54 protein-coding genes and 2 tRNA genes are annotated in these 55,721 nt (G+C 69.2%); 28 read left to right on the top strand and 28 right to left on the bottom strand.

The genetic code is table 11. The annotated features are described in order from the left end of the window. Window positions 1–304 precede the first annotated feature (304 nt). Entirely contained in the window at window positions 305–1,225 is a 921-nt protein-coding gene (locus tag QZ607_RS17915; protein WP_295885465.1) for a lytic transglycosylase domain-containing protein, read from the top strand. 111 nt (window positions 1,226–1,336) lie between these two features. On the opposite strand, the gene QZ607_RS17910 is transcribed toward QZ607_RS17915, so the two are convergent. Continuing rightward, window positions 1,337–2,716, bottom strand: coding sequence for a sigma-54 dependent transcriptional regulator (locus tag QZ607_RS17910; RefSeq protein ID WP_295885463.1), 1,380 nt, complete (start codon window positions 2,714–2,716; stop codon window positions 1,337–1,339). 856 nt (window positions 2,717–3,572) lie between these two features. Here QZ607_RS17910 and QZ607_RS17905 point away from each other — a divergent pair. Continuing rightward, complete coding sequence (locus QZ607_RS17905; RefSeq protein ID WP_295885462.1) at window positions 3,573–4,748, top strand: glycerate kinase; 1,176 nt, start codon at window positions 3,573–3,575, stop codon at window positions 4,746–4,748. A 53-nt stretch (window positions 4,749–4,801) separates the two neighbouring features. Here the strand turns inward: QZ607_RS17905 and QZ607_RS17900 are convergent, their stop codons facing one another. After that, window positions 4,802–5,821, bottom strand: coding sequence for a patatin-like phospholipase family protein (locus QZ607_RS17900; protein ID WP_295885461.1), 1,020 nt, complete (start codon window positions 5,819–5,821; stop codon window positions 4,802–4,804). Between the two features lie 537 nt (window positions 5,822–6,358). Here QZ607_RS17900 and QZ607_RS17895 point away from each other — a divergent pair. After that, window positions 6,359–7,159, top strand: a complete 801-nt coding sequence (locus tag QZ607_RS17895; RefSeq protein ID WP_295885459.1) for a class I SAM-dependent methyltransferase — start codon at window positions 6,359–6,361, stop codon at window positions 7,157–7,159. Between the two features lie 39 nt (window positions 7,160–7,198). Here the strand turns inward: QZ607_RS17895 and QZ607_RS17890 are convergent, their stop codons facing one another. The 4 genes from QZ607_RS17890 to yjgA form a co-directional block, all read right to left on the bottom strand. After that, window positions 7,199–8,707, bottom strand: coding sequence for a hypothetical protein (locus tag QZ607_RS17890; protein WP_295885457.1), 1,509 nt, complete (start codon window positions 8,705–8,707; stop codon window positions 7,199–7,201). Further along, window positions 8,704–9,342: a 7-carboxy-7-deazaguanine synthase gene (gene queE, locus QZ607_RS17885; protein ID WP_295885455.1), complete on the bottom strand. Its 639-nt coding sequence runs from the start codon at window positions 9,340–9,342 to the stop codon at window positions 8,704–8,706. Before queE ends, QZ607_RS17890 begins: the two co-directional genes overlap by 4 nt. 152 nt (window positions 9,343–9,494) lie before the next feature. After that, complete coding sequence (locus QZ607_RS17880) at window positions 9,495–10,625, bottom strand: 6-carboxytetrahydropterin synthase (protein WP_295885454.1); 1,131 nt, start codon at window positions 10,623–10,625, stop codon at window positions 9,495–9,497. A 93-nt stretch (window positions 10,626–10,718) separates the two neighbouring features. Beyond that, complete coding sequence (gene yjgA, locus QZ607_RS17875) at window positions 10,719–11,267, bottom strand: ribosome biogenesis factor YjgA (RefSeq protein WP_295885451.1); 549 nt, start codon at window positions 11,265–11,267, stop codon at window positions 10,719–10,721. A 261-nt stretch (window positions 11,268–11,528) separates the two neighbouring features. Here yjgA and QZ607_RS17870 point away from each other — a divergent pair, with 261 nt between their 5' ends. From QZ607_RS17870 to QZ607_RS17820, 11 genes are all read left to right on the top strand, one after another. Further along, on the top strand, window positions 11,529–11,858 hold the full coding sequence (locus tag QZ607_RS17870) for a hypothetical protein (protein ID WP_295885449.1): 330 nt from the start codon (window positions 11,529–11,531) through the stop codon (window positions 11,856–11,858). 484 nt (window positions 11,859–12,342) lie between these two features. After that, complete coding sequence (locus tag QZ607_RS17865; RefSeq protein ID WP_295885447.1) at window positions 12,343–12,645, top strand: hypothetical protein; 303 nt, start codon at window positions 12,343–12,345, stop codon at window positions 12,643–12,645. Beyond that, window positions 12,599–12,793, top strand: a complete 195-nt coding sequence (locus QZ607_RS17860; RefSeq protein WP_295885444.1) for a hypothetical protein — start codon at window positions 12,599–12,601, stop codon at window positions 12,791–12,793. The genes QZ607_RS17865 and QZ607_RS17860 overlap by 47 nt, the downstream gene beginning before the upstream one ends. 1,107 nt (window positions 12,794–13,900) lie before the next feature. Next, window positions 13,901–15,499, top strand: coding sequence for a tyrosine-type recombinase/integrase (locus QZ607_RS17855; protein ID WP_295885441.1), 1,599 nt, complete (start codon window positions 13,901–13,903; stop codon window positions 15,497–15,499). Between the two features lie 222 nt (window positions 15,500–15,721). After that, window positions 15,722–16,441, top strand: coding sequence for a hypothetical protein (locus tag QZ607_RS17850; RefSeq protein WP_295885439.1), 720 nt, complete (start codon window positions 15,722–15,724; stop codon window positions 16,439–16,441). 92 nt (window positions 16,442–16,533) lie between these two features. Continuing rightward, entirely contained in the window at window positions 16,534–16,773 is a 240-nt protein-coding gene (locus tag QZ607_RS17845) for a helix-turn-helix domain-containing protein (protein WP_295885436.1), read from the top strand. Window positions 16,774–16,780: 7 nt separating this feature from the next. Continuing rightward, on the top strand, window positions 16,781–17,773 hold the full coding sequence (locus tag QZ607_RS17840) for a CHC2 zinc finger domain-containing protein (protein ID WP_295885434.1): 993 nt from the start codon (window positions 16,781–16,783) through the stop codon (window positions 17,771–17,773). Then, entirely contained in the window at window positions 17,766–19,679 is a 1,914-nt protein-coding gene (locus tag QZ607_RS17835) for a DUF927 domain-containing protein (protein WP_295885432.1), read from the top strand. Before QZ607_RS17840 ends, QZ607_RS17835 begins: the two co-directional genes overlap by 8 nt. Further along, window positions 19,669–20,124 carry a hypothetical protein gene (locus tag QZ607_RS17830; RefSeq protein WP_295885431.1) on the top strand — a complete coding sequence of 152 codons (456 nt, stop codon included), beginning with the start codon at window positions 19,669–19,671 and terminating at the stop codon, window positions 20,122–20,124. The genes QZ607_RS17835 and QZ607_RS17830 overlap by 11 nt, the downstream gene beginning before the upstream one ends. Next, window positions 20,121–20,525 carry a single-stranded DNA-binding protein gene (locus QZ607_RS17825; RefSeq protein WP_295885430.1) on the top strand — a complete coding sequence of 135 codons (405 nt, stop codon included), beginning with the start codon at window positions 20,121–20,123 and terminating at the stop codon, window positions 20,523–20,525. The genes QZ607_RS17830 and QZ607_RS17825 overlap by 4 nt, the downstream gene beginning before the upstream one ends. A gap of 291 nt (window positions 20,526–20,816) precedes the next feature. After that, on the top strand, window positions 20,817–21,176 hold the full coding sequence (locus QZ607_RS17820; RefSeq protein ID WP_295885428.1) for a hypothetical protein: 360 nt from the start codon (window positions 20,817–20,819) through the stop codon (window positions 21,174–21,176). A gap of 1,411 nt (window positions 21,177–22,587) precedes the next feature. Here QZ607_RS17820 and QZ607_RS17815 read toward each other — a convergent pair. Both QZ607_RS17815 and queC read right to left on the bottom strand, forming a co-directional pair. Continuing rightward, window positions 22,588–22,663 (bottom strand) — tRNA-Lys (locus QZ607_RS17815). A 113-nt stretch (window positions 22,664–22,776) separates the two neighbouring features. Then, the gene (queC, locus tag QZ607_RS17810; RefSeq protein ID WP_295885425.1) at window positions 22,777–23,460 is read right to left on the bottom strand and encodes a 7-cyano-7-deazaguanine synthase QueC; all 684 of its coding nucleotides are present in this window, start codon (window positions 23,458–23,460) and stop codon (window positions 22,777–22,779) included. A 682-nt stretch (window positions 23,461–24,142) separates the two neighbouring features. On the opposite strand from queC, the gene QZ607_RS17805 reads away from it, so the two are divergent. The 4 genes from QZ607_RS17805 (at window position 24,143) to QZ607_RS17790 (ending at window position 28,180) form a co-directional block, all read left to right on the top strand. Next, window positions 24,143–25,393, top strand: coding sequence for a hypothetical protein (locus QZ607_RS17805; protein WP_295885423.1), 1,251 nt, complete (start codon window positions 24,143–24,145; stop codon window positions 25,391–25,393). A 224-nt stretch (window positions 25,394–25,617) separates the two neighbouring features. Then, a complete protein-coding gene (locus tag QZ607_RS17800; RefSeq protein ID WP_295885418.1) occupies window positions 25,618–26,925 on the top strand; it encodes a GGDEF domain-containing protein in 1,308 nt (435 codons plus the stop codon). A 172-nt stretch (window positions 26,926–27,097) separates the two neighbouring features. Further along, window positions 27,098–27,940: a hypothetical protein gene (locus tag QZ607_RS17795; protein WP_295885415.1), complete on the top strand. Its 843-nt coding sequence runs from the start codon at window positions 27,098–27,100 to the stop codon at window positions 27,938–27,940. Between the two features lie 57 nt (window positions 27,941–27,997). Further along, window positions 27,998–28,180, top strand: a complete 183-nt coding sequence (locus QZ607_RS17790) for a hypothetical protein (RefSeq protein WP_295885413.1) — start codon at window positions 27,998–28,000, stop codon at window positions 28,178–28,180. Between the two features lie 225 nt (window positions 28,181–28,405). On the opposite strand, the gene QZ607_RS17785 is transcribed toward QZ607_RS17790, so the two are convergent. Then, the gene (locus tag QZ607_RS17785; protein WP_295885410.1) at window positions 28,406–29,419 is read right to left on the bottom strand and encodes a class 1 fructose-bisphosphatase; all 1,014 of its coding nucleotides are present in this window, start codon (window positions 29,417–29,419) and stop codon (window positions 28,406–28,408) included. A gap of 219 nt (window positions 29,420–29,638) precedes the next feature. Here QZ607_RS17785 and QZ607_RS17780 point away from each other — a divergent pair, with 219 nt between their 5' ends. Further along, window positions 29,639–31,633: an acetoacetate--CoA ligase gene (locus QZ607_RS17780; RefSeq protein ID WP_295885407.1), complete on the top strand. Its 1,995-nt coding sequence runs from the start codon at window positions 29,639–29,641 to the stop codon at window positions 31,631–31,633. A 79-nt stretch (window positions 31,634–31,712) separates the two neighbouring features. Here the strand turns inward: QZ607_RS17780 and QZ607_RS17775 are convergent, their stop codons facing one another. The 3 genes from QZ607_RS17775 to QZ607_RS17765 form a co-directional block, all read right to left on the bottom strand. Then, window positions 31,713–32,198: a bacterioferritin gene (locus QZ607_RS17775; protein ID WP_295885405.1), complete on the bottom strand. Its 486-nt coding sequence runs from the start codon at window positions 32,196–32,198 to the stop codon at window positions 31,713–31,715. A 176-nt stretch (window positions 32,199–32,374) separates the two neighbouring features. Next, a complete protein-coding gene (locus QZ607_RS17770) occupies window positions 32,375–33,073 on the bottom strand; it encodes a metal-dependent hydrolase (protein WP_295885403.1) in 699 nt (232 codons plus the stop codon). Between the two features lie 17 nt (window positions 33,074–33,090). Further along, a complete protein-coding gene (locus QZ607_RS17765) occupies window positions 33,091–33,396 on the bottom strand; it encodes a hypothetical protein (protein WP_295885400.1) in 306 nt (101 codons plus the stop codon). Between the two features lie 126 nt (window positions 33,397–33,522). Between QZ607_RS17765 and QZ607_RS17760 the strand changes: the two genes are divergently transcribed. The 3 genes from QZ607_RS17760 (at window position 33,523) to QZ607_RS17750 (ending at window position 36,299) form a co-directional block, all read left to right on the top strand. Continuing rightward, complete coding sequence (locus QZ607_RS17760) at window positions 33,523–34,137, top strand: histidine phosphatase family protein (protein ID WP_295885397.1); 615 nt, start codon at window positions 33,523–33,525, stop codon at window positions 34,135–34,137. 163 nt (window positions 34,138–34,300) lie between these two features. Further along, window positions 34,301–35,335, top strand: coding sequence for an SPFH domain-containing protein (locus tag QZ607_RS17755; RefSeq protein WP_295885395.1), 1,035 nt, complete (start codon window positions 34,301–34,303; stop codon window positions 35,333–35,335). After that, window positions 35,325–36,299: an SPFH domain-containing protein gene (locus QZ607_RS17750; protein WP_295885392.1), complete on the top strand. Its 975-nt coding sequence runs from the start codon at window positions 35,325–35,327 to the stop codon at window positions 36,297–36,299. Before QZ607_RS17755 ends, QZ607_RS17750 begins: the two co-directional genes overlap by 11 nt. A 201-nt stretch (window positions 36,300–36,500) precedes the next feature. Here the strand turns inward: QZ607_RS17750 and QZ607_RS17745 are convergent, their stop codons facing one another. Both QZ607_RS17745 and QZ607_RS17740 read right to left on the bottom strand, forming a co-directional pair. Continuing rightward, window positions 36,501–36,803, bottom strand: coding sequence for a type II toxin-antitoxin system RelE/ParE family toxin (locus QZ607_RS17745; RefSeq protein WP_295885390.1), 303 nt, complete (start codon window positions 36,801–36,803; stop codon window positions 36,501–36,503). Between the two features lie 30 nt (window positions 36,804–36,833). Next, complete coding sequence (locus QZ607_RS17740; RefSeq protein ID WP_295885387.1) at window positions 36,834–37,133, bottom strand: type II toxin-antitoxin system Phd/YefM family antitoxin; 300 nt, start codon at window positions 37,131–37,133, stop codon at window positions 36,834–36,836. 159 nt (window positions 37,134–37,292) lie between these two features. On the opposite strand from QZ607_RS17740, the gene QZ607_RS17735 reads away from it, so the two are divergent. Continuing rightward, window positions 37,293–39,101, top strand: coding sequence for a lipopolysaccharide biosynthesis protein (locus QZ607_RS17735; RefSeq protein WP_367268219.1), 1,809 nt, complete (start codon window positions 37,293–37,295; stop codon window positions 39,099–39,101). A 126-nt stretch (window positions 39,102–39,227) separates the two neighbouring features. Here QZ607_RS17735 and QZ607_RS17730 read toward each other — a convergent pair whose 3' ends face one another. The 6 genes from QZ607_RS17730 to yajC form a co-directional block, all read right to left on the bottom strand. Continuing rightward, complete coding sequence (locus tag QZ607_RS17730; RefSeq protein WP_295885384.1) at window positions 39,228–39,638, bottom strand: hypothetical protein; 411 nt, start codon at window positions 39,636–39,638, stop codon at window positions 39,228–39,230. A 54-nt stretch (window positions 39,639–39,692) separates the two neighbouring features. Further along, window positions 39,693–40,307: a 2OG-Fe(II) oxygenase gene (locus tag QZ607_RS17725; protein WP_295885381.1), complete on the bottom strand. Its 615-nt coding sequence runs from the start codon at window positions 40,305–40,307 to the stop codon at window positions 39,693–39,695. After that, window positions 40,304–41,113 carry an NRDE family protein gene (locus QZ607_RS17720; RefSeq protein WP_295885379.1) on the bottom strand — a complete coding sequence of 270 codons (810 nt, stop codon included), beginning with the start codon at window positions 41,111–41,113 and terminating at the stop codon, window positions 40,304–40,306. Before QZ607_RS17720 ends, QZ607_RS17725 begins: the two co-directional genes overlap by 4 nt. Window positions 41,114–41,201: 88 nt before the next feature. Then, window positions 41,202–42,158 (bottom strand): protein translocase subunit SecF, encoded by a 957-nt coding sequence (gene secF / locus QZ607_RS17715; protein ID WP_295885377.1) that lies wholly within the window; start codon window positions 42,156–42,158, stop codon window positions 41,202–41,204. Between the two features lie 27 nt (window positions 42,159–42,185). Then, window positions 42,186–44,042 carry a protein translocase subunit SecD gene (gene secD, locus QZ607_RS17710; protein ID WP_295885374.1) on the bottom strand — a complete coding sequence of 619 codons (1,857 nt, stop codon included), beginning with the start codon at window positions 44,040–44,042 and terminating at the stop codon, window positions 42,186–42,188. Between the two features lie 180 nt (window positions 44,043–44,222). After that, complete coding sequence (gene yajC, locus QZ607_RS17705) at window positions 44,223–44,552, bottom strand: preprotein translocase subunit YajC (RefSeq protein ID WP_200237986.1); 330 nt, start codon at window positions 44,550–44,552, stop codon at window positions 44,223–44,225. Between the two features lie 159 nt (window positions 44,553–44,711). Here yajC and QZ607_RS17700 point away from each other — a divergent pair, with 159 nt between their 5' ends. Next, window positions 44,712–45,149: a DUF29 domain-containing protein gene (locus tag QZ607_RS17700; RefSeq protein ID WP_295885368.1), complete on the top strand. Its 438-nt coding sequence runs from the start codon at window positions 44,712–44,714 to the stop codon at window positions 45,147–45,149. Window positions 45,150–45,388: 239 nt separating this feature from the next. Here QZ607_RS17700 and QZ607_RS17695 read toward each other — a convergent pair whose 3' ends face one another. From QZ607_RS17695 to QZ607_RS17685, 3 genes are read right to left on the bottom strand one after another with little or no spacing between them, the layout of a single operon-like run. After that, window positions 45,389–45,769 (bottom strand): hypothetical protein, encoded by a 381-nt coding sequence (locus QZ607_RS17695; RefSeq protein ID WP_295885366.1) that lies wholly within the window; start codon window positions 45,767–45,769, stop codon window positions 45,389–45,391. Between the two features lie 30 nt (window positions 45,770–45,799). Then, window positions 45,800–46,900 (bottom strand): tRNA guanosine(34) transglycosylase Tgt, encoded by a 1,101-nt coding sequence (gene tgt / locus QZ607_RS17690; RefSeq protein WP_295885476.1) that lies wholly within the window; start codon window positions 46,898–46,900, stop codon window positions 45,800–45,802. After that, window positions 46,890–47,708 carry an HAD family hydrolase gene (locus QZ607_RS17685; RefSeq protein WP_367268218.1) on the bottom strand — a complete coding sequence of 273 codons (819 nt, stop codon included), beginning with the start codon at window positions 47,706–47,708 and terminating at the stop codon, window positions 46,890–46,892. The genes tgt and QZ607_RS17685 overlap by 11 nt, the downstream gene beginning before the upstream one ends. A 135-nt stretch (window positions 47,709–47,843) precedes the next feature. Between QZ607_RS17685 and msrA the strand changes: the two genes are divergently transcribed. Next, window positions 47,844–48,488, top strand: coding sequence for a peptide-methionine (S)-S-oxide reductase MsrA (gene msrA / locus QZ607_RS17680; RefSeq protein ID WP_295885365.1), 645 nt, complete (start codon window positions 47,844–47,846; stop codon window positions 48,486–48,488). Window positions 48,489–48,842: 354 nt separating this feature from the next. On the opposite strand, the gene queA is transcribed toward msrA, so the two are convergent. Beyond that, window positions 48,843–49,880, bottom strand: coding sequence for a tRNA preQ1(34) S-adenosylmethionine ribosyltransferase-isomerase QueA (queA, locus tag QZ607_RS17675; RefSeq protein ID WP_295885363.1), 1,038 nt, complete (start codon window positions 49,878–49,880; stop codon window positions 48,843–48,845). A gap of 48 nt (window positions 49,881–49,928) precedes the next feature. Here queA and QZ607_RS17670 point away from each other — a divergent pair. The 3 genes from QZ607_RS17670 (at window position 49,929) to QZ607_RS17660 (ending at window position 50,950) form a co-directional block, all read left to right on the top strand. Continuing rightward, window positions 49,929–50,015, top strand: a tRNA-Leu gene (locus QZ607_RS17670). 44 nt (window positions 50,016–50,059) lie between these two features. Next, the gene (locus QZ607_RS17665; protein WP_295885361.1) at window positions 50,060–50,476 is read left to right on the top strand and encodes a hypothetical protein; all 417 of its coding nucleotides are present in this window, start codon (window positions 50,060–50,062) and stop codon (window positions 50,474–50,476) included. 30 nt (window positions 50,477–50,506) lie between these two features. After that, window positions 50,507–50,950 (top strand): nuclear transport factor 2 family protein, encoded by a 444-nt coding sequence (locus QZ607_RS17660; protein ID WP_295885359.1) that lies wholly within the window; start codon window positions 50,507–50,509, stop codon window positions 50,948–50,950. Between the two features lie 34 nt (window positions 50,951–50,984). Here QZ607_RS17660 and bchJ read toward each other — a convergent pair whose 3' ends face one another. The 4 genes from bchJ to acsF form a co-directional block, all read right to left on the bottom strand. Continuing rightward, on the bottom strand, window positions 50,985–51,623 hold the full coding sequence (bchJ, locus tag QZ607_RS17655) for a bacteriochlorophyll 4-vinyl reductase (RefSeq protein ID WP_295885356.1): 639 nt from the start codon (window positions 51,621–51,623) through the stop codon (window positions 50,985–50,987). A gap of 115 nt (window positions 51,624–51,738) precedes the next feature. Further along, complete coding sequence (hemN, locus tag QZ607_RS17650) at window positions 51,739–53,025, bottom strand: oxygen-independent coproporphyrinogen III oxidase (protein WP_295885354.1); 1,287 nt, start codon at window positions 53,023–53,025, stop codon at window positions 51,739–51,741. Window positions 53,026–53,660: 635 nt separating this feature from the next. Then, window positions 53,661–54,629 carry a putative photosynthetic complex assembly protein PuhE gene (gene puhE, locus QZ607_RS17645; protein WP_295885351.1) on the bottom strand — a complete coding sequence of 323 codons (969 nt, stop codon included), beginning with the start codon at window positions 54,627–54,629 and terminating at the stop codon, window positions 53,661–53,663. Window positions 54,630–54,638: 9 nt separating this feature from the next. Further along, window positions 54,639–55,721, bottom strand: a 1,083-nt coding sequence (acsF, locus tag QZ607_RS17640; protein ID WP_295885350.1) for a magnesium-protoporphyrin IX monomethyl ester (oxidative) cyclase, incomplete at its 5' end; no start/stop codon positions are given.

Genomic DNA, 55,721 nt, shown 5'->3' with positions numbered 1-55,721 from the left:
AAACTCGGAAACCGGCAGACCGGCAAACCGGTCCGTAGCCAACGGACTCAGGTTGCTGACACATGTTCTTGCTGTTATGCCAGCGCCATCGGTCTTGCTGTCGCCATGCAAGCCCGTGCAGGTCCAACAGGATGATCCTGAGGGTCGACAGGCTCGTCAGGACGGTGCTCGGACTCTGGCCGTGATCAACAGACAACACCCCCGTGACAGGCAAGCCGGGACGGACACGGCGCTCTTCCTCCGCGGACGATGGCTCGGTTTCTCTCGCGAGCGCCGTTGCGGCGCACCAGACGACAGGCCTGCCATGTCTCCAGCCACGCTGCTCGGGCTCACGCGGGTCTGCGTCGCCGCTGTTGCACTGCTGGTCGCGCCGGGGAATGCTCCCGCCTTCGAGAGCCGCGATGTCCATGGCTCGGACAGCGACACCGGCATGGTCGTAAGCAGCGAGCGCAGCACGCAGGCGAAGGCCGCCGCGCCACAGCAGCACAGCAGCGCGGAAATCCATCGCCTCATTCACCGCGCCGCCCAACGCCACGGGGTGGAGGCGGCCCTTGTACATGCGGTGATCGCCGCGGAGTCCGCTTACGATGCGCGTGCGGTGTCGCCCGCCGGCGCCATCGGCCTGATGCAGCTGATGCCCGCGACGGCGTCCGACTATGGCGTACACTCGCGCGCGGCGTTGTTCGAGCCGTCCATCAACATTGACGCCGGCGTACGCCACCTGAAGCGCCTGCTGGGGAAATACCGGGGGGACTACGGCCGGGTCATCATGGCCTATAACGCCGGTGAAGGTGTCGTGGACCGCACCGACAGCAAGGTGCGCTATCCAGAGACGCTCGACTATACAGAGGCGGTCATCCGCCGCTATCGTGCGCTCGGCGGCACCAGGCCGTTGCAGCACGTGCTGCGGAAGGTCTCCGCACTGCGCAAGCCCGTCGGCGCGGCAATCACCGGCGGCGGCGAGCATCAGGACCAGGGCAACGGCGTCGGCGTACTCCCCGCCACGAGCCCCCGGCTGCGGGCCGGGCTGCCGAAGGCGCCGCTGAATGCCATGTCGCCGCTGCGGGACCGCAGCAGACGGGTGATGCAGGGGCAGGATAAGGGACAGGTGCCGGCGCAGGGGCACCCGAGGCGGGGCAGCGGCATCCGCGCCGGCATCGATCCCGCCCTCAATCCCGCCCGGCGCGGCACTCCGGTAAGCCCGCGTCTGGGGCCGAAGCCCTAGCCGGCGCCGCGGCCCTGACCCCCGGGGTCTGCACGGGTTGATCGCCCATCCCGGCGGTGACACGGCAACGCAGCACGGCATTCACCGCAGCACACCCCGCCTGAGCCCGGATCAGCCCCGCCCAATGTCGTGCTTCGCCATGAGCCGGTACAGGGTCATCCTGGAGATCCCGAGCGCGCGCGCGGTCTTGCTGACGTTGCCGCTGTGACGCCTGAGCTGCTGTTGCAGCGCGGTCTTCTCCGCACGCTGCAGGGCCTGGTCGAGCGATTGCTCGGGCACGTCGGACGCCCACCGCAGGCGCACCAGATGCTCCGCGGTGATCTGCCCCCCATCGCAATGCAGACTGGCCTGTATGACGCAGTTACGCAGCTCCCGCACATTGCCGGGCCAGTCCTGATCCCGCAGCCAATCCAGGGCGTCGGCGGAAAAGCCCCGCAGGCCGCGCGGCAGCCTGTGCGCTTCCGCCCGCAGGAAATGCTCGGCGAGCGCCTGGATGTCCGAGCGTCGCTGCCGCAACGGCGGCGTCCTGATGGACAAGAGATCCAGCCGATAGAGCAGGTCCTGGCGGAAGCGGCCCTGATGGATCTCGTCATGCAGGTTGCGGTTGGTGGCCGCGAGCACCGTCACGTCCACCCTGACGCCGCGTCGCCCACCCACGGGGATCACGACCTTGTCGTCCAGGAACCGCAGCAGACTGGCCTGCGCCTCCAGCGGCATCTCGCCCACCTCGTCGAGCAGCAGGGTGCCGTTCTGGGCCGTTCGGATCAGGCCGCTGTTGGCCGACGACGCCCCGGTGAAGGCGCCCCTCTCGACACCGAACAGCTCCGCCTGCATCAGGGAGGCCGGCACGGCTGCGCAGTTGACCGCAACGAATGGGCCCGCGGCACGCTGCGACAGCGCATGGATGGCACGCGCCACAAGCTCCTTGCCGGTACCTGTTTCTCCGGTGATCAGCACGGGCAGATCGGTTTCGGCAACGCGCTCGATGGCGTCGTGCAGCTTGCGCATCGGCGCGCTCGTGCCGATCAGGCCGAAGCGGCCGGCTTCCAGGCCGCTGTCGGCGGCCCGGTCCGCCTCGGACAGGGCCGCAACGCCCCAGGCGTGACCCAATGCATAGGTCAGCCCAGCAGGCTCCACCGGCAGCAGCTGGTAATCACGGAGCTCCGAGACGATGAAGCGCCTGACGTCGGCACGCTCCAGGGCCTCGCGCGGCAGCAGCGCCACCCACTCCAGATCCGGCAAGCCTCTGACAAAAAGCCGTATTTCTTGAAGCTCAGCGTCGCTCACCGGTTCCGGAAACAGAACCAGACCGGCCAGGATATTGAGGCGGCGACAGAGCGCTCCGGCGTCTTCCAGGCTGGCGCAGTGGTGCAGGGTCCAGCTGCTCTCGCGCAACGCCAAGGCTGCCGGCGCGTCAAGCGCGCGGCGCCCGTGCACAAGGAGTGGGCGCAACGCACCGATGCCCGCGCGACGACCGAGGATTGGATGCATGGCGACAGGGTCGTCGCCATGAGCATCGACCGGATGGGATTGCTCTGCCGTCATCGGCACGACTTCGGCAATCCACATGGCGCACGCCATGCTCGGGTGCGTGTCGTCCAATCTGGTGCGGCGCCGTCCGGCTCAGAACAGACCGCGCGGCGCAGCTGCGACCCGGTTGCCTGTCGAACGCCCGAGACGTGCGCCGGTACGCGGTGCGCTTTTCTTTGCAGACTCATCCCCATGTGCGCGCCCATTCTGTTCTCTTATTGGCAGCTCAAGCGCCGAAGCGTCGGTAGACGCCGGAACAGCGCCTGGCTCGAAGCGGCTTTGCGCTGGATACGGGCTGAGTCTGTCATGCTTGACAACGTGATGCGCTCACGTGCCGAGCCGATGCCCGGACGGAGCTGCTCGCAGAGGCGGGGCTGCGGATGACGATCTATTGCCTTCGCTGCAAATCGGCATGCGCACAACAGTGCTATGCCATTGATCTGCAGAGAGATGTCATCCCCATCGCAGCCAACATGCAAGGGCAGCGCATCGGTCGGACCCCGTCCGCATGGCAAACAGGGTCGTCATCGCAGGCGCTGCGTGCCCGATTACCGGCGTCAACTAGAGTCCACAAAATGCCGTGCATGATGAATAGTGCGTTGCCGTATTGTTGCCGGCAGCGTCGCCCATCCGGATCATCAGGCTTTCCCCTTGCATGCCGAATAGGGGGAGCCTGGATGGCCTCTCCACGGCTCACGACCCGCAGCGCTGCCATGGGGCCACGCCGGCGGAGTCGCTCCAAGCCTCGGGCGATTCGGCGGCGTGTCGGGCGCACAAAGCGACACGTGCGCGCCACCGGCGTCCAATGCCATGATCCGTGCAGCAGCCGAGCACCACCGACGCCGTCATCAACCGCATGCCCAGGATCATCCTCGCCCCCAACGCCCTGAAGGGCAGCTGCACCGCAGCGGCGGCGGCGGCGGCCATGGCCCGGGGCAGCGCCCGCGCGCTGTCGGAGGCCGAGCTTGTGGAGCTGCCCGTGGCCGATGGCGGCGACGGGCTCGCCGAGGTGCTGACGGCCGCGCTGCACGGGGAGCGGCGCAGCGTCCGGGTCACGGGCCCGCGCTTCGCACCGGTGGACGCCGCCCTCGTCTGGAGCCCGGGCCGCCGCACCACGGTGGTGGAGATGGCGCTCGCCAGCGGCCTGGCGCTGCTCGCCGGGCCGGAGCAGGACGCCACCGCCACCACCACGCTCGGCACCGGCGAGCTGCTGCGCGCGGCGCTGGATCTCGGCGCCCGGCATATCATCGTGGGCCTGGGCGGCAGCGCCACCAACGACGGCGGCATCGGCATGGCCCAGGCGCTGGGCTGGCGCTTCCTGGATGCTTCAGGCCAGCCGGTGGCGCCCGTCGGCGCGCGGCTCGCCGACATCGCCCGCATCGACGGCACGGCCCGGGACGCGCGGCTGGATCAGGTGCGCATCGAGGCCGTCTGCGACGTGGACAACCCCCTCACCGGCCCGCGCGGCGCCGCCGCCGTCTATGGCCCGCAGAAGGGGGCGAGCCCGGCACAGGTGGCGGCCCTGGACGCCGGCCTCGCCCATCTTGCGACGCTCATCGCGCGCGAGCTGGGGCGCGAGATTGCCGACCTCCCCGGCGCCGGCGCTGCCGGCGGCCGCGGTGCCGGCCTGGTCGCCTTCGCCGGCGCCGCGCTCAGGCCCGGCGCCGATCTGGTGCTGGACCTGCTGGCCCTCGACCGCCACCTCGCCGGCGCCGATCTCGTCCTCACGGCGGAGGGCCAGATCGACGCCCAGACGGCCTACGGCAAGGCCCCCGCCGCCGTCGCCGCCCGCGCCAAGGCCCGCGGCATCCCCTGCATCGCCATCGCCGGCGGCATCGGCGCGGACATCGACGCGCTGCACGCCATCGGCATCGACGCCGTCTTCAGCCTCTGCCGCGGCCCCATGACCCTGGATGAAGCCCAGCGCGACGCCGAGACCCTGCTGGCGGACGCCGCCGAGCAGGCAGTCCGCGCCTTCTTTGCCGGCCGCTGATTCCCGGGGCCACGCCAGCCGACTGAAGTCGGCGTACTCAAGCCGGCTGCGGCTCAGTCCGCTGCACGCCGCTGTGCGTAGGCGCCGAGCTCCTGCTCGGCAATCTGCTCGCCGATCTCGATCAGCTCCTTCGCACGGTGGAATTCGTGCGCCTGGCAGACATCGCGGGGGATGTTGACGATCACATCCGGGGTGTAGGCAGCGAGCTTCACGGCGGCGATGGCGTTCTGCATGGTCTCGATGGAGCGGCTCACCAGCTCGAACACGTCGAGGCCGCCCGCTTCTGTGTCCTCGCCGTTGGGCTTGCCCTTGAAGCCTTCGGCGACCTCGTCAAGGAAGGCGAGGATGCGCCCGTGCAGGTCCTTGGGCTCCGCTGCGCGCGCCTCCTTCGAGGCCCTGTCGCCGTCGGCGTCGGGCGCATCGCCGCCGTTGGCACCCGGCTCAGGCAGCGTCGGCGGTGCCTGCGGCGGCCAGGGGGCGCCGTCGTCATTGCCGTTCAGGTTGACCGCAATGGTGAGGTCGGTCATGTCGCGGAAGGTGGGCGCGATGGGCACCGGGTTCAGCAGGCCGCCGTCCACCAGCTTGTGGCCCAGGTATTCGTGGGGCATGAACACCGTGGGCACGGCGATGGAGGCACGGATGGCGTCGAACAGCGGGCCCTTGGAGATCCAGACCTCGCGCTGGCGCTCGATGTCCGTCGCCACGGCGGTGTAGGCGATGGACAGGTCCTCGATGCGGTGCTCGCCCACCAGCTCGCGCAGGGTCTCGATGATGCGGTCGCCCTTGATGAGGCCGCTGCGGGACCAGGCGAGGTCCAGAAAGCGCAGCACGTCCGGCCGGCGCAGGGCGCAGATCCAGTCACGGTAGTCCGACAGGCGCCCGGCGGCGTAGATGCCGCCCACCAGCGCGCCCATGGAGCAGCCGGCGATGGACTCGATGCGGTAGCCATTCGCCGTGAGCCACTGGATGACGCCGATGTGCGCGAGGCCGCGGGCGCCGCCGCTGCCGAGGACCAGGGAGACGCTGGTGGCCGGGTCCGACTGGGCATGTGCATCGGTTTGCGCTTGGCTCATCCGCGGATACCTCGTGGCGGTGATGGGGGGCTCAGGATACCGCCGGGGGCCGGTGGGTGCTGGGGTGTGGGGGGCTGCGCTGGGGCGAGTGACGCTTGGCGGCGGTGGGCTTGGCCGAGTGAAACTCGGCGGCCCCAGGCTGGGCCGAGTGGAGCTTGGCGATCCCAGGCTGGGCCGAGTGGAGCTCGGCGGCCCCGGGGCTTGGCCGAGTGAAACTCGGCGGTCCCAGGCTGGGCCGAGTGGAGCTTTGCGGCCCCGGGCTGGGCCGAGTGGAGCTTGGCGGTCCCGGGCTTGGCCGAGTGAAACTCGGCGGCCCCGGGGCTGGGCCGAGTGAAACTCGGCGGCCCCAGGCTGGGCCGAGTGGAGCTCGGCGGTCCCGGGCTGGGGCGAGTGGAGCTTGGCGGTCCCGCGCTTAGGCGAGTGGAGCTTGGCGCTCCGGCGCTGCGCCTGGCCGGTTGTCGTGGGCTGCCTTGGGCATGGAAACCCCGGCTCCGGTCTGCTGTCGAGGGAGAGATCGCAAGCACACCGGAGCGGATCATGTTGCACAAGTTGTGGATTCCCAGGCCATTGAGCCGGGCCTGGCGCGGCCGACCCGGACCGGCTCGCCGGCCGTTGGCGCCGGCCGCGCTGCTCGGCAGCTTGCTGCTGGCCGCCGCGGCAGCGCCGGCACTCGCGGACAGCGCGCCGCATTACGAGACCAAGGCGCCGAGCCGCGACGGCATCGGCAAGGTCTACATGGGCCGGGAGATCTCGCAGGTGATGGGCCACCGCGGCGCCCGCTGGCTGGAGCGCCCGAGCCGCATCCGCGAGGAGCTGCCGGAGCGCGTGGTGGCGGCCATGGACCTCGCCGCCGACGCCGAGGTGGCGGACATCGGCGCCGGCACCGGCTACTTCGCCTTCCGGCTCGCGGAGCAGGTGCCGGCGGGCCGCGTCTTCGCCGTGGACATCCAGCCGGAGATGCTGGCCATCATGCGCGAGCGCATGGAGGAGCGGGGTGTCGAGAATGTGGACCTGGTGCTCGGCCGGGAGGACGACCCCGAGCTGCCCCCGAACAGCATCGACGCGGCGCTGCTGGTGGACGCCTACCACGAGTTCGCCTACCCGCGGGAGATGATGCAGGCCATCGTCGCAGCGCTGCGTCCGGGCGGGCGGGTGTTCCTGGTGGAGTACCGCGGCGAGGACCCGCGCATCCCCATCAAGCCCCTGCACAAGATGACCGAGGCCCAGGCCCGCCGGGAGATGGCGGCGGTGGGGCTCACCCATGTGCAGACGAAGGGCTTCCTGCCGAGCCAGCACTTCATGGTGTTCGAGAAGCCCGCGGCGGCGGCCGGGCGCTGACGGCGGCGGATGCCGACGGCGCCCGCGCCGTCGCCCGCCTCACTGCCAATTCGGCAAGCGCCGCAGCGGCCCGAAGCGCGCCTCGAGCTGCGACCAGGGCCGCACGATCCAGGACTGGAGCCGCGCCTCGCCCGTGGCGGCGAGGATCTCGCAGCCGTCGTTCGGCAGGAGCAGCGAGACCTCCGGCGCCGCCGGCGCCCGGGGTCGGAACGCCAGCGCGTTCATCCCCACCGGCCAGGCATCCAGCATCACCATCCAGCGCCATTGCAGCGACGGCGGCTGCTCCGACGTGCGGGCGATGCAGGGAGCGTCGGCCTCCGCCACCATGCGCCCCAGCTCGTTGGTGGCGAGCCACCAGCCCGCCGACTTGGCCGTGAGCATGATGAGCACGGCCGCTGCGGGCGCCGCGAGCCAGCCCGTGGGCACCCACACCGGCGGCACCGACCCGACGCCCGCCGCCCCGTCCGCTGTGCCCTCGGGCGCTCGGGCAGGCACGTCGGTGGCCCCGGCCCGCATCAGCAGCACCTGCCCCACCAGCGCCGCCAGCGCCATGAAGCCGAGCCCGGCCACGAAGGTCAGCGCCGCCTTGAGCTTGATACCCTGGCCGAACAGAAACTCACCGCCGATCCACAGGGCCAGCCCCACCAGCAGCGCCAGCAGGACCCCGGACACAGGCGCGAGCCAGCCCGGCCCGGCGCCGCGCCCACCGCGCAGCAGCACCAGGGCACCGAGCAGAGCCGCCAGCACCGCCGCCGCCAGCAGGGCATCCTGGGCCGGCGTGGACGGGAACAGGTAGTGCAGGGCAGCGTCCCCGCTCAAGTTCGAGCGCTCGTAGCGATTCGCGCCCACCAGCGTCCAGCCGAAGCGCAGCAGGCCCGTCAGCGCCAGCCAGGCGGCCAGCGTGAGCCAGGCCCAGCGCTGCGCCGTCCCGTCCTGCTGCCGCCCCCAGGCCGCCCGCGGCGCCGACCAGCCGAGCCAGGCCGCCAGCACCGCAAGCCCAAGCGCCGGCACGAAGGCCATGGGATGCAGCACCAGGAACAAGGCGCCGAGGAGCCAGCCATAGAGCCGCCCGGCACGCGCCGCCGGCCACAGCGCCGCCGCCAGCACGAAGGGCCAGGCCAGGTGCGCCGAAGACAGCAGCTCCGAGACGCCGGAGAAGTTGATCTGGTGCACCGTGAGCCACAGCAGCGGGAACAGCACCAGCGCCGGCGCCACCCGCCGCACCATGAGCCAGCAGGCGGCGAGCGACAGCACCGGCAGCGCCACATAGCCAAGCGAGAAGGCGTGGCGCAGCAGCACCGGGTCGTCCGTGAAGCGGCCGGCGAGGATGCCGGGCAGCTGCGGCAGCAGCGCGCCCACACGCAGGTTCGGCACCACAAAGCGCTCGTCCGCCGCGAGCTTGAACCAGTAGTAGGCGCCGTCGCCGTAGAGCGGCAGCCCCACCAACGCGGCCACGGTGTAGCCGAACGCCAGCGCCAGCAGCCACAGGTCCATGGCCCGGCGACCGTCCACGCCGGCGAGCCCGGCGAGCGTCCCGGGCCGGCTCATGGGATGCCGATCAGCTTGTGGGTCTGCAGGCTGAGCCGCCAGCGCGGGTGCGCCAGGCAGTAAGCCACCGCCGCGGCGGTGTGCTCCGCCCGCCGCGGGCCGTCCATGGGCTGAAGGTAGAAGTGCCGGAAGTCCAGGTCCGCGAAGCGCTCCGGCGGCGCCTTGGCCTGCGGGTAGACCAGCTTCAGCTCGTCGCCCGTGCGCTGCGTCAGGGGCGCATCCGCCTTGGGGCTCACGCAGATCCAGTCCACGCCCGCGGGCACCGGCAGGGTGCCGTTGGTCTCCACGGCGATCTCGAAGCCGCGGGCGTGCAGCGCCTCGATGAGCGCCGCGTCCAGCTGCAGGAGCGGCTCGCCACCGGTGCAGACCAGGTAGCGGCCGGTGTCGGCGCCATGCCAGGTCTCAGCCACGTGCGCCGCCAGCGCCTGGGCCGTGTCGAAGCGCCCACCCCCCGGCCCGTCGGTGCCGCGGAAGTCCGTATCGCAGAAGTCGCAGACGGCCGTCGCCCGGTCCTGCTCCCGGCCGGACCAGAGGTTGCAGCCGGCAAAGCGCAGGAACACCGCCGCCCGCCCGCTGCGGGCGCCCTCGCCCTGGAGGGTCAGAAAGCATTCCTTGACGCTGTAGCGGCTGGACATGGCAGCAGGTCCGGGTGGCAACGTAGGTCGGTTCAGCGCCAGCGTGACCCGACCATCACAGTCTCACAGGTCATGTCGAGCGTCGAGTCACGCCGCCCAAAGCACACCGGCAGCGGATACCCGACCGGACCGCACCGCGCCGACACCCGCCGTCATGCCGGCAGCGCCGGCCCCAGGTCACCCCAGCACAGCACCGCGCCGCAGCCGGGGGTCTGCTGCAGGTCGATGCGCTCGAGCCACGGCAGCCCGCCCGCGGCCTGCTCGCGGATCCAGCCCGCGAGCCCGGCGGGATCGGCGCCGGCGGGGCCGGTACGCGTGTCCAGGCGGTGGTGGTCGAGCCGGTCGTAGACGGGTCTGAACAGGGCCTTCACGTCGCCGTAGTCCAGGGTCCAGCCGAGCACGTCGTCCAGCGGCGCGCTCAGGTGCAGCCGCAGCAGGTAACTGTGGCCGTGCAGCCGGCGGCGGCGGTCGCCGTCCGGGGCCTGCTCCAGGCGCAGCGCGGACTCGAAGCGCAGCTCCTTCCAGATGCGGTAATGCCCGCCGTCGAAGTGGCAGCCGGCGGTGGCCGTCTCGTACACCGTCACCCAGGACAGCGCCGGCACCTGCGGCTTGAGCCGCGCCCAGAGCCAGCGGCACAGCAGCTCACTGGTGGGGTTCTCGAGGCCCGGGATGTCGTTCAGGCAGGCATGGTCCAGCTGCGCATCCAGGGGCGCCCAGAGCGCGGCGATGGCGTCGAAGTCCACCCCCATGTCCGCGCCGCCCGATGCGGCCCCGCCCAGGTCCTGATCCAGGTGCAGGATCACCTCGAAGCCATGCCCGTGCATGCGCCCGCAGGGGTGGCCGTCCGGCACATGCGGCAGCCGATGCGCGGCCTCGAAGCGGAACCGGTGCCAGAGGTGAGCATGGCCGTCCGGCGCCAGGTCCGCGCCCGTGTCCGCCGTGCTGCGGATGCCGACGGTGGCGATGCCGGGCACGCCCGCGTCCGCCAGCCGGCGGTGGACGAAGCGCGCCAGGTTCTCGTCCGTGGGCACCGGCAGCCGCGCGTTCAGGTCCGCATAGTCCAGCGGCGCGACGGCCGCCGCCAGCGCCGCCTGCAGCGCATCCGTCTCGCCGCCGGCGAAGCCCCTGCCCACCGGCGACCAGCCCGACGGCAGCGCCGCCCGCACCCGGGCCCGGTAACTGTGGCCGTGCAGGCGTGCGGCACGGTGCTCCGTCGGCAGCACCGGCACGCGCAGCGCGGCCTCGAAGGGGGCGGCGGCGATATGGAAGAGTTGCTGTGGCATGGCTGCGGATAAGGAGCTGGGGCCTAGAGGCGAGGGCTGAGGGCTGAGTGCTAAGTGCTGAGTGATGGTGACATCCCTTGCGGTGGGTTTGGGTCACTCATGCGCGGCGTCCAGCAGCTCCCGCAGATGGCGGAAGAGCTTGCGGGGCGCCTCCGGCCGGCCGCGCTCGGTGTCCCGCTGCGCCGCGCGCACCAGGGTGCGCAGCTGCTGGCGGTCGGCGTTCGGGTGGGCGTCCAGCAGCTCCGTCAGTGCCGCATCGCCCTCTTCGATGAGCCGCGCCCGCCAGCGCTCCACCTGGTGATGACGGGCCGTGGCCTGCCGTGCCAGCTCGGCGCGCGCATCCAGCAGGGCCTGCAGCGGCTCGGTGTTCTCCCGCGCCAGGCAGTTGGCGACACGCTTCACATGCCGGCGCAGGGCCCGGCGATCCTTGATGCGGGCGGTCTCGTCGATGGCCGCCCAGGTGTCGGCGCCGAAGCCGAGACCCGTCAGCTCAGCGCGCGGCAGCCCCAGCAGCTCCTCCGCCAGCTCCTGAAGCGCCAGCCGCTCGCGCTTGCGCGCGCTCTTGCTGGGCAGCGCCTCCGCGCCCTCGGCCGCCGCGTCCTCAGGCGCCTGACTGACATCGATCTCGTGGTCTTGTGCCATGTCCTGATTGTCGCCGATTCCGGGCCGCCGCACGATGGCAGACGGCACCCACGTGCGCGACCCACCGGCCGACGGTCCAGCAAACAGACCTGCCGGGCCTTCCGGCAGCGCCGGCACAACGGGAGACACCGCGGCCCGCACGAGCCGTGTGCAACCGGACACGGCCACGGCACTGCACCGCGCCCTCGGCTATGCTGGCGGACAGCGCCAAAGTACACGGCGATCGTCGCCGCTCACAACGCCCACAGGAGCCCCACCAGCATGCACCGCCCCACCCGCGCCGCCATCGTCCTGCCGCTGCTCATCGCCGTCGCCGGCTGCGGCGGTGACCTCATCGCCCCCGAGGGCGCCGCCAGCAACGCGTTCATCAACAAGGTGGATGCCGCCTGCGGGCACCTCAGCATCGGCATGCAGCCCATCAACTACATGCTGGACGTGAGCAACGACGACGTGAGCTTCCTCGACGAGACCGCCAAGCTCGGCACCGGCGAGATCGACCCCGACACTTACCGCCAGGCCATCAACGGCTTCTACCCCACCGGCAACAACCGCGCTGCCATCGACTGCGTCATCGCCCAGCTCAGTCCGTGAGCGCTGCCACAGACTGCCCCCGGATGCCCGGCTCGCCAACACCGACACACGCCCGGGGGCGCCGAGCGCCACTCCGCGAGCCCGCGCGCCCAGGGCCTGTCAACGCTGCGCAGTGAGCTGACTGATGCCGCAGTTCCCGATCGCGGCCGACTGACCCGATGCGCTCCTCCCCACACCGCTCTGCGGTGTGACGCTTCGCCGGCCGCTCCGCGGCCTGCAGCGCTGAGGATCACGTCGTCCCGGCGTTCTGCGCAGGGGCGGGTGGCTGCTCCCTGCGCCTGCCCGGCAACAGGGCGCAGAGCGCCCAGCGATGCGCCACATCGCTGGAGCGGTGCCGCGAGACGAACAGATCCGCCACGCCGGTCAACCAACCGCGCCCCCTCGCCACGGGGGGCACCAGTCCCGTGCTGGATCAACGTCCGGAACTGCCGAGCCCCCAGGGGTTTGGCACAAAAGCTCGCGCAATACACGAATATTCCGGATCATGATCATCGCGGCACTCGCCGGCATGATGGTGAGCGCCGGTGTGGGAGCGGCCCGCCCCGATGGGGTCGGGCGGCCCGATGGTGTCGGCGGCGGCAATGGCGGCGGCAATGGCGGCGGCGGTCACGGCGGCGGCAAGCCCACCGCCGAAGTCTTCGGCGACATGGTCGTCATCGACCGCGACGTCAACGGCGTGCCCATCACCACGCTCGGCCTGGGGGCCGCGGGACAAGTGGATGCAGGTGGCGCAGCCGATCATGCTCGGCCCAAAGGAGGATTGCCCCCTGAGCTTCGACGCCCTTGAGCCCGTGGAAGAGGACGCCGGCTACTTCGTCCAGGGCGTGGACGCCCGCTGCATTCCCTTCGTGGCAGGCGAGATTCCGGACGAATACAACCGTCCACCACCAGCACCGTGGCGGCGGGCAGCCGTCGTCGTACCGCTGCGATGGTGAGAACACCGCCCCTGGGCATCGCATCGCAAGCATTGATGGCGAGGTTCAGCAGGGCGTCCTGGAACTGCTGCGCCTCCACCCGCACCCGCAGGGCGACCGGTCCGGGCCGGATGCGCAGCTCGATGCCCTCGCGGGTGGTACGGCGCAGCAGGCCATGGCAGTCCGTGAGCGGCCTGCGCAGATCGGCGAGCCTGGGCTCCGTCTGCTGCCTGCGCGAGAAGTTCAGCAGCCGCTCGGTGAGCTCAGCCCCGTCCTCCGTCGCCGACAGGGCAACAGCAATATGTCGGTGACTCGCCGAGCCTGAAGGGCGAAACCCGGACCATCCGCGTCCGGTGATCACCACCAGGCCCGCCCCGAGCCCGCCGCGCGCGGGCTTTTTCATGCCCGGCGATCCACCAGCGCGCCGCCGGCCCTGACCCTGTGCCATCGCACCCCGGCACCGACCAGCGCCGCTGTGGGCCGTTGGTGGGGCTGGGGCGCTCGCCGCCGACCCCCTGCCGCTGCACCGACCGCCAGGGGCAGCAGCGCCGCGGCGGAATAACCCGCCCGCCGATCAACCTCTCGACGGGATTCGAGGGATCAAGAATTGCCTCGGCCGCTTTCCGTCTATAGACCCACCGCGCCGTGTGGTTATGCCTGGGCGCCGTTGCTCGGGCGGCTGGCGGAGGTGGTGGAGGGGATCGGGGACTGGGCACCAGGGGGCGCCGGCTGCTGGTGCACCTGACTCCAAGCCGCCGGCCCGCCTGATTCCACCGGACCTTCGCGCCGGCTCGGGAATGCCCGCCCGGCCCTGCTGTTGCCTACCGAGCGCCGTTGTTACCCAGGACGTTACCCAATCGGGCCAGCGGGCAAAGAAAAGGGGCTTCGGTTTCCCGTAAGCCCCTGTCTTTATTGGTGCGCCCTGTTGGACTCGAACCAACGACCACCTGATTAAAAGTCACGAAACCGGCTTTACGGTGGAAAACGACGCCTTACGGTTTTTCACTTTAAAACAGACCCTTACGTTTCGCCCCGCATACGCCCTTGCCCGTTCGTCAACGCTGCATTACGCTTCGTCGTGGTTGCTCATTGGTTGCTCAAATCTGGTTGCTCAAGTGAGGCCCCACGATGGACACCGGAACACCTACCAACGCGGTCAAGTTGACGAAGCGAGCCGTTGAAGCCCTGACCTACCAAGGGACGAACAACGGCGCTTGGTACGTTTGGGATTCGCAGTTGAAAGGCTTTGGCGTGCGCGTGTTCCCCAGCGGCCGAAAGTCTTTCCTTGTGAGCTACCGCAGCAACGGCCGGCGCCGGTTCTTCACGCTTGGGACCTTCGGCAAGGACATGACCGCCGACGAAGCCCGCAAGACGGCGAAGGCGGCCCTAGGCGATGCCGCGCGCGGCCAAGACCCCGCGGCGACCAAGGAAGCGGAACGCCGCGGCGAAACCATGGCCGACCTTGCCGCGGCCTACCTGGACCGGCACGCCAGCACGAAGAAAAGCGGCGCCGACGACCGGCGGCGGCTCGAAACCTACATCCTGCCCCGTTGGCGAAACCTGAAGGCGAAGGCGGTGAAGCGCGCGGACGTTGCCGCGTTGCACTCCAAGATCGGCAAAGCCGGCAAGCCCTACGAAGCCAACCGGGTTCTTGCCCTGCTGTCCAAGCTGTTCGAATTGGCCCGGCGCTGGGGTTATGTCCCCGAGGACCACGTGAACCCGGCCCGCGACATTGACCGCTTCAAGGAACAGAAGCGCGACCGCTGGATAACGCCCGAGGAACTGCCCCACCTGGCAGCGGCCATCAATGCCGAGCCCAACGAATCGGCCCGCTTCGGCCTGTGGCTCTACCTGCTGACCGGCGCGCGAAAGTCCGAGCTGCTGCAAGCCCGATGGGAAGACGTTGACGAGGCCCGCGGCACCCTGCGGCTTGCCGACACCAAAGCCGGCCGGACCCACTACATCCCCTTGAGCGGTCCGGCGCTGGCGTTGCTGCGGGAGCTGCCCCGGCAACCCGGCAACCCGTACATCCTGCCGGGTCACGGCCCGCGCGGCGCTACCGCGGTGGAGAAGGCGAAGGCCCCGGCCCACTTGGTCAACATCTCCAAGCCCTGGAACCGGGTCCGCACCGCGGCGACCTTGGCCCGATGGCGAGACGTGCCCGAGGTCGCGGCCCTGATCGACCGCTTGACCGCGGCCCGCGCGGCGGCGAAGTCCAAGCACGCGGCGAAGGATTGGACCCCGGCCCCGAGCCTTGCCGACATTCGCGAAGCAGCCGCGGCCGAAGGTGTAGACCTGCCCCCGGCAATCGACGACGTGCGCTTGCACGACCTGCGGCGCACGGTCGGAAGCTGGCTCGCCCAAGCCGGCAACAGCCTGCACCTGATCGGGCGGGTTCTGAATCACAGCAACGCCAGCACAACCCAGGTATACGCCCGCTTCGGTGAAGACACGGTACGGGCGGCCCTGGAACAGCACGGCGCCCGCATCCTAGGCTCCGCCGGCTTGGCACCCGCGGCGGACGTTGCCCACCTGCCGGCGCCCGTCAACCGTTGCGGCACCTGCACCTTTTGGGCGGAGGACCACCGCAACGCCCCCGGCGGCCTGTGCATTGCCCAGCGGTCCCCGTACTTCAAGAAGAACCGCGGCGCCCTCGCCGAAGCCTGCCGGCGCTACGCCCACGACGACGAAGCCCCGGACCTGTCCACCCGTACCGCGGCCGGCTGATCGGCCCGGCCCGCGACTGCTACACTGCGCAGACCGAGCCTAGGCTGATCCCCGAACGGGCGGCACCTTCACCGCCCCCGGCTCGGTTCCCCCCTTGAAGGCTTCGCGCGTTGAAGGTGCGCGAACATGCATGACGCCCCCGCCCGGCCGGATTTCATCCCGGCGCCTGTTTGGGAGTGCTGGCTTGAGCTGCGAGACCGCCCGCATTTCGACAGCCCCGCGATGAAGGCAGCCGCGCCCCGGTTGCTCGGCATTTCCCCCGATTGTCCCCGCGACCATGCCGGCGCCCCCGAGATTGCCCGCACTTGGCGGCGACTGGCGAAAGATTGGCGCTGCTGGACGGACTGGCGGCTGATCTTTGACGCCCTCTGGACCCTGCCCGATTCCATGGACCGGGACGCCCGCGCGGCGCTGCAAGACTGCCGCCGATTGGCCCCTGAGATTGCCGACCTTGCCGACGCCCTTGCCGACAAGCTGGCGGCCTATCTGGCAACCGCCGAACGCCACCGAATCAGCGCCCCCGATGCGTCGCTGCTGACCGAGGCCCTATTGACCGAAGCGGCGCCCCTCACCCTGCACCCGCATCGGTTCGCCGAGCGATGCGCCCCGTACCTGACCACCGGCAACGCACCCGGTTGCAACGTCGAGGCCCTGCCGGACCCGTTGCACCTGGTGCAGACCCTCGCCGACGCCTTTACCGAGCATGAACCCACCTGCAACGCCCCCGGCGGCGAACACGCCAGCGACCGCGAAGCGGCCCGCGTTGCCCCTTGGGTTCGGCACTTCGACCGGCACTTAGCCCGCCTGCAATACAGCCTGCTAGGCCCCGCCCTGAGCATCGGTGCCGAGGACGCCGCCCGCCTGCTGACCGCGGCGCTTGGCTTCCCCGTCACCCGCAAAGCAGTTGCAGAGACCCGCGCGCGGCAAGACCGGAACAACTGAGACCCCACAACGCCCCGCGGTTGTTCCAGCGCGCGCGGCCTGCCTTGGGTGACGATGCCCGCACATCGCAACCCAACATAGGCCAACGACGAATGACGACGCGCCCCGAAACCAACCCCGCGCCCCGCGCCCTCACGAGCGCCCTACTTGATGAAAAGGCAGCCGCGGCGCTGTTGAGCTTTTCCCCACGCACGCTGCAAATGTGGCGCGTGCGCGGCGGCGGCCCGAAGTATCTCAAGCTCGGTTCCGCGGTCCGCTACCACCCCGACGACCTGGCAACCTGGATCGAGGAACAGACCCGCTCCAACACCACCGGCCCCGCGGCGGCCTGAGCCCCGCATGCCCCCAAAAGAAAAGACCCGGCGCGGCGGCCGGGTCAAAGATCAGAACACCGCCGACGATAGCGCCCGGCCCGAGGATCGGCAACCGCGGCGCCTGCCCCGCGCGGACCACCTGAAGGCGAGCATTCCCCCGGTGGCCTTCTACACGCGCGAGCTGCCGGGCGCGCCCACCCTGAAGGCGGTTCGCGACCAATGGTCCCAGAACATCCGCTGCCCCTTCCACGAGGACCCGACCCCGAGCTTTGGGGTCAACCTTCGGACCGGCGCGTTCCGTTGCTTCGGCTGCGACGCCAACGGCGGAAGCATCATCGACTTCGCGATGATGGCCGACGGCTTGAGCTTCGACGACGCCTGCGCGGCCCTCGCCGACCGCTACCACGTTGAGCCCGGCACCGCCCAAGCGGCCCCGCCCCCGAGGTCCAGCCCGCCGAAGTCTGACCCCGAGCCCCCGCGGCCGGCGACACTGACGCCGATCCCGGCCGATGCCCTGGCGACGCGCCCGACCGAGCATCCCAAGCACGGCGCCCCCTCGCAGACCTGGACCTATACCGACGCCGACGGACACCCCGTCGCGTATGTCCACCGCTTCGACCCGGACCGCGGCCGAAAGGTGTTCAGCCCGCAGACATGGACCGCGGCCGACGGCTGGCAGTGGCGAGCCCCGCCGAAGCCCCGGCCCCTGTACCGCCTGCAAGCCCTCGCGACCCGGCCTGATGCCCCGGTCTGTGTCTGCGAAGGCGAAAAGGCGGCCGACGCCGCGGCCGAACTGCTGCCGGACATGGTGACGAGCGCGACCATGAACGGCGCCAACGCGGCCGGCCTGGCGGACCTGTCCCCGCTGGCCGGCCGGCACGTCAAGATTTGGCCCGATGCCGACGACCCCGGCGCCCGCTATGCCCGCATCGTCGCCGACCTGGCGACCGCGGCCGGCGCTGCATCGGTGGAAGTGCTGGACCTGGCGAGCATCACGGAGGCGCCCGGCGATGCCTGAGCAGACCCCGGCGCCACTGCCGAAAGGCTATGACGCCGCCGACGCCCTGGCGGCCGGCTGGACCGCGGCGACCTTCGCGGCGGCGGCCCGCTGGCGGCCCATCGAGGCCCCCGCGCCCGCGAAGCCGACCAAAGCCCCGGCCCCACCTGCCGGCGATGCCGACGGCTTGCCGTTCCCGTTCGAGGCCCGGCCCGGCGGCATCTACTACGCGAAGCCCGGCGCCAAGCGGCGAAGCGGCGACGACGCCCCGCCTGTATGGATATGCAGCCCACTGCGAGTGATCGCCCTCACCCGCGACGCCCGCGGGGACGACTTCGGACGGCTTGTCGAGTTCGAGGACCCGGACGGCAACCCGCGGCGCTTGGCCATCCCTGCCGCCGACCTGCAAGGGTCCGGTGAAGCGTTACGCGCGCGCCTGGCTCGGCTCGGCTTGGAGGTCAGCACGCACCCCGAGGCGCGGCGCGCCTTCCTTGAGCTGCTGCAACGCTGGCGGCCCGAGGCCCGCGCCCGATCCACCACCCGAACCGGCTGGACCGACGGCGGCGCCTTTGTCTTGCCGGACCGCGTTATCGGCGACGAAGCCGAGCCCGTGATCCTGGCCGGCGAGCTGGCCGAACCGCCCGCGTTCGCGGTTCGCGGCACGGTCGAGGACTGGCGGCGGCATGTCGGCTTGCCGTGCATCGGCAACAGCCGGCTGTTGTTCTGTGTGTCCGTCGCCTTCGCGGCGCCCCTGCTGCACCTGATCGGCGGCGAGTCCGGCGGCTTCCACTTGAAGGGTTCCAGCACTGACGCCAGCAGCAGCGGCAAGACCACGTGTCAGCGGGTCGCGGCGAGTGTCTGCGGCGCCCCCGATTACCTGCAACGCTGGCGGACCACCGATAACGCCCTTGAGGCAACCGCCGAGCTATCGAACGACGCGCCCCTGATCCTAGACGAGTTCGGCCAGATGGACCCGAAGGCGGCCGGCGAAGCGGGTTACATGCTCGCCAACGGCAGCGGAAAGGCCCGCGCGGCACGCACCGGCGACGCGCGCCCGGTCAAGCATTGGCGCGTGCTGTTCCTGAGCAGCGGCGAGATCGGCCTTGCCGAACACATGGCCAGCGCGAACAAGCGCGCCCGCGCGGGTCAGGAAGTCCGCATGGCCGAAATCCCTGCCGACGCCGGCGCGGGTTATGGCTGCTTCGAGGACCTACACGGCGAACCCGACGGCGCGGCCTTCGCGGTCCGGCTGACCGAGGCGGCCGCGACCTACTACGGCGCCCCCTTCATCGCTTGGATAGAAGCCGTACAAGCCCAACGCGCCCGCCTGCCGGCCCGCGTCAAAGAGCTGCGAGACCTGTTCGTGTCCGATGCCCTGTCCGGTATCAAGAGCCCACCGGGTCAAGTCCGGCGCGTAGCGGCCCGCTTCGGCCTGGTTGGAGTTGCCGGCGAGCTGGCGACCCATGCCGGCTTGACCGGATGGGCTGAGGACGCGGCCTATGAGGCGGCCTTGCGTTGCTTCGGTGACTGGCTGAAGGCCCGCGGCGGCCCGATCCCGGCGGAGGAGCGCGACCTGCTGTCCCAGGTTCGGCATTGGTTCGAGCAGCACAGCAACCGCCTGCGATGGAAGGACCGCGCCCTAGACGACCACGCCCCCGAGGTCCCCCGGCAAGCCGGCTTCAAGCACGACCCCGGCGACGAAGCCGGCGGCCTGGTGTACTACGTGTTCGGTGAGACCTTCAAACGCGAGCTGTGCGAAGGCCACGACTACCGCGATGCCGCGCGCGTGCTTGTGCGGCGCGGCCTGCTGCGCCCCGGCGACGACGGCCGGCCGACCCAGAAGGTCAGGCTCCCGGGCTTCGCAAACCCCCAACGGGTCTATGTGTTCGGGAGCGACCTAGGCGGAGGTGGCGACGATGGACTTTGACCGCATCGCGCGACGCATCGCCCAACGGCGGCGGCGCCAACCCGAGGACCCGGCGCCCGCATCGCCCCCGGCGCCCCCTGCCGGCCCCCAGCAAGCCGGCTCGGCTGCACCCATACCCGAGGCCCCGGCGGCGCCCGCGCCCTGGCAGGAAGCCCGCGACGAACGCGCGGCCATCATGCAACACGACGGCGGCCTGACCCGAGCCGATGCCGACGGCGCGGCCGAAGTCCTGCACCCGGACCCGGACAATCCGCCCGCGGCCTGGCTCGGCTTTACCGTCGAGGACCTGAAGCGCGCGGCCGGCCCCGACTGGCCGGATGTGTGCCATCAACCCCGCGTGCTGGCGGCCCTTGCCCGCGCCCTGGACCGCGGTCCCGACGGCGCCCGCATTCGCGCCCGGCGCGGCCAAGCCACCCGCGACAACCCCGAGGACCTTTCGCGATGATGCAAGCCAGCATTCACGGCCGGCTCGGTAAGGACCCGCAGCCGATCAACACCCGCACCGGGAAGCCCATGACGGCGGCCAGTGTCGCGGTTGACGTGAGCCAGCGCGACCAAGAATCGACCCTATGGGTTCGTGTTATCGCCTTCGGCAAGCTGGCCGACCAACTGGCGAAGCACGCCAAAGGCGAAACCCTGTCGGCAAGCGGCCGGCTGGAACTGTCCAAATGGACAGCCGAAGACGGCACCGCGCGGGAGTCCTGGCAACTGATTGCCGATGCCCTGGTATCGGCCCGCACCGTTCGCCCCGGAAGCGCCCGCAGCAACCGACAGGGCACGACCGGCCCGCCGAAGCCCAGCAACAGCGACGCGGCGCCCTTCGACGATCCCGTGCCCCCGTTTTGAATCCAGCAAACTGAACCCACGGCGCGCGGTTGGGCGCGGCGGCACTCGGTTTGCGCGTGGTTGACCTGTGGGGTTGAGCTTCGGTTGACCTTGCGTCGAATTGCCTGCAATCGGTGCGGGTCCTTTCCGCCGATTCGCGTTGCGATACTCGAAGCCGCGAAGTTGCTCTAGGTTCCGTCGCCCCGTCATAGTCAACCATCGGTGAACTTTGCTCGCGGCAATGCGGAGAATTGACCCTTGAGCCGCCCTAATCGCCCGCTGACACCGCAGCAGCTTGAAGCAGCGCGGCACTTGGCCCGCGGCGCGACTGGTGCCGACGCGGCCCGCGCGGTTGGCGTCAGACCCGAGACCGTTTCGCACTGGCGGCGCGTTCCGGGCTTCGATGAAGAACTGCGGCGCCTGGTGGCACTTGCCGAGACCGGCGACACCCGCGCGCGCGTCGAGGCCCTGACGCCGAAGGCCCTTGACGCCTTGCAAGCGGCACTGACCGAGCCAACAGCAGCCCCGGCCGTGAAGATCGCGGCGGCCGATGCCCTGCTGAGATTCGCGGCCGCGATTCATCTTCAGGAAGCCGCGGCCACGGCACCCGACACCCCCGCCGACTGCGCCCCCCGAGGCCCCGCGGCCCCGCCTTCGACGGTCGAGCCGTAGCCCACCGCAACGCATCGCGGTTTTGTCCCCAGTGTCCCCACCTTTTGGGGACGCGCGGGGACACCTTAACACGCTGTTTCAATTACACTTTCAGGGATTGTCCCCAGTGTCCCCGCTGTCCCCAGCTATTTTGCATGAGTTGAGGAAAACGCCGGGCACGTCCCCAAGTCCCCATCGCCCCTCTGTGTGTTCTCCCGAAAGACACAAAGCTATACCCCCCGTGTACGCACTTCCCCAGCTTCCGCCCCTGCTGTTTTCCCTGACTCCTGCAAATCGAGCGGGGACACTGGGGACACCGGGGACAATTCCGAAAAGGACGACGAAACAGAACCTTGCAAACGACCAACCGTCCCCGGTGCATGGGGACAAACTGGGGACAATGGGGACAACGTTACGCCGAGTTACGCCCTGTTACGCTGGTTCCGGCGACGCGCGCAAGCAAGCCCGCGCCTGCCGGCGAAACCGCGGCATTGGCGTTGCCTGCCGCCCTGCATCCCGTCAACGGAACGGCCCCAGGGTGAAGACCCCGAGGTCTAGGCCCTGCCGGAGCAGGTGACGCCCGAGCATCGAGGACCGAGGTCGCGGACCCGTCGGCGATGGTGACGCCCCGGCATGAAGGCCCGCCGGGTCGAGGCCCTGCTGAAGCTGCCGGCGTTGGCGCCGCTTCCATGATCGAGCCCACCGAGTCGAGACCTTGCCGACACCGCCTGACGCCTTAGTGTTGAGTCCCACCGGGTCGAGGACCTGGCGGCCGGGGTCCCGGACCCGCCCCAGGGCACCGCGCCCGAGGCCCTGCCCGAGCTGCCGGCCGGGTTCCGACTCCGCTCCAGGGCACCGCCCCGAGACCCTGCCGGCCGGGTCCGGCTTCGCCCTCAGGGTCGCGACCGGCCCGAGGACCTGCCTGAGCTGCCGGCGCTGGCGGCATGCCCCAGGATCGAGCCCACCGGGTCTAGGACCTGCCCGAGCTGGCGGCCGGGTCCCGGACCCGCCCCAGGGCGCCGCGCCCGAGGCCCTGCCCGAGCTCCCGGCCGGGTCCGGCTTCGCCCTCAGGGTCGCGACCGCCCCGAGGCCCTGCTGAAGCTCCCGGCCGGGTCCACTTCGCCTTCAGGGTCGCGACCGGCCCGAGGACCTACCCGAGCTGCCGGCGCTGGCGGCATGCCCCAGGATCGAGCCCACCGGGTCGAGGACCTGCCCGAGCTGGCGGCCGGGTCCCGGACCCGCCCCAGGGCACCGCGCCCGAGGCCCTGCCCGCGCTGCCGGCCGGCGGACCGCACCACGTCGGCGCCATTGAGCGACACCCCGTCGAGCATCGCCCGGCACCGCCCGCCGGTGAATCTTGCCCCGGCTGGTTGCTCATTGGTTGCTCAAATGAAAAGGGCTTAGGAGAAATCCCCCTAAGCCCTTGATTTTATGGTGCGCCCTGTTGGACTCGAACCAACGACCGCCTGATTAAAAGTCAGATGCTCTACCAACTGAGCTAAGGGCGCTTGGAGCCCGCAGGCTGAGATTTTCGCTTCGCCGCGGGTAATCGCCAAGTATAGCTTGGTGCGGCTCGGCTGAGAAGCACGCCGGCGGCCCGGTCCGACGCCCTTCTTTTGGGTCAGACGTAACGGGTCGGGTCCGGCAGGCCGGCGGCGCGGAAGCCTTGGGCGCGCAGGCGGCAGGAGTCGCAGCGCCCGCAGGCGCGGCCTTGGTGGTCCGCCTGGTAGCAGGAGACGGTGAGGCTGTAGTCGACGCCCAAGTCGTTGCCGCGGCGGATGATCTCGGCCTTGCTGAGGTGGATGAGGGGTGCGTCGATGCCGGGGGCGTGACCTTCCACGCCGGCCTTGCTGGCGACCTGCGCAAGCTGCTGGAAGGCGTCGATGAACGCGGGTCGGCAGTCTGGGTAGCCTGAGTAGTCGAGGGCGTTGACGCCGATGACGATGCGACCGGCACCGGCCACCTCGGCGAGCCCCAGGGCCAGGGCCAGCAGCAGGGTGTTGCGCGCCGGGACATAGGTGACCGGGATGCCGTCGGTGGGCGCCTCGGGGACGGCGATGCCGGGGTCGGTGAGGGCGGAGCCGCCGATGAGGCGCAGGTCCAGCGGGACGATGGTGTGGGCGGCGGCGCCGAGCTGGCTTGCCACGGCGCGGGCAGCGTCCAGCTCGGCCCGGTGACGCTGGCCATAATCGATGCTGAGCGCGTGGCAGTGCAGGCCCTGACCGCGGGCCATGGCCAGGGCGGTGGCGGAGTCGAGGCCACCGGAAAGCAGGACGATGGCGTTCTGAGCGTCGGGGCTGGACATATCGGCGCGGTCCTCGGTGCGTGGTGGGCGCGCTGCTGCTCGATGGCGGCAGGCCGTTCGGCTCACGCCATGCGCTTGCGGACCAATAGGCCGCTGTACCCCGGCCGGGCGGCGGCCGAGGCCAGTATGCCCCTTGGGCCGGCCGGCGGCGCAGCGTCGCTGAGGCAGGGCCGCGCGGCCGCTGTGCGCTGCCCCTTGGCCACGGGCAGTCTAACCGCCCCGCAGCCGACGGCAAGCCGCGTCCCGAGCGCGACGACGGCGGCGGGTGCGCGCGCGCATCGCGGCAGCCGCCGTTGCCGGGACAACCGCCCTTGGGCACCCGGCCTGTGCTGCAATGGATCTCAGCGCACACGCGAGCTGTGCGGCGGCCGTGCTCGCACACACAAGCCCGCGGGCCGTGTACCCTCGGTCTCGGCACGACCGACACCAAGCCGATTCCACCCGCCGGCGCTTGGAGCCGCCCGATGTCCGGTCGGCGGCAGCGGCTGCGGGCCGGCGCAGCGGCCGCAGCGGATTGCCGACTGTTGCAGGGCGCCGCGGCGCGCGAAACGCGTACTCTGCCCTGCCGTCGGACGCAGAAACCGGCTACGCTAACGGTGTATGAACGACCGCGGCAGCCACCGCCGCAACGTCGCGAACGGTATCGCCGACGAGGTACACAAAACGACTCACACCGACGCACATGCCCGCTTCCGTCGCCGCCATCCTCGGCGAGCTCAAGCAGATCGAGCAGCGCAGCCAAGAAGACATTGCTGTGCTGATGACCCCCCTGCTGCGCGCGCTGGAGGCCGTGCGCGACGGCCGGGCGCCCCATCTCGAGCACGCCCAGGCGATGGCCATTGCCAACAGCCTGGCACAGACGGCGGCACAGGCCGGTGACGTGGACGCGGCGGTGGCCATCGCCGGCGTTTCTGCGGAGCTGGAGCAGCTGCCGGCGGCGACCTTCTCCGCACCGCCGCCCGCCGCAGCCAGGCCGGCTGCGCAGGTCGGGCAGGTCGGGGGCGGCGCTGCTGCGCAGGGGCGCGGGCCTAAGCGCGGGTTCTTTGCCCATCCTCACCAACAGCTCTTCGGCATCCTCGGCATCTGCGCCCTGAGCTATGCCGGCTACCTGGAGATCCAGGCCCACTTTCAGCCGGGCTCCGTGGCGAGCTGGCTGCTCACGGGCTCATCCACACTCTTCGCACTGGGGGTGGTGCTGTTGTGGCGTCGCTTCGTGGTACGCGGCAGCGGCGGATCGGCCCTCACCGCGCTGTCGCTGGTATTCGCCTTGGTCGCCGGCGGCTGGGCCTTGCAGACGCGCATGACGCTGCGCCCACAGCTCGCCGCCGGCGGCTGGGGCGCGCCACCGCCAAGCATGAGTGCAGCATCCAGTTCTGGGCCGGAGGCGGACGCAGGGGCCTCGGCCGGCACCGAGATATCCAGCGCAGATGCACCCGAAGACGCCGATGCAACGGGAAACGAGGGCCCCATCGCCTTCTGGTGGCTGGGCGAGACGCCGGGTGGTGGCGCAACGCGGCTCCCGCCGGCACCCGCATCGGACCTCGCAGCCGAGCCAGCGACGAAGCCCGCGGACGGCGCCACGACCGGGATGCCCATGCGCGGATCCTCGGTGGCCCCGCCCGCCGCAGGCATGGCGGCACAATCACCACCACCGGGAGCACCGGGCGCGGCCTCCGCACCGCCGGTGCAGGAGCACACCACGCTGTCGGCGCGCTCACAACGGCGCCCGGACAGCCCCATGGCGCGCTATCGGGATCTACTGGACCGGGACGTCGTGGTCACCGACGTCAAGGGCGGGCGCCACGCCGGTAAGCTCATGGGCATCAGCAGGCACGGCGTCACGCTGCAGATGGAGGTGAGCCTGTTCGGCGAGCCCATCCTCGCGCAACGGTTCTACTTGTTCGACAACATCGAGAACCTGCGCGCAGAATGACGGATAAGTAACCGGTGGACTCGCGGATATTGCCTATAGTTTCTTGACGGATAGCCTAATCCGGGTCTGCAATGCGCCAACTCGGGGTAGGGGCATTGCGGAGACGCCGCGGCGGGACGCCGACAGCCGCCTGCCCACAGGAAGAACCTGCCTGGTTGAGGCCGCCGGGCTCCGGCTCGCGACCCCGCCGCCGGCTACGGCACAACAAGACGACCGCCGGACGCATGTATCCCTTTTCCGTCATCGACCCGAACACCCTGATGCTCACCGCCATCGGGGTGTTCACGGTGACAGGCCTGTTCATGGCGCTGGCACACCGGATCCGCCAGGAGCTGGCCTATGTCTGGCTCGCCGCCGGCAATCTGGCCTTCGCGGTGGGCTGGGCGCTGGCTGCGGCCGAGCACGTCATCGGCGTGAGCTGGGTGACGGTACCGCTGTCGAGCCTCTTCCTGCTGCTGCTGCCGGTGATGCTGATCTGTGCGTCGCTGGAGTTCCTGCGCCTGCCGGGGATAGGCTTCGCGCTGATTTTCGCCTCACCCATCGTGGTGACCCTGTTCTTTGTGCTGGCGGAGACCATGCACCACGCCATCATCCCCGGGGCGCTCACCTCCAGTCTCAACGGGGCCATGTACCTGGGCACGGCCTGGATCTTCAGCCGCTACAGCTATCCCCGCGGCAGCGTGGTGGGCGCCATCATCGGCGCCAATGTCCTGATCGGCGCCGTGTTCATCGCCCGCACCGGCGTGCTGCTGTATGCCAGCGTCGTGCCCGAGCGGGTGCCGGAGGCGTTCCTGGAGCAGCTGGTCTACACGGCCCTCCTGGTGAACCTGGTCTGCGCGCTGGCCCAGGCGCTGTGCTTCCCGCTGCTGGACTTCATTCGCGCGGAGAGTGACCACTCCCGTGTCAGCCGCCGCCTCAGCAACCTCGCCGACCGCGACAGCCTCACCGGCACCTACAACCGCCGCGCCTTCACGGTGCGGCTGGAGGTGGAGCTTCAGTTCCACAAGCCGAATCGCCTGCCGCTCAGTGTGATCCTGCTGGACATCGACCATCTGGGTGCCATCAACGACAGCTACGGTCGCGGCGCCGGCGACGCCGCCCTGGTGGCGATGGCGGAGATCGTCGAGTCCTGCTCCCGCGGCAACGACACCTTCGCGCGCTTCGGCGACGACGAGTTCGCCCTGCTGTTGCCGGAGACTGCCATCGGCCAGGCCGCAGCCACGGCGGAGTCCATCCGCGCCGCGGTGGCCAGCCTGGACCGCGGCGAGCAGCCGGACATCGCCGTGCCCATGACCTGCTCCGCCGGCATCGCTGCCCTCGGCCACCGCGGCGACACCCAGGCGACGCTGCTGGCCAATGCGGATCTCGCCCTGTTCGAGGCCAAGCGCAGCGGCGGCAACTGCGTCTATCCGCCCCCGAGCTTGGGCGAGCCTGCCGCAGACCCGAACATGGACATCGACGCCGCGCACGGCGGCGCGGACCTGAGCCTGGTGGCAGCCATGCTGGAGCCGGGCACCAAGCCACAGGACTGAGAGGTTGTGAAGAAACCCACCGACACCGGCGGCGGCGAGACACAACGCCGGCGCCGATGCAGCCAACTGAGTCGCAGTCACGCTTCAGCGCGAGTCGTTAGAATCCGGTCGGACACAACAACAGTCGTCGCACGGACAAAAACCAACGCCGCACGCACAGGGGCCAGCCGACATGCCAAGACCGAGCTTCATGTCCTACGCCATCATCATGCGGCTGCTGACCATGTCCATTGTCTGGCTCACGCTCCTGGTGTGGGTCTTCAATGCCTACCGTGCCGGCTGCGGCGTCAGCGCCGGGGTGCTGGCGCTGGTGGCGGGCGCCGTGTTCGTCGCCGGCAGCGAGCGCTCGCACCTGCATCGGCGCGCGCTGTTCAATGAAACGACGCAGCACGAGGGCCGCCTGCTGCGCCTCGCCTACAACGGCCTGCTCATCAATTTCCGGGACAGCCTCGTCGCCGTGCTGCTGGCGGTGGTGCTGCTGGCGAGCGCGCTCACCTTCGCACCCCAGCAGTGGTCCCTGCTGTTTGCGGACCTGCTGCTGCTGACATTGCTCATCCCCAGGCTCGCCCGGGGGCTGGGCACCGAGGTGCGCAGCGCCTATCGCTTCGCCATGGCCCGGCAATGGGCCGTCTGGATCAGCCTGCTGGTGCTGTGGCTGGAGGCCGTGATGTCGCTGGTGCTCTACCCGCCCGCGGACTACACGGGCATGCGCTGGCAGGAGGTGGTCACCTACAACCTCACGGTGCCGGACGCCGCCTGCGGGGTCATCGAGACCGCCACCCGCATCTTCGTCACCGGCCAGGCCATTGCCATCTGGGCCGTGCAGAACGGCGCCCGGGTCGCGAATGACCCGACCCAGTCCGTGATGCTCTGGGTCGGCTACAGCACCCTGGTGGGCTTCACCTTCCTCACCGCCCTCGCCTACAGCCGGGCGCTCATCGGCGTCATGGGCCGGCCCTGGGAGCTGTGGGGCAAGCTCTCAGCACCGGCCCAGAGCGGCCCGGCCGTGCATTAGGTTGCGCAGCCGCCATCGGCGGCGAGATTGTGCGCCGGCCGATGACACGCGCTCATCATGCACGGGCACAGCTGGCCGGAGGATCGGATACTGGTCGCGCACGCGCTGGATGGCGACGAGTGGCGGGTGGTGGCGACGCTCAAGGACCAGCGCCGGGCGCGGGTGCCGCCGTTCGAGGCAATCGAGCTGGATCTGGACTACATGCTCGGCGGGGAGACCGACGCGGGCGGGCCGCCGTAGGAAGATCGCGACGACAACCGAGCGCAGCGCCGCAGAAAAAAAGGAGCCAGGCGATCACTTCGTCATCGGCGGACTGAAGTCGGCCTGCCCCAGGGTGCCGACTGAAGTCGGCGTACCCAGGAGGGGCTGGCCTGCGATGCTTGGGCACCCCGGATTGGGCACGCCGGATTGGGCACGCCGGCTGCCCCCGTTGCCGGTGGGGACGCCGGCGCTTCCAGCAGGGGCTCAGCCCTCGCTGTGGTAGCCCTGGATGCGCTCCACCTCGTTGCGGGAGCCCAGGATGACGGGCACGCGTTGGTGCAGGTCCTCGGGCTGGAGGTCCATGATGCGCTGGGTGCCGGTGATGGAGCCGCCGCCGGCCTGCTCCACAACGTAGCTCATGGGGTTGGCTTCGTAGAGCAGCCGCAGCTTGCCGCCCTGGCCCTTGGCGGCCATCTTGGCGTCCATCGGGTACATGAAGACACCGCCGCGCGTGAGGATGCGATGCACCTCGGCCACCATGGACGCGATCCAGCGCATGTTGAAGTCCTTCTCCCGCGGGCCTTCCTTGCCGGCGAGGCACTCGTCCACGTAGCGCTTGATGGGCGCCTCCCAGAAGCGGCCATTGGAGGCGTTGATGGCGAACTCCGCGGTGTCCGCCGGGATGGTCATGTTCGGATGGGTGAGGATGAACTCGCCGATGTTCTGGTCCAGCGTGAAGCCGTTCACGCCCTGGCCGGTGGTGAGCACCATCATGGTGGAGGGGCCGTAGAGGGCATAGCCCGCCGCCACCTGCTGGGTGCCGGCCTGCAGGAAGTCCCGCACCGTGGGCCTGTCCACACCGCCCGGGCAGCGCAGGATGCTGAAGATGGTGCCCACCGACACATTGACGTCGATGTTGGAGGAGCCGTCCAGCGGGTCGAAGGTCAGGAGGTACTTGCCGCGCGGGTAGTGGTCCGGAATCTGATAGACATCGTCCATCTCCTCGGAGGCCATGGCCGCCAGGTGGCCGGCCCATTCGTTGCACTGGATGAACATCTCGTTGGAGAGCACATCCAGCTTCTTCTGCGTCTCACCCTGCACGTTCTCGCTGCCGGCGCTGCCGAGCGCGCCCACCAGCGCGCCGTGGTTCACCTGGTTGCTGATCATCTTGCAGGCGGTGACGATGTCGTTCAGCAGCGCCGTGAACTCGCCGGTGGCGCCGGGCGCCTTGCGCTGCTCTTCGCTGATGAACTGGGTGATGGTGGTGCCGTGATCCATGGGTGTGGAGCCTCGTTGCAGGGAAGTCGTCAGGGACGGTGTGGGCTGCCCGGTGCCGGGCACACGGGCGATGACAACAGCAGGCGACCTGAGCCGCGGAACTCGTCAGTATAAGGGCACACATCCGCGCATTCGACGTGGATTCGCAGTCGGCGCACGGCGGCGGCACCCGGCGGCCCAGGGGCTGCGGTATCCTGAGCGCTCAGGCCGCGCCGACCCATGACCCCCATGAACAGCTCCGCCATCGCCCCGCAGCCGATCTGGACACCCCCACCCGCCCGCGCCGCCAACAGCCGCATGGCCGCCTTCACCGCCGCGGCGGAACGGGCCACCGGCCGCAGCTTTCCGGACTATGCCGCGCTGCATCACTGGTCCGTGCAGCATCCCGAAGCCTTCTGGGCGCTGCTGTGGGCATTCCTCGACCTGCGCGCCACGACGCCGCGGACAGGCGTGCTGGAGCATCCGGAGCGCATGCCGGGCGCCCGCTGGTTCCCAGGCGCGCGGCTCAACTTCGCCGAGCACCTGCTGCGCCACGCCGAGACCCGGGCGGACGACATCGCCGTCGTGTTCCGCTGCGAGAACGGCGAGCGGGAGGCATTGACCTTCGACACGCTCCAGGCCCAGGTGGGTGCCCTCGCGGCCTGGCTGCGCACGGTGGGCGTCGGGCCGGGTGATCGGGTGGCGGCCATCCTGCCGAACCGCCCGGAGGCCCTCATCGGCATGCTGGCGGCGGCGAGCATCGGCGCGGTATGGTCTTCGGCGTCGCCGGATTTCGGTGTGGACGGCGTCCTGGACCGGTTCGGGCAGATCGCGCCCAAGGTGCTCATCGCCGTGGACGGTTACCACTATGCCGGCAAGCGCATCGACGTGCGCGCGCGGGTGGCGCAGATCGCCGCAGAGCTGCCGGGGCTTGAGCACCTGGTGCTGGTGCCCTGGCTTGCGCCTGAGGCACCGCCGCCGGAGGGCGTGCCCGCGCGGCTGTGGCCGGATCTGATCGACGAGTACCAGGGCAGCCCGCCGCTGTATACGCCGCTGCCCTTCGATCAGCCACTCTACATCCTGTTCTCCTCCGGCACCACCGGCAAGCCGAAGTGCATCGTCCACGGCGCCGGCGGCACGCTGATCCAGCACCTGAAGGAGCTGGCGCTGCACACCGACCTCGGCCCCGACGATCGGCTCTGCTACTTCACCACCTGCGGCTGGATGATGTGGAACTGGATGGCGAGCGCGCTGGCGCTCGGCACCCGGCTGGTGCTGTTCGACGGCTCGCCCTTCCATCCGGGGCCGGAGGTGCTCTGGGACCTGGTGGCAGAAGAAGGCGTCACGGTCTTCGGCACCAGCGCCAAGTACCTGTCCGCGCTGGAGAAGGCGGGCGCCGAGCCGGCCCGCAGCCATGACCTGACCGCACTGCGCACGCTGCTCTCCACCGGCTCACCGCTGGCGCCGGCGTCCTTTGACTACGTCTATCGCGCCATCAAGGGCGAGCTGCTGCTCGCATCCATCTCCGGCGGCACCGACATCGTCTCCTGCTTCGCCCTCGGCAACCCCATGCTGCCGGTGTACCGGGGCGAGCTGCAGTGCCGCGGGCTTGGGCTCGCCGTGGACGTCGTCGACGACGCCGGGCGCCCCGTGGTGGGCGAGCGCGGCGAGCTGGTCTGCACCCAGCCCTTCCCCTGCATGCCGGTGGGCTTCTGGAACGACCCCGATGGCAGCCGCTACCGCTCGGCCTACTTCGAGCGCTTCGCTGGTCCGACGGGGGCCATCTGGACCCACGGCGACTTCGCCGAGCTCACGCCCCGCGGCGGGCTCATCATCCACGGCCGCTCCGATGCAGTGCTGAACCCGGGCGGCGTACGCATCGGCACGGCGGAGCTCTACCGTGTGGTGGAGGGCATGGACGCGGTGCTGGAGGCCATCGCCGTGGGCCAGGACTGGCAGGGGGACCAGCGCATCCTGCTGTTCGTGGTGCTGCGCGACGGGCTGACCCTGGACGAGACCCTGGCAGCCGCCATCCGCCGGCGCGTGCGCGAGCAGCTGAGCCCGCGGCACGTGCCCGCCGAGATGCGGCAGGTGGCGGCCATCCCGCGCACCCGCAGCGGCAAGATCGTGGAGCTGGCGGTCGCCGACGTCATCCACGGCCGGGAAGTCAAGAACCGCGAGGCGCTGGCGAATCCGCAGGCCCTGGATGCCTTCGCGACATTCGTCTGGGACTGAGCCCGAGCACGGGGTGAACCCGAAGCCGGCATGCGAACCGGCTGCGACCGGGCAGGCAGCGTACCGTACAGCTGCCCACTCAGCCCTCAGCCCTTCCTTCAACCTGCCGCGCCAGATAATTCTCAAGCCCCATGGCCTCCACCTGCGCGAGCTGCTGCTCCAGCCAATTGACATGGGTTTCCTCGCAGGCGCAGAGCATCTCGGCGAGCAGGGCCTGAGTCTGGAAATCGTGCTCCTCGATGCAGCAGGCCATGGCCACGCGCAGGTGCTCCACCAGGCGGTACTGCATCTCCACGTCCTTGCGCAGCATCTCGCGCACGGCGGTGGCGGTGGACATGACCTCCCGCTGCGCCAGGTCCGGTGCGCTGCCGAGGAACAGCATGCGCCGCAGCAGCAGGTCGATGTGCCGGCGGCTGTCCTGCAGCCCGGCATCGGTGTGGGCGGCGAGCCCGCTGTAGCCCCAGTCCTCGAACATCCGTGCGTGAACCAGGAACTGATCCGCCGCCGCCAGCTCCCCGTTCAGGAGTCGTTGCAGATGTGCCAGGACGCGTTGGTTGCCTTTCATATGCTCATTGTCATGCTCAGTCGCACGGGCACGACCGGCGACCGGCCGCCGCCCGCACGGTGGGGGGATCGGGAGCGGATGTCAGTCACCCACGCCCGGTGAGCGCCTGCCCCTGGGCCGCACCGCTGCCTTGGGGGCAGCCACCTCGGCTCCGGGCAGCCGGGCGCCGCCGCGGCTCACCACCGCGGCCAGTGGGCGGCAAGCAGCTCGGTCTCAAGTCCGACCCGGCCCAGCAGCGCGAACAGCGGCTGCGGGTCCGGCGCCAGCCCCGCCAGCGCCACCGCGAGACCCGCGAGCAGCAGGGACGCAGGCCAGGACCGGAGGCTCAGCGGCTTCAGCGCCGTGCCGAAGGAGCGCTTCACCTGCCGGCCCAACAGGTCCACGCTCGCCATCTCGTCCAGCACCAGGTGCGTGACATAGCCGAGCAGCACGAAGCCCGCCACCAGCCACGCCAGGGTGGCGCCGAGCTTGAGCCAGAGCTCCGCCGCAATGCCCGCCGCGAGCGCCGCCACACCCGCCATCAGCAGCGAATGCCAGATGCCCCGGTGCACCGTGAAGCGCGCGAACACATAGCGCAGCGGCCAGCGCACCAACGCCCAGGTGCCCGCCCAGATACCCACCAGCTCCAGCACCCCAAGGCGCTCGGCAAAGGCAAAGGCCAGCAGGAAGCCCAGCACCAGGCCCGCGATGTCGAACACCGCACGCAGCGGCCTGGAGTCGTCGGCGTCGATATCCGGCAGCAGGCTCGCCGCGGTACCGACCGCAAAGAGTGCCTGGGTCTCGGCCGCGTTACTGAGACCTTCGCCGAAGCTCGCGAAGGCGGCAACCGCCGCCACCACGGCGCCGCCGGTGAGATGGGTGCGGAAATTCGCCAAGGCTGCCCGGCGCCCGGTCAGTCCGGATAAAGGTCCGGACTCCAGCCGCGCTCGCGCGCACGGGCGATGGCGACATCGTAGATGCGCTTGTGGCGCTCGCGGAGGTCATCGGGCAGGTTCGAGACCATGTGCCCGTAGGGTCGCCAGGCGTCGCTTACCTTGTCGTAAAGGTCCTGGATGGCGGCGACGGACCAGCCGGCGCAGGTCTCTTCCTCCGGGATCAGGCCGAACACCTGGGCATCGCGGACGATGTTGCCCGTGGGCGTCATGCCGCCGTAGCTGTCGTCGTCCAGTCCTGCGTAGGTCTTTTGTTGCTGCCGCATGACGCGACTCCTGTGATTGAATAGCGCGATTGTCGCGAAACCGCGGCCCTTTGACCATCCGTGCCCGACAATACGCCCCGTCGCAGCTGCTTCCACGCCCCCGATCCTCGCCCCTCGATACTCACCATGCAGGAAACCGTCGTCGACCTGATCCGCCACGGCGAGCCGGCGGGCGGGCGCATGATCCGCGGCAACGGCTGTGACCATCCGCTGAGCACCACGGGCTGGGCGCAGATGCGTCCGGCGGTGGCGCCGGCGGCGGAGGGGAAGGCCCCCTGGCAGCAGATCGTGACCTCGCCCATGCGCCGTTGCCATGCCTTTGCGGTGGAGCTGGCGGGGCATCTCGGCCTGCCCCTGGCCGTGGAGCCGCAGCTGCGGGAGATCGGCATGGGCGCCTGGGAGGGCCGGCGGCCCACCGAGGTGGCGGTGGCGGAGCCCGACGCCTTCCACGCCTTCCGCAGCGACCCCGTCGCCCACCGCCCGCCGGGGGGCGAGCAGCTGGCGGACTTTCGCCGGCGCATCGCCCGGGCCTATGAGCGCCAGCTCGCGCATTGGCCGGGGCACCGCCTGCTCATCGTCTGCCATGCCGGCGTCACACGGGCCGTGCTCGGACACGTGCTGGGGGCCGAGGACGCCGCCTGGTACCGCATGGCCATCGACTATGCCGGCGTGAGCCGGGTCCGCCACGGCGTCTTCGGTGCCGCCGTGGAGTACGTGAACGCCCGCAAGGCCCGGGGCTGAGGCGGGCGGCCTCGGCGAGACAGGGTAGGACAGTGACGCGTGCACGCAGCCATCGGCCGCAGCCGGCAGCCGCACCCGTCACAGTTTGCGCCGGTTTCCCGCGCTACCATCGGCCCGCCACGAGCATGCCGCGGCCACCGCGGCCCACACAACGGAGTGCAGCATGACCGTCCTGGCCTTTCTCACCGGGCTCGCACTGTACGTCGGCTTCGCCGTACTGATCCGGGCCTGGTTCGTCGTCAAGCCCAATGAGCGCGCGGTGCTCGTCTCCCTGGGCCGCGCCCAGCGCCTGCGCGACCAATACGTGGACGACCCCAACCTCAACGAAGACGAGCGCCGGCGCTACCGCTATCCGCTGCTCAAGATCCTCGGCCCGGGCTGGCACTTCAAGTGGCCCTGGCAGAAGCCGGTGGTGGAGGACATCGCCACCCGCTCCATCGACATCACCTGGGACCCCACCAAGAGCCAGTCCACCATCGAGGCGGTCACCAAAGACAACCTCACCACCGGCATCGACGGCCAGCTGCGCTGGCGGGTGGCCCAGAGCAACTTCTATGCGTACTGCTTCGGCGTGGACAGCCCGCTGGAGCACGTCATGGGCTACTTCGTCTCGGTGCTGCGTGAGCGCGTGGCCAACTTCGTGGACCCGAAGGGCCAGAGCCTGGTGGACGGCGGCGAGCTGGCGGGCACCGAGGGCGGCGGCCCGGAGCTGGCGGCAGAGCTCTCCGAGGGGGTCTCCATCAACGACCTGCGCAAGAACCTGCCGCTGCTGAACGACTACATGGAACAGCAGTGCCGGGCCACCGGCGCCCGTTACGGCATCGAGCTGGACGCGGCGCTGATCACCCAGATCGACCCGCCGCCGGCGGTGGACCGAGCGCTCTCGGCCATCAACAGCACCCGCAACCAGGTGGCGGCGGACATCAGCACCGCCCGCGCCGACGCCGAGCAGCAGATCACCATGAGCAAGCGGGCGGTGGAGATCGCAAGCAACAACGCCCAGGCCGAGGTGGCCCCGCTCAAGGAGCTGGCCGGCACGCTCAAGGGCATCAAGACCAAGGGCGGGCCAGCGGCTTTGGCCGCCTACATCCGCAACATGCGCATCCCGCTGCTCGCCCGCGCCAAGCGCATCGTGCAGGTGACCAACACCACCTCCGCCGCCCCCGCCACCATCGACGGAGGCCGCCATGCCCAATGATCCCGCCACGCTCATCCCGGCGTTCTTCGCCGGCCTGCTGGCCATACCGATCCTGCTCGGCATCGCCCGCTTCCTGAGCCTCTACACCATCGTCAACGAGCAGGAAGCGGTGGTCTACACCTTCCTCGGCAAGGTCATGGGTGTGCTGGACGAGCCGGGGCTGCAATGGCCGCTGGTGCATTTCGGCCCCAAGGCCATCCTGGTGCCGCTGTTCGGCACCCGCCAGCCGGTGAACATGAAGCTGCGCCAGCGCTACCTGCGCAACCAAATGGTCAACTCCGAGGAAGGCACGCCCATGAGCGTCGGCGTCTGGTACGAGATGCAGGTGAGCGACCCGGTGGCCTATCTCTTCAACAACGCGGACCCCGAGGGCTCGCTGGAGGCGAATGTCGCCAGCGCCACCATCAGTACACTCAGCAACCTGGAGATGGACAAGCTGCTGGAGGATCGCCATCAGCTGAGCCGCCAGGTGCGCGCCACGGTGTCGCCGCTGTCGGAGAAGTGGGGCTTTCGGTTGGGCTCCGTCTACATCCGCAAGGTGGCCTTCACGGACCGGGAGATGGTGGACAACATCACCGACAAGGTGGTCAAGCGCCTGGTGCAGGTGACCAGCGCCATGAAGCAGGACGGCGAGAACCGCGTCGGCCTCATCAAGAGCCAGACCGCCTACAAGGTCTCCGAGCAGCTGGCCCAGGCCGCCGCCCCCCGCCCCGCCGTGGTCGGCGAGACGCTGAACGAGATCGCCGCCGACGACCCGGAAGTGCTGGACGCCCTGATGCAGGTGATGGAGGCCGAGCAGCTCATCGAGTCCGGTGCAGATGTGGACGTGCTGCCGCCGGAGGCGCGAGTGCTGGTGTCGCTGGCGGGCGGCGGCGAGTCGTCCGCCACGCCGCCCGCGTCCGGCGACAGCAGCGCATCGGGTCGGCTGGCACGCTTCCAGATCGACGAGGGCGTGCTGCGCTGACCCTGGGGCCGCCGACTTCCAGTCGGCCCTCTGGGGCCACCGACTTCCAGTCGGCTCTCTGGGGCCGCCGACTTCCAGTCGGCCCTCTCAGGGCCGCCGACTTCCAGTCGGCGACAGGCAAGGTCATCGGCCAATTCACGCCAAAGAGCCTGCACGGCAACAGCTGCCCGCCGCTCCTGCCCGACGCCGCCGGACCCCTGCTCAGAGGGCCACCAGCCGCTCCAGCAGCACGGACCGCAGATCCCGCCGACCATCCAGCACGGCCATAACGAGCACAGCGTCGGCCTCGATGCGATAGACCAGCCGCCAGGGCCGCTCGATCAGCTCGCGATAATGGTAGACGTCCGCGGCGCGCAGCTCCGGGACGATGCGACCGCGCTCCGCTTGCGCTGAGAGGGTATCTGCCCGCGCCTCCAGCCGGTCCAGCACGGCCAGCGCATTGTCCAGACTGTCCTCTGCAATCCAGCTGACGATGGCGTTCAGATCGCGGGTTGCGGTTCGCATCCAGCGGACCTCGCGAGCAGGCACGAGCGCTCAGCTGTCCTTGCCACTGGCGGTCTCGTCCCGCTGCGCTTGCAGGCGCTGCCGCAGCGCAGCGAAGACCTCCGCCTGCGGGACGGTATCGCCCCGGCTCGCGTCCCGCTCGCCCTCGGCCAGCAGCTTGAGCATGAGCATGGCGCGCTCACGCGCCTGGTACTGCGCGTAGTCCTCCACCACGGCCCGGGCGCGGCCGTTCTGCGTCAGCACCAGAGTCTTGGGCTCGTCCCGCACCTGGTCGAGGAGCCTCGTCGCGTCGGACTTGAATTGACTCAGGCTCAGAACATCGTCGCTCATGGCAAACACCATATTCAGACCGAATTCGGAGCCACCCTAAATGTCGTGCGCGGTGCCGTCAAGGCATGAGCCGGCCAACGGACCGCCGACGAGCCATGATCGCATGCGACAATCCCGGCGGCTGTGCACCCGAGCGCCAACCGAGCCCATCAAAGCCCCTTGAACCCCCTCAAGCGCCTCGCCTCCCAGACCGCCGTCTACGGCCTGAGCAGCATCCTCGGCAGGTTCCTGAACTACCTGCTGGTGCCGCTCTACACCTACACCTTCGTGCCGGCGGACTACGGCGTGGTGGCGGAGTTCTATGCCTACATGGGCTTCCTCGCGGTGCTCATGACCTTCGGCATGGAGACGGGGTACTTCCGCTTTCGCTCCGCCGGCGAGGACGACCCGGGGACCGTGCTGGCGACGGTGCTCAGGTTCCTGATTGTCGCCAACGGGGGCTTTCTTATGCTCGCCGTGGTCTTCCAGCAGCCGGTAGCCGATCTGCTGCGCCACGGAGATCATCCGGAGTACATCTGGTGGATGGCGGCGATCCTGGCGATGGACTCGGTGGGCAACGCAGCCTTCGCGCGGTTGCGGGCGGAGGACCAGGCGCTGCGGTTCGCCACCATCAAGCTCATCGAGATCGGCGCCAACATCGGGCTCAATGTCTTCTTCATCGTGGTCTGCCGGCAGGCGTACGAGGCGGACCCGGGCTCCGTCCTCGGCCGCCTCTGGGTGCCGGAGATCGGCGTCGGCTATGTGTTTATCTCTAACCTGGCGGCGAGCGGGCTCAAGCTGCTGCTGCTGACGCCGCAGTTCGCCGGCGCGCTGACGGGCTTCGACGGGGCGCTCTTCAAGCGCATGCTGCGGTACTCGCTGCCCATGGTGGTCATCGGCATGGCGGGCATCGTCAACGAGATGCTCGACCGCGCCGCGCTCAAGTACCTGCTGCCCTACGACGAAGCCACCAGCATGGCGCAGCTCGGCATCTACAGCGCCGTCTACAAGCTCTCCATCCTGATGACCCTGTTCATCCAGGCCTTCCGATACGCCGGCGAGCCCTTTTTCTTCAGCTATGCCAAGCAGCGGGACGCGAAGGAGATCTACGCCCTGGTGCTGACCTGGTTCGTGATCTTCTGCGTGTTCATTTTTCTCTTGGTCACGCTCTACATCGACCTGTTCCAGTATTTCATCGGCGCAGCCTACCGGGAGGGGCTGCACGTGGTGCCGGTGCTGCTGGTGGCGAACCTGCTGCTCGGCGTCTACGTGAACCTGTCCATCTGGTACAAGCTCACGGACCGCACGCTCATGGGGGCCTGGGTGGCGCTCACGGGAGCAGCCATCACGGTGGTGTCGCTGTGGCTGCTGGTGCCGGAATACGGCTACGAGGGCGCCGCCTGGGCGCATCTCATCTGCTACAGCGCCATGGTGATGCTCTCCTACGGCCTGGGTCGGCGCTTCTATCCGGTGCCCTACGAGGTGCTGCGGGTCTTCGGCTACATCGGCTTGGGCCTGGGCCTTTTTGTGGCCGGTCGCTGGCTGACGGGTACGCTCGGCTGGCATCCCGTCGTCGCCGGCAGCCTGCTGCTCGCCCTGTACCTGCTGTTGGTGGCGGTGGTGGACGGGCGCCGCTTGGTCAGGCCGCCCGCCGGCCGGCGGCGCCCGCGCAGCATCAGCGCCAGGCGGACACACCGGCCGCAGGCAACCATGCGCAAGGTGCCCAGCCGCCCGGCCGAGGCCCCAACCCGGCTGCGGCTGCGACTGCGCCACGTTGACCTGGCCCTCGCCGCCGTCGCGGGCTTGATGGCCGTCATAAGCCTGATCTTCGACGACGCCAGCAAGGCACCGCTCTACGCCCTCCTGGCGTATCTGCTGTGGCGGCTGCACGGTGGCCGGCACCAAAGCCCGGAGCGCAGGAAGGCAGCGTATTCCACCGGCGATGCCAAGCCAGACGGGCACGGGCACTCGCACAGACACAACCCCTGAGCCAAGCCGGCACCTGACCCCAAGGTATTTGTGGGGACGGTGTACTGAACTATCCCGGAGATGGCCCGGGCGCGCTTGAGAAGCCCACGTCACCTGGGTGACATGGGCGCCGATCACCTCGGCGCATCAGCCCGCGTCGTTCGCCGCCGCCAGTGCCCGCCGCAGCGCGTCCTCCATGGCGGCTTCGGTGACCGGCAGCGGCAGCGCCGCGAACACCGGGAAACGCTCGCGCAGGGCATCGAGCTTGTGCTGGTACTCGGGTTGGTAGATGCAGATGACGCGCACCTCGGGGTGCTTCTGAAGCCGCGCCATCAGGGTCTCCAGGTTGCTGGTGCGGTCCCGGAAGTCGGACTGGAAGTTGTACTCGGCGACGATCACCTGCGGCATCCGCCGCTTCAGGGCCGCCTGCGCCTTGCGCTGGGAGCTCACCAGCTCGGCATCGAATCCGAGACGCTTGTACAGCGGCGTGAAGTTCGGATACCCGCCGAGCTCGATGATGGCGAGGAGGTGGGGTTGGCGGGCGGCGTCTCGGGTCATGGGATGACGGGTTCGAGCTCAGCAGGCAGCGTCGGTGGATCGGTTGAGTACTTCCTACGCAAACACGATCCAAGTCGTCGCAATGTACTTCACACCCGCCTCCAGTCGGTTCGCCCGGTGCTCATGGGTCCAGAAGGGCGGGAAGAGGATCAGCTTGCCGCGCTCGGGGCGTACGCTCAGGTCCTGGTACAGGAACTGGGTCTCACCGCCGGGGCCGGGCACGTCGTTCAGGTACCAGATGGCCACCAGCTGGCGCTGGCTCAGCTCGTGGCTGCCGCCGTCCACGTGCCAGTGGTAGAACTGCCCGGGCAGGTAGCGCTGCACCTGATAGCCCAGGTCCTTAAAGGGCCCCTTGAAGTAGGGATAGGTCTCGCGAAACTCCTGCATGGCGGCGGCGAGCGAGCGGAAGAACATCTGGTCCACGTCCGTCCAGGCGTCCTTGTTGCTGACCACAAGATCCGTGGTCTGCTTGATGGAGGCCATCTCCTCGCGCAGCTGGCCCACACGCCCGGCGTACTGGTGCTCCGGGTTGGCCTCGAAGCGACTCACCACCTCATCACAAAAGCTGGGCGGCAGGGCGCCCGGGCGCGCGAAGACGAAGCTGCCGGGGGCGAGCTCACGCAGGGTCGGCAGGGGCGGAATGGGGCGGTCGGGGTCGAGGCGGCTCATGGGTCGTCTCCAGCCTTGGTCACGTCGGGTGTGGTCATGGCCACCTGCCGGAAGGGCGTGCGCTCCGGCGGGCCGTCGGCGTGCAGGAGCACCGGCAGCGCATCGAAGCCGGGGTACGCCGGCACCGCCACCAGGCTGCTGGCGACGGTGCCATAGTCGCCACCGTCAAGCCGGATGCCGTCCAGGCTCATGGCCGCGAAGCGCGCCTCCCGCGGCGCGTCGTCCGATGCGCGCTCCCCCAGCAGCTCCACCCAGGCCCGCCAGTCACCGCCGTCGGCGGCAGGTGCCGGCTCGGCTGCGGCGCGGAAGGCCGGCAGGAAGCGCGCGATGCGCGGCTCGGCGGTGTCGTCCAGGTCACCGGCCGTCAGCATGTGCAGCCCGGGCGGCACCGGGTGCACGCGGATCTCGCCGTCGCCGCCGTGGCGCAGCCAGTAACAGTCCCTGGGGTCGGCCACCAGCAGATTGAAGGGCCGGTAGGCCTCGGGGTGGAGGTCCGCAAGCGCGCCGGCGGCTGCCTTGGCCTCGGCGTGGTCGAGCGCCTCCAGCACCAGCTCACCGCGACTGCGCCGGCCGGGCTGAGGCCCCAGTGTACCGGTGCGGTTCAGCACCGCGGCGACCATGCCGTGGTCGTTGACGCCGAGCCAGCTGCCCTCCGCCAGCTCGTCCAGCCCGGCGACGACATCCGGGCGGTCTGGCCAGTGCCGGCCGGGCGGCTGCGAGGGGCGCGAGCGCAGCTCGTCGCGATTGGCCGCCAGCAGCAGCGGCCAGTCATGACCGGGGCGCCGAAGAATGATGAGGGTGCACATAGCGGAGCGGGCTGAGGGCTGAGGGCTGAGGACAGGGGGCGGCCGGAACCTCAGCCCACAGCCCTCAGCCCTCAGCCCTTGCTTCATCTTAAGGCCTGTCGTCGACCACCTCCCCCTCCTTCACCACCGGCGTCGGCAGCAGGTCCTGTTTGCTGATGCCGAGCCACACGGCCATGGCGGTGGCGATGTAGATGGTGGAATAGGTGCCCACCAGCACACCGATGATGAGCGCCAGCGAGAAGCCCTCGATGGCGGCGCCGCCGAGGAAGTACAGCGCCAGCAGCACCAGCAGCGTGGTGCCGGAGGTGATGATGGTGCGCGACAGCGTCTGGTTGATGGAGCGGTTGCAGATCTCGATCACCGAGCCCTTGCGCATCTTGCGGAAGTTCTCGCGGATGCGGTCGAAGATGACGATGGTGTCGTTCAGCGAGTAGCCGATGACGGCCAGCACCGCCGCGAGCACGGTGAGATCGAACTCGATGAGAAAGATGGAGAAGATGCCGAGGGTGAAGAGCACATCGTGCACCAGGGCCGCCACGGCACCCAGGGCGAAGCGCCACTCGAAGCGCACGGCGACATAGATCAGGATGCCGATGAGCGCGAAGAGCACGGCGAGCCCGCCCTGCTCGCGCAGCTGCTCACCCACCTGCGGGCCGACGAACTCCACCCGCCGCAGCTCCACGTCGCCGGCGGCGGCCTCACCCAGGATGCGCAGCACCTCATCGCTGCGCTGGGCGCTCGCGGCCTCGCCCTCCTCCACCGGCGGCAGGCGAATCAGAATATCCGTGCTTGAGCCGAAGTACTGGACGATGGCGTCCGGAAAGCCGTTGTCGGCGAGGGTGCCGGTGACCTCCGCAATCTCCACCGGCTCCTGATAGCCGAGCTCGATCACGGTGCCGCCGGTGAAGTCGAGGCCAAACTCGAAGCCGCGGAACAGCATCGACGCAAGGCAGATGAGCAGCACGACCGCCGAGAGCACGGCGGCGATGTACCGCTTGCTCATGAAGTCGATGTCGAGCTCCTTGAGAATCTGGGCAGGGGCCATGGTCAAGTCTCCGTCGATTGGCGCGGGTCAGATGGCAAGCTTCTTCAGGCGCCGGCCGCCGTAGATCAGGTTGATCACCGCGCGGGAGCCGAGGATGGCCGTGAACATGGACGTGAGGATGCCGATGAACAGCGTCACCGCAAAGCCCTTGATGGGGCCGGTGCCGAAGCTGAACAGCACGACGGCGGCGATGAGCGTGGTGATGTTGGCATCGACGATGGTGGACAGCGCCTTGTCGTAGCCGGCGTGGATGCTGGCCTGGGGGCTGGAGCCGTTTCTGATCTCCTCGCGGATGCGCTCGAAGATGAGCACGTTGGCATCCACCGCCATGCCGACGGTGAGCACGATGCCGGCGATGCCGGGCATGGTGAGGGTCGCCTGAAGCGCCGAGAGCACGGCGACGATGAGCACCAGGTTCACCACCAGCACCAGGTCCGCCACCAGCCCGAAAACGCGGTAGTAGAGCGCCATGAAGACCACCACCAGCGCCAGGCCGATCATCACCGAGCGGAAGCCCTGGTCGATGTTGTCCTGGCCGAGGCTCGGGCCGATGGTGCGCTCCTCGACGATCTCGATGGGCGCCGCCAGCGCGCCGGCGCGCAGCAGCAGGGCCAGGTTGTGGGCCTCCTCGGAGCTGTCGAGGCCGGTGGTCTGGAAGCGCCGGCCGAAGGGCTCCAGGATGTTGGCGACGCTGATGACCTCTTCGGTGCGCTGGCGCTCCTTCACCGGCTCGCCGTCCACCATGCGGGTGACGGTGCGGCTCTCGATGAAGACCACGGCCATGGGGTTGCCGACGTTCTCGGTCGTCACATTGCGCATGCGCCGGGCGCCCTGCCCGTCCAGGCTCACGAACACCGCGGGCGAGCCGGACTGCTGATCGAAGCCGGCGGAGGCATCGGTGATCTGATCACCCGTCACGATGACGCGCCGGTTCAGCAGGATGGGCCGGCCGTCGCGCTCCCGGTACAGGGCCGAGCCCACGGGCACGCGGCCATCGAGGGCGTCCTGCACATCGTGCTCGGTGTCCACCAGCCGGTATTCCAGGGTCGCGGTGGCACCCAGCAGCTCCTTCAGCCGTGCCGGGTCCTGGGCGCCGGGCAGCTGCACCACGATACGCCGCTCGCCCTGGCGGGCGATGATGGGCTCGGCGACGCCCAGCGCATTAACGCGGTTGCGCAGCGTGGTGATGTTCTGCTCCAGCGCGAAGCCCTTGACCTCTTCCTGGAGCTGCGGCGGCAGTGCGGCATAGACAAAGTAGCTGCCGCCCTCCTCGCCCGTGTCCACCGTCAGGTCGCGGAACTCACGCCGCACGATCTTCTGCGCCTCGTCCCGGGACGCGGCGTCCTTGAAGCGCACGGCGATGCGCCCTGCGTCGCGGGTGATGGTGAGGTAGCGTACCTTCTGCTTGCGCAGCTCGGTGCGGATATCGCCGGCGTAGCGCTCCAGGGCCTGGTCCACGGCGGCGTCCATGTCCACGTCGATGAGCACATGGATGCCACCGCGCAGGTCCAGCCCAAGGAACATGGGCTGGGCGCCCAGCGCCTCGAGCCAGCCCGGCAGGTCCGGCGAGGTGGTCAGGGCGCTGTTGTAGCGGTCGGCGAGCGTGCGCTGCATCACCTCCTGTCCACGCAGCTGCTCGCTCGGCGTCGTAAAGCGCAGCAGGAGCTTGTCGCCTTCCAGGGACTCGACGTCCTTCACCGGCACGCCCGCGTTCTCCATCGCGGCCGCGATTTCGGCGGCGGCGGCATCGGTGACCGGATTGTCGCGGGCCCCGGTGACCTGAATGGACGGGTCCTGCGGAAACAGGTTCGGCAACGCGAACAGCAGCCCGACCAGCACCACGGCCAGGATCAGCAGGTTTTTCCACAGTGGATAGTGGTTCATAATGGGGGTCTCCCGGAGGCTTCCTTGGGGGCTGCGCGCTCCGCAGCGCCGACGCCGACCGGGCGCAGGCCGCAGGCACGGGCAGCAACCGGCGCGCGCGGCAGGCGTCGGCCCACGGCGGGCTCGTACCGCGCGGGCCGGGCTGGATTCAGGTCAGGCGTGCCGCCGCGGCGGCAGCGCTCAAAGCTCTTTCAGCTGGCCCTTGGGCAGCAGCACTTCGACGGCGGAGCGGCGGATCTTGATGCGCACGTTGTCGGCCACCTCCAGCTGGGCGAAGTTCTCGCCGAGCTCCACGATGCGCCCGGCCACACCGCCCATGGTGACCACCTCGTCGCCCTTGCTCAGGCCCTCCACCAGCTTCTTGTGCTCCTTCTGGCGCTTGATCTGCGGGCGAATCATGAGGAAGTAGAGGATGACGATGAGACCGACCGGGAAGAGCAGCCCGAGCAGCGGGTCACCGGCGGGCGCGCCCTCGGCCTGGGCCATGGCGTCGGAGATGAAAAAGCTCATGTTTAGTCCTCGGTTGCAGCGCGGTCCGCGCGGCTCAGCGGCGAATACAGCCGCGCATTATGGCATAGCCGGCGCCAACTTCGCTGCCTGCGCCCGCCTTCGCGTCACCGGCCCGGCTCGCCTGGAATGCGGACCAGAGCACCACCGAGCGCGCCGCCCATGAGCACCCCCCTCCACGACGCCGATTTCTACAGCTGGACCCACGAGCCGGCCACGCTGCTGCGGGAGCGCCGCCTGGACGAGCTGGACGCGGAGCACCTGATCGAGGAGCTGATGGACATGGGCGCGAGCCAGGAACGAGAGCTGGAAAGCCGTCTGGCGGTGCTCATTGCCCATCTTCTGCAATGGCGCTACCAGCCCGAGCGGCAGGGAAAAAGCTGGCGCGCGACCATCAAGGAGCAGCGTTACCGCATCGCGCGTCTGCTGAGCAGGAATCCGGGGCTGAAGTCCCAGCTGCCCGATGCCTTCGAGGCGAGCTGGTTCAGCGCCGTGCAAAAAGCGGTGAAGGAGACGCCGCTGGAGGAAGATGCCTTTCCGGAGGTATGTCCTTTCGCGCTCGATGAGGTGCTCGCGACGGCGTTTTGGCCGGACGCCTGAGCCGGTACCCGCAGCGCAGTCTGGCAGCTCTTCTCCGTCCCGCCGCGCCTTACTCCCCGATCCGCTCCAACAACGGCGCCGGTATGGCCTCGATGGTGAGGACGCGCTCGGCAGCACTCGCCGCGGCGGCGGCGTCGCCCCGGTTCGCAGCATGGCAAAGACCTGCTCCTGCCCCGGCACGCCTTACGTGACCTGTAGGTGTCGGAACAGGCCCCGGCGCAGCTGCCAGGACTGGCGCGTCACGGATTCCAGAACTTGACGAGTATCACAACCAGCCCGCCGACGGCAACCGTGGAGCCGAAGGACCAGACCATGAAGCGGTCCATGCGCCGCTGCAGCTCGCGGATGTCCTGCTGCACACTCTCGAAGCGCTTGTCCACCTGCTCCAAGCGCTTGTCCACCTGCTCGAAGCGCTTGTCTACCTGCTCGAAGCGCTTTTCCACCTGCGCGAAGCCCTGGCGCATCAGCTCGCGCTGGTGCTTGAGCTCTTCCTCGACCCGCACCATGCGCTCACGCAGCTCGATCTCATAGACCGCCGCGGGCTTGCCGAGGCTCTGCTCGACCAGCCAGTCAGCCATGTTGGTCTTGATGAAATCGATGTCGTCTTGGGTGAGTGTCATGGAGCAATCCCGGAGGCCGACACGGCGAGTCTAGGGCAGTTGCCCGCCTCCAGAACCGGGCAGGTCCGTCGCCCCCAGCGCGCCGGACGCGATGGCCTCGCGCAGCCGGCGCATGAGACCAAGATAGTACGCCAGATTGTGGACGGTGTTGAGTCGGCTGCCGAGGATCTCGTTGCACTTGTCGAGATGATGCAGGTAGGCGCGGCTGTAATTGATGCACGTATAGCAGCCGCAGACCGGGTCCAGCGGGCCGGTGTCGGTCTTGTGCGCGGCGTTACGGATGCGCACCGTGCCTTCGCTGGTGAAGAGGTAGCCGTTGCGGGCGTGGCGGGTGGGCATCACGCAGTCGAACAGGTCGATGCCGCGCTGGACGGCCTTGACGATGTCCGCCGGCGTGCCGACGCCCATGAGATAGCGCGGCTTGTCCGCCGGCAGTTGGTCCGCCAGGTTGTCGAGCACCATCAGCCGGTCCGCCTCCGGCTCGCCGACGGACAGCCCACCCACGGCGTAACCGTCGAAGCCGATGTCCATCAGGCCCTCCAGGGAGCGCATGCGCAGCGCCGGGTACATGCCGCCCTGCACGATGCCGAAGAGCGCCGCGGAGTTGTCCCCGTGGGCTGCACGGCTGCGCGCCGCCCAGCGCAGCGACAGCTCCATGGAGGCGCGCGCGGTGTCCGCATCAGCGGGGTAAGGCGTGCACTCGTCGAAGATCATGACGATGTCGGAGCCGAGCGCGCGCTGCACCGCCATGGACTCCTCCGGCCCCATGAACACGGGGCTGCCGTCCACCGGCGAGCGGAACTGCACGCCCTGCTCGGTGATCCTGCGCAAATCGCCGAGGCTGTAGACCTGGAAGCCGCCGGAGTCCGTCAGGATGGGGCGCTGCCAGTGCATGAAGCCGTGCAGGCCGCCGTGGGCCTCGATGACGGCGGTGCCCGGGCGGCCCATGAGGTGAAAGGTGTTGCCGAGGACGATCTCCGCACCCAGGCCTTCCAGCTCCTCCGGGGTCATGCCCTTGACGGTGCCGTAGGTGCCCACGGGCATGAAGGCCGGGGTCTCGACACTGCCGCGCGGAAAGGTCAGGCGCCCGCGGCGGGCGGCACCGTCGGTGGCCAGCAGCTCAAAGCGCATGGTCACGCCCAGGGTCCGGAACATGCGCCGGGACAGTCTCCAGCCACCGCGCCAGCCCATGCAGATCGTCCACCGCGAGCTGCGGCGGCGGCAGGTGCTCCGGCCAGGACTGACTGTCCCGGTTCACCCAGACCGCGGCGATGCCGAGCCGGCGGGCGGCCTCCACGTCGCGCACCGGGTCGTCACCCACGTGCAGGGTCTCGGCGGGGCTGACGCCGGCCCAGTCCATGGCGAGCCGGAACAGGGCTGGGTCCGGCTTGGCGGCACCCGCCTCCGCGGCGGTGAGGGCGCGGTGGAAGGTGTCCCGCAGCGGCGTGGCATGGACCTCCGCGTTGCCGTTGGTCACCGCCACCAGGCGGTGGCGCCGGCGCAGCCGGCTGAGCACCGGCGCCACATCCGTATAGGGCTCGACTCTGTTTCGATGCCGCTGGAACAGATCCATAGCCGCGTCGGCGAGCGCCATGTCGTAGTCCAGCTCCGCCAGCAGGGCGCGCAGGGACAGCCGCCGTACCTGGGTGACGTCGTGGGCGATGTCCGGTCGCTCCGCCATCAGCGCCCGGCGATGCTCACGCAGGGCCGCCGCGTCGAAGCGCTCGGTGAGCCTTGGCGCCTGCTCGGCGAGCCAGGCGAGCAGGGCATCCTCGGCGGCCTGGATCACCGGCGCACAGGGCCAGACCGTATCGTCGAGATCGATAGTGATGAGCCGCACCGGGGCATGCACGGCCATGGTCTCGACGGCGACTGAGTGGCGGGCATCATCCTCGGCGCTGAGAGGATGGCCGGCGGGGGCAGGGGCATGAGAAGGCATGGCTTCGCCTGTGCTTGGTAACCAGGGCATGGCGCCCAATTCTGCACCCACGCCCGGGCCGGCGAAACCGCGGCCGGCCAGCCGCCGCGCCCGTTCGGGGGCGCGCGACCCGCAGGACACCAGGGGAGATCCGCCATGTTCATGTTCCGCAAGAAGACCGAAATGCCGAGTGCCGAGCAGGCCCTGCCGGGCCGGGACACCGCCATGCCGGTGACCAACCGCCATCACGTCAGCGGCAACCCTATTCAGCCGCCGTTTCCCGACGGCATGCAGCAGGCCCTGTTCGGTATGGGCTGCTTCTGGGGCGCCGAGCGCCTGTTCTGGGAGCTGCCGGGGGTCTACAGCACGGCAGTCGGCTACGCCGGCGGCTTCACGCCGAACCCCACCTACGAAGAAGTCTGCTCCGGCATGACCGGGCACAACGAGGTGGTGCGCGTGGTCTACGACCTGCAGACCGTCGACTACGAGCAGCTCCTCGCCGCCTTCTGGGAGGGCCACGACCCCACCCAGGGCATGCGCCAGGGCAACGATGTGGGCACCCAGTACCGCTCCGGCATCTATTGCAGCGATGACCAGCAGCTCGCCGCCGCCCGCGGCAGCCTCGCCCGCTACCAGGAGGCGCTGGCGGCAGCCGGCCGCAATGCGGCCATCACGACAGAGATCCTGCCGGCGCCTACCTTCTACTACGCCGAGGACTACCACCAGCAGTACCTCGCCAAGAACCCTGGGGGCTACTGCGGGCATGGCGGTTGCGGCGTGCGCTATCCGGCGGCCGCCTGACCGGGCACGGTCTTGTTGCCCTGACGCCATTGCGAATTGTCAATGCAACCCGGTCAAGGCGTGGACGCTGCGGGCCGGCTGCCCCTTAAGGGGTGGACAGATCCACGCGAGCGTCGGTTTCGGGCTGACAGAGACATATCAGAAAAGTGTAGGAAGGGGTTGACAGCTTCATCGGTATTTAAGAAACTGTTGATGTACTGAAGATATGCAGTTCTTCAGTGCACTCCTCCATCCTCCTTTGGTGGTAATCTTACAGCGCGGCGCCCGCCGCGCTTTTTTTTGCCCGCTCAGAACGTTACCGCCATCCTCGGCGCCATCCGTGACGCCCTGGCCCGCCCATCGCCGACGCGCGCGTCAGTCCGCCGCAGCCTCCGCCCGGGTCAGAAACATCGCATCCCCGTAGGAGAAGAACCGGTAGCGCTCGGCCACCGCGTGCCGGTAAGCGGCCATGACAGGGCCATAGCCGGCGAAGGCGCTCACCAGCATCAGCAGCGTCGACTCCGGCAGGTGAAAATTGGTCAGCATGGCGTCGATGACGCGGAAGCGATAGCCCGGACGGATGAACAGGCGGCTGTCACCGCAGAAGGGCTCCAGGGCACCGGACGCCGCCGCCGTCTCCAGACTGCGGACGGTGGTCGTGCCCACGGCCACCACCCGGCCACCGCGGGCCCGCGCCGCCGCCACCTGCGTGCAGACCTGCTCGCTCACCTCCAGCCATTCCGCGTGCATGCGATGCTTGGTCAGATCGTCCTCGCGCACCGGCTGGAAGGTGCCGGCGCCCACGTGCAGGGTCACATGGGCGATGTCGATGCCCATTGCCCGAACGCGCTCCAGCATCGCCGAGTCGAAGTGGAGCCCCGCGGTGGGCGCGGCCACCGCGCCGTCCCGGCGGCTGTAGACGGTCTGGTAGCGCTCGCGGTCCTGGGCATCGTCCGCACGGTCGATGTAGGGCGGCAGCGGCGTGTGGCCGTGGCGGGTCATAAGGGCGGCGAAATCCGCGGACTCGCTCACCAGCACGAAAAGCCCCTCCTCCCGGCCCGCCACCTGCAGCACCTCGCCCTCCGCCAGCAGCAGCCGCGTGCCGGGGCGCGGCGACTTGCTCGCGCGCACATGCGCGGTGACCCGCCGCGGGTCCACCAGCCGCTCCACCAGGATCTCCGCCTGACCGCCCGACTCCTTGCGCGCGAACAGCCGCGCCGGCAGCACCCGTGTGTCGTTGAACACCAGCAGATCATTCGGGGCCAGCAACGCCGGCAGATCCGCGAACATCCGGTCCTGGTGCCGGCCACTCGGGCCGTCAAGCACCAGCAGCCGGCTTGCGGTGCGCTCCGGCAGCGGTCGCTGGGCGATCAGCTCCGGAGGCAGGTCGAACTGGAAATCACTGCGTCGCATGGGGTGTTCCGCCGCGGGGCCACATCGGGGTATTATGGCAAGTCGCCTGCCGGGGTGGCGGAATTGGTAGACGCAGTGGACTCAAAATCCACCGGTGGCAACACCTTACGAGTTCGAGTCTCGTCCCCGGTACCAACCTCCCAGCCGTGGCTCCACGGCGCCTGCACCGCAGTCCGGTCATGAAGCAAGTCAGTCTGGATGATCCGAGCCTCGCCCCCTATACCCGCGGGGTGCTCGCCAGGATCGACCCGGACGTGCTCGCCTCGCTGACCGAGCACCAGTTCCGCAGCATCCGCGACGCCATCGACGCGAGCCGACCCATCCGCCGCCACAGCATCGACGTGCGCGGCACCATACCGCTGGGCTTCACGCGCTGGTACTACGTGCTGCTTGCGGGACGCGACCGCAGGACGGATGCCCGCGAGCAGGAAGCGCGCCGCAAGCGCCTGCTCGGTGCCGTGGCGGGCGCGGTGCTGCTGACCGGCGTCCTGCTGGTACCTGTCACGGTGCTGCTGGTGCTGGTGGGTTATGCGATCAAAAGCTTCCTCGGCCTGGACCTGGCCCCGGACCTGCACCTGATCGACGTGGTGCGCTGACGGGCGCGCCCTGCCACGCAGGCAAGTACCATGACCGAAGCCAGGCTCAGCACACCGGACGACGCGGAGGCCGCCTTCTACAGCGCCTTCGCCGGCACGGACCTCGGCGCCATGGCGCAGGTCTGGCATACGGGCGACGAGGCACGCTGCATCCACCCGGGTGGCGACCTCCTCATCGGCACCGGGGCCGTGCTGGCGAGCTGGCGGCAGATCTTCGCCGGGGCCGCAGCGCCGACGGTCCGCCACCGGCTGCTGCATCGCGCCGGGGCAGGCGATCTCAGCGTTCACTTGGTGGAGGAGCGCATCGGCCCGCAAGACGCCGACAGCGACGACCTGACCCGGGTGCTCGCCACCAATGTCTACCGCCGCACCAACGACGGCTGGCGCATGGTGCTGCACCACGCCACCCTGCCGCTGGTGGAGCCGCCGCAGCACCCAGCAGAGCCTACGAGCGCAGGCGGCCGGCTGCACTGAGACCAGCCACCGCCGACGCAGCGGCGCCGACAGCTCACCAACGCATCTCAAACACGCAGGCGTCCGCGCCCTGCGCCTGGCACTGCACCTCCCGCACTTGCGTACGGCGGCTCACCAGCGTGCGGAACAGCCGCTCGAAGGCGCCGGTGTAGAAATCGCAGACGGGCACCTCGGCATGGCTGCCGCGGCAGATGGGGCAGCCGTCGATGCGCACCTGCACGGGCCGGCGGTGCAGCAGGCTGCGGGGGACGAAGCTGAATGCCCCGCTGCCGGAGAAGGTCCAGGCATGGCGGCCGACGGCCTTCAGCAGCATGCGGCTCGCGGGCCCCGGCGGCAGCAGCCGCAGCACGCGCTGCGCCGGCCGCGGGATGCGGTGGGCGAGCAGATAGTCACCGGTGCGAAGCCCTGCGTCGAAGGACACGGCGCGGGCCGCGTCCATGCCGAGCGTGCGCCGCAGCGCCTGCTGAAGGGCGATCACATCCCGCTCGTCCACCATCTGCTCAGGTGGGCTCGCCAGGTGATGGCAGAGCCCCGCCGCCGCGAACACGCGCTCGGCATCGTCCGGGCGGCTGCCGAGCACCTCAGCGACACGGATGATGGCATTGGGCCCGATGCGCGGCAGCGCATCGGCCGCCGGCGCATGTGCGCCCGCAGATTGGCCCGCCTCGCTCAACGGCGGGCACGCCTGCGCAGGTGCGCCCGATGCCGGGCGATCACGGCCCGGCGGCCGGCGCGGCGGCGGCCCTGCCCCGCCGGCGGTCCTCGCCGGCGCCTGGGCATGCCGCGCCTCAGTCGGAATGTGAGAAATGCCAACGTGCGCGATCCCAGTGGAAGTCAGCGTCATGCTCGGTGCAGAGCTCACGCAGGAAGAAACGCCCGGCCTCGGTGACGCGCAGGCCTTGCGGCCACGCCTCCACCAGACCGTCACCGGCGTGAGCCGCAAGGCGGCGGTATTCGTCATCCAGGCAACCGTCCGCCATCTTCTGCGGCAGCTCCAGGTTACAGATCAGATGTGAGATGGCGTCGCGCCGGCGGCGGTCCAGCGCACTGAGCCTGCGCCCACGAGCCACCGGCATGCGACGGGCATCCACGTCATGTCGCCAGTCATCCAAGTTGAGCTGATTTTGGACACAAGTGCCCCGCAGCTCGCCGACGGCACCGGCGCCGAGCCCGGCAATATGGGCGCTCGGTGTGGCCGTGTAACCGATGCAGTTACGGTGCAACCGACCCTCGCCCTGGGCGAGGGCAAGGTCATCGGTCTCCAACGTAAAGGTATCCAGCCCGATCCAGGCATAGCCCGCCTGACCGAAGGCGGAAACAGCGTTGCGAAAGAGCTGCTCACGCTCGGCGTTACCGGGAAGCTCATGGACGTCGATGGCGTGCTGGTGCGGGCCGCTGAGGGTCTGCCGGGCGTAGCCGAAGCAGGCCACCCGATCGGGGGCCAATTCCAGCACGGTGTCTACGGTGCGATCGAAAGTGGCTGCGGTTTGCTGGGGGAGGCCGTAGATGAGGTCGAAACCGATGCTGTCGAAGCCGATCTCTCGGGCCATCCAGTAGACGTCGCGAATGAGCTCTTCGGACTGGACGCGGCCGATGGCCCGCTGCACATCCGGATCGAGATCCTGCACACCGAAGCCAATACTGCGGAAGCCAAGCGCATGCAATAGCTCCAACTGCCCCGCCGAGCTACGCCGCGGATCACACTCGATGGAGCGCTCCGTTTCCGCAACGATATGAAAGCGTCGCTCCAGCATCTCCGTCAGACGCGTGAGCTGGGCCTCACTCAAGTAATTGGGTGTGCCGCCGGCGAGATGTACTTGCAGGACGTCACGGTTGCCATCGATACGCTCCGCGACCATCGCCATTTCCCGATCCAGAGCGTCCAGATAGGCATCCATGCGCGCGCTGTCATGGGTGACCGTGGTATTGCAACCACAATAGAGGCAACGTCCGGCACAAAAGGGAATGTGCACATACAATGACAAGGTCTCGCTGGGCCGTTGTGCGATGATGGCGAGATCTTGCGCGTAGTCCTCGGCACCATAGTCGCCGGCCCGGCCGGGAGTGTATACCATCGATTGGACACGCCTCCCCCGTCCCATCGACCGTCGAGCCAATTCCAGAGGGCGCTCTGCGGGTGCAGCGGTGGACATAGTGGCGTAGCCTCTGTGATTTCCGGGTGACATGGCAATCGTGGGCGCGTATGGACACCGTCCCCGGCGGAGCGATACGCCCGAGCACTTGCGCCCGACGCGGGCCGCAGGCATCGGGAGGCGCGAGCAGTTGCTGACGGCCTGCTGGCTGAGCCACGCCCGGCGGGCGGGGCGAAGCGTCTTTCCCCCGGCGAAGTCAAGACCTCCCTAGTCTAGAAACAACGCAGCAAGCTCGACTCCCCGGCGGCAGCGTGCGATGGATCCACGCCAAAGGCTACTGCAGCGCCGGCGCCTGCGGCCGAGTCAGCCACCGCACCGCCCGGCCTGGGGCGACCCATCGCCACGCGCCGATCATCGCTACTACCGAACAGCGCACTGACTCGCCAGCTGGTCTGGCAACGAAAAGATCCCATCGCTGCGGCATGAAGCGCCCGCCAGTACGGACGCAAGATCGCCGTGCTCGCGACTCCTAACTTAGACAAGGTATCCCACAGCGTCGTTGATCGACATCAAGCTGCCTGCGAACGGCGCCTACCGCTCAGTCCCGTCGAGCGGCGCTAAGTGCTCGGTGTCACACTCAATCCCCCCGGAGCCCGAAGGGTAGCCGACTCGTAGTCTGGTTCTGGGAAGACAGCGGTGGGCTGGGGCGAGACCATGCGCTGTGTCGTCCTGCGTGTCGCCGCCACCGGCCCTGCTCCACCATCACCGCCCGGCGACGCCTGCTGCACACGATGCGCCGTCGTTTCGGTGTCGGCGCCATTCTCGGCGCCCGCCCCAAGTGCCCAGCGCCAGAGTGCTCCGTCGGTAAGCGGCAGCACCAGGAACCAATGCTCCAGGATCGCCAAGGCCAATAGGGTAGCGGCCAGCATCAGCGCAACGCCGGTGAAGCTGCCGGCGGGCAACTCCACCGCGGTATCCACCAGCAGACACATGATGACAGTCGCCACACTCACGGAAACCGGGAACAGCAGGTTCATGGGACGCTTGGCGAGATAGGAGGTCAGGAATCGGATGCGCTCTGGCAGCCAATCTTCGTTGAGGTTGGGAACGCCCAGAAACAGATTCAGCTTTGCGCTCCAGCGCATCAACCACAGAATCAGATAGGTCCAAGTCCCCACCGCATTCACCGCTCCCCAAGTGAGCCACAGCATGAGACCGGCGGCGGCGACAATGACAAGCTCATGATAGAGGCTCGTGGACAGCGCCAGGCGGAAACGCTGCCAGCCATGACAGTTCTCGGGACAAGGCAGTTTGCGCGGGCCGGTGATGAAGCCCATGAAATAGCTCATCTCCATCCAGCCCCAGATGACGACCCCAGCGGTGAAGCCCACGTAGGCGCCGGCCACCGTACCCATGTCTCGGCTCCACACCAACGCGCCGAAGGCGATGACGAGGGCCAGCGTGCCCCCGGCGAGGCTCCAGGGGTAAGTATGCTCGGGACGCTTGTCCAGATACAGAATGACGCCGGTGCTGAACCACCACAGGAACAGCGCATAGCCGACGGCAATTCCGTAACTCACTATCACCGCAGCACGCTACCAAGTGGGGGCGAGCAGGGGCTGTGCCGGCAGCGCGTTACGCTTGGCGGGGATCAGGAACAGCGAGGTGAAGGTCACCGCCGCCGACGCGCGCAGCCCCAGACGACGCAGCGGATCCAGCCAGCCACCGCGCGCGGCGTCCAGACGTCGGCTGATATCACTCAAGCGTAAGAGACCCCGCTGAAAGCGTGGGTGGTCAGTGTCGAGCGTCAGCGGGAAGACCTGCCGCGTGATCTCTGTGGTGATTGCGAATACGCGTGCATCGAATGCATCGGGGTCGATGCCGAGAGCCTGATACAACTCCGGGCGGGCGTGATCGCGGACGAACATGGTGGCGTAAACCGATAGCACGAAGAACCGAATCCAGAGCTTGTTCAGTCCTGTCAGCAATTCCGGGTGCGCCCGCATGATGAGTGCAAACACCTCGCCATGTCGAAATTCGTCGTTACACCACTGCTCGAACCAGCGAAAGATCGGGTGGAAACGATACTCGGGGTGCCGCTCGAGGTGTCGGAAGATGGTGATGTAGCGCGCGTAGCCGATCTTCTCGGACAAATAGGTTGCATAGAAAATGAACTTCGGTCGGAAGTGCGTGTAGTGCTTCGCTTGCTTGAGATAAGCGAGATCGACACCGACACCGAGATCTTTTAGCGTGCGATTGATGAAGCCCGCATGCCGAGCCTCATCCCGAGCCATATACCCCATGACGCGGCGGATATCCGGATTCTTGGCGCGTTGCTTGATGTCCGCATAGAGGACGCAGCCAGAGAATTCCGCAGTCACTGAGCTGATCAGGAAATCCAAGAATTCCGCTCGTAAAGCCGGGGGCAGCGCCTTCACCTCCGCCTGGAACGCTTCATCCTGGCGAAAATGCCCGCGGTTTACATCCGCCTCGAACTCCGCCATCAAGGCATCCCATGCCTCGCGCACGGGCCCGACATCAAGGCGATCCATGGCGGCGTAGTCCGTTTTGTAGAAACGCGGCGTCAGCAGGGTTTCTTCCCCTGCGAGTTGCGCGGCGTCGTTCGCTGGCTGGCTAGTCTCGGTCATAGACCCTTCACTCCGGATGCGATTGTTGTT

The sequence above is a fragment of the uncultured Thiohalocapsa sp. genome (assembly GCF_913063425.1).
In the GTDB taxonomy this organism is placed as follows: Bacteria; Pseudomonadota; Gammaproteobacteria; order Chromatiales; family Chromatiaceae; genus Thiohalocapsa.
The sequence above is the reverse complement of the archived record's forward strand: the minus strand, read 5'-3'. Positions and strand labels throughout refer to the sequence as shown.

Coding starts and splice junctions, on each gene's coding strand:
- QZ607_RS17915 (WP_295885465.1), top strand. CDS start 305: ATGTCTCCAGCCACGCTGCTCGGGCTCACGCGGGTCTGCGTCGCCGCT.
- QZ607_RS17910 (WP_295885463.1), bottom strand. CDS start 2,716: ATGCATCCAATCCTCGGTCGTCGCGCGGGCATCGGTGCGTTGCGCCCA.
- QZ607_RS17900 (WP_295885461.1), bottom strand. CDS start 5,821: ATGAGCCAAGCGCAAACCGATGCACATGCCCAGTCGGACCCGGCCACC.
- QZ607_RS17895 (WP_295885459.1), top strand. CDS start 6,359: ATGTTGCACAAGTTGTGGATTCCCAGGCCATTGAGCCGGGCCTGGCGC.
- QZ607_RS17890 (WP_295885457.1), bottom strand. CDS start 8,707: ATGAGCCGGCCCGGGACGCTCGCCGGGCTCGCCGGCGTGGACGGTCGC.
- queE (WP_295885455.1), bottom strand. CDS start 9,342: ATGTCCAGCCGCTACAGCGTCAAGGAATGCTTTCTGACCCTCCAGGGC.
- QZ607_RS17880 (WP_295885454.1), bottom strand. CDS start 10,625: ATGCCACAGCAACTCTTCCATATCGCCGCCGCCCCCTTCGAGGCCGCG.
- yjgA (WP_295885451.1), bottom strand. CDS start 11,267: ATGGCACAAGACCACGAGATCGATGTCAGTCAGGCGCCTGAGGACGCG.
- QZ607_RS17870 (WP_295885449.1), top strand. CDS start 11,529: ATGCACCGCCCCACCCGCGCCGCCATCGTCCTGCCGCTGCTCATCGCC.
- QZ607_RS17865 (WP_295885447.1), top strand. CDS start 12,343: ATGATCATCGCGGCACTCGCCGGCATGATGGTGAGCGCCGGTGTGGGA.
- QZ607_RS17860 (WP_295885444.1), top strand. CDS start 12,599: ATGCTCGGCCCAAAGGAGGATTGCCCCCTGAGCTTCGACGCCCTTGAG.
- QZ607_RS17855 (WP_295885441.1), top strand. CDS start 13,901: ATGGACACCGGAACACCTACCAACGCGGTCAAGTTGACGAAGCGAGCC.
- QZ607_RS17850 (WP_295885439.1), top strand. CDS start 15,722: ATGAAGGCAGCCGCGCCCCGGTTGCTCGGCATTTCCCCCGATTGTCCC.
- QZ607_RS17845 (WP_295885436.1), top strand. CDS start 16,534: ATGACGACGCGCCCCGAAACCAACCCCGCGCCCCGCGCCCTCACGAGC.
- QZ607_RS17840 (WP_295885434.1), top strand. CDS start 16,781: ATGCCCCCAAAAGAAAAGACCCGGCGCGGCGGCCGGGTCAAAGATCAG.
- QZ607_RS17835 (WP_295885432.1), top strand. CDS start 17,766: ATGCCTGAGCAGACCCCGGCGCCACTGCCGAAAGGCTATGACGCCGCC.
- QZ607_RS17830 (WP_295885431.1), top strand. CDS start 19,669: ATGGACTTTGACCGCATCGCGCGACGCATCGCCCAACGGCGGCGGCGC.
- QZ607_RS17825 (WP_295885430.1), top strand. CDS start 20,121: ATGATGCAAGCCAGCATTCACGGCCGGCTCGGTAAGGACCCGCAGCCG.
- queC (WP_295885425.1), bottom strand. CDS start 23,460: ATGTCCAGCCCCGACGCTCAGAACGCCATCGTCCTGCTTTCCGGTGGC.
- QZ607_RS17805 (WP_295885423.1), top strand. CDS start 24,143: ATGCCCGCTTCCGTCGCCGCCATCCTCGGCGAGCTCAAGCAGATCGAG.
- QZ607_RS17800 (WP_295885418.1), top strand. CDS start 25,618: ATGTATCCCTTTTCCGTCATCGACCCGAACACCCTGATGCTCACCGCC.
- QZ607_RS17795 (WP_295885415.1), top strand. CDS start 27,098: ATGCCAAGACCGAGCTTCATGTCCTACGCCATCATCATGCGGCTGCTG.
- QZ607_RS17790 (WP_295885413.1), top strand. CDS start 27,998: ATGCACGGGCACAGCTGGCCGGAGGATCGGATACTGGTCGCGCACGCG.
- QZ607_RS17785 (WP_295885410.1), bottom strand. CDS start 29,419: ATGGATCACGGCACCACCATCACCCAGTTCATCAGCGAAGAGCAGCGC.
- QZ607_RS17780 (WP_295885407.1), top strand. CDS start 29,639: ATGACCCCCATGAACAGCTCCGCCATCGCCCCGCAGCCGATCTGGACA.
- QZ607_RS17775 (WP_295885405.1), bottom strand. CDS start 32,198: ATGAAAGGCAACCAACGCGTCCTGGCACATCTGCAACGACTCCTGAAC.
- QZ607_RS17765 (WP_295885400.1), bottom strand. CDS start 33,396: ATGCGGCAGCAACAAAAGACCTACGCAGGACTGGACGACGACAGCTAC.
- QZ607_RS17760 (WP_295885397.1), top strand. CDS start 33,523: ATGCAGGAAACCGTCGTCGACCTGATCCGCCACGGCGAGCCGGCGGGC.
- QZ607_RS17755 (WP_295885395.1), top strand. CDS start 34,301: ATGACCGTCCTGGCCTTTCTCACCGGGCTCGCACTGTACGTCGGCTTC.
- QZ607_RS17750 (WP_295885392.1), top strand. CDS start 35,325: ATGCCCAATGATCCCGCCACGCTCATCCCGGCGTTCTTCGCCGGCCTG.
- QZ607_RS17745 (WP_295885390.1), bottom strand. CDS start 36,803: ATGCGAACCGCAACCCGCGATCTGAACGCCATCGTCAGCTGGATTGCA.
- QZ607_RS17740 (WP_295885387.1), bottom strand. CDS start 37,133: ATGAGCGACGATGTTCTGAGCCTGAGTCAATTCAAGTCCGACGCGACG.
- QZ607_RS17730 (WP_295885384.1), bottom strand. CDS start 39,638: ATGACCCGAGACGCCGCCCGCCAACCCCACCTCCTCGCCATCATCGAG.
- QZ607_RS17725 (WP_295885381.1), bottom strand. CDS start 40,307: ATGAGCCGCCTCGACCCCGACCGCCCCATTCCGCCCCTGCCGACCCTG.
- QZ607_RS17720 (WP_295885379.1), bottom strand. CDS start 41,113: ATGTGCACCCTCATCATTCTTCGGCGCCCCGGTCATGACTGGCCGCTG.
- secF (WP_295885377.1), bottom strand. CDS start 42,158: ATGGCCCCTGCCCAGATTCTCAAGGAGCTCGACATCGACTTCATGAGC.
- secD (WP_295885374.1), bottom strand. CDS start 44,042: ATGAACCACTATCCACTGTGGAAAAACCTGCTGATCCTGGCCGTGGTG.
- yajC (WP_200237986.1), bottom strand. CDS start 44,552: ATGAGCTTTTTCATCTCCGACGCCATGGCCCAGGCCGAGGGCGCGCCC.
- QZ607_RS17700 (WP_295885368.1), top strand. CDS start 44,712: ATGAGCACCCCCCTCCACGACGCCGATTTCTACAGCTGGACCCACGAG.
- QZ607_RS17695 (WP_295885366.1), bottom strand. CDS start 45,769: ATGACACTCACCCAAGACGACATCGATTTCATCAAGACCAACATGGCT.
- tgt (WP_295885476.1), bottom strand. CDS start 46,900: ATGCGCTTTGAGCTGCTGGCCACCGACGGTGCCGCCCGCCGCGGGCGC.
- QZ607_RS17685 (WP_367268218.1), bottom strand. CDS start 47,708: ATGCCTTCTCATGCCCCTGCCCCCGCCGGCCATCCTCTCAGCGCCGAG.
- msrA (WP_295885365.1), top strand. CDS start 47,844: ATGTTCATGTTCCGCAAGAAGACCGAAATGCCGAGTGCCGAGCAGGCC.
- queA (WP_295885363.1), bottom strand. CDS start 49,880: ATGCGACGCAGTGATTTCCAGTTCGACCTGCCTCCGGAGCTGATCGCC.
- QZ607_RS17665 (WP_295885361.1), top strand. CDS start 50,060: ATGAAGCAAGTCAGTCTGGATGATCCGAGCCTCGCCCCCTATACCCGC.
- QZ607_RS17660 (WP_295885359.1), top strand. CDS start 50,507: ATGACCGAAGCCAGGCTCAGCACACCGGACGACGCGGAGGCCGCCTTC.
- hemN (WP_295885354.1), bottom strand. CDS start 53,025: ATGGTATACACTCCCGGCCGGGCCGGCGACTATGGTGCCGAGGACTAC.